53 protein-coding genes and 1 riboswitch (1 of these 54 cut by a window edge) are annotated in these 57,514 nt (G+C 60.9%); of the genes, 37 read left to right on the forward strand and 16 right to left on the reverse strand.

All coding sequences use genetic code 11. From position 1 onward, the window contains the following. On the forward strand, positions 1–312 hold a 312-nt coding region (locus ASE36_RS22945), incomplete at its 5' end, for a hypothetical protein (protein WP_210171880.1). Positions 313–508: 196 nt separating this feature from the next. Here the strand turns inward: ASE36_RS22945 and ASE36_RS19790 are convergent. Then, positions 509–724, reverse strand: a complete 216-nt coding sequence (locus tag ASE36_RS19790) for a hypothetical protein (protein ID WP_062283926.1) — start codon at positions 722–724, stop codon at positions 509–511. 152 nt (positions 725–876) lie between these two features. Then, positions 877–1,091: riboswitch (cobalamin riboswitch) on the forward strand. Between the two features lie 51 nt (positions 1,092–1,142). Between ASE36_RS19790 and ASE36_RS19795 the strand changes: the two genes are divergently transcribed. From ASE36_RS19795 to ASE36_RS19820, 6 genes are all read left to right on the forward strand, one after another. After that, on the forward strand, positions 1,143–1,826 hold the full coding sequence (locus ASE36_RS19795; RefSeq protein WP_062283930.1) for an energy-coupling factor ABC transporter permease: 684 nt from the start codon (positions 1,143–1,145) through the stop codon (positions 1,824–1,826). 153 nt (positions 1,827–1,979) lie between these two features. Then, the gene (locus ASE36_RS19800) at positions 1,980–2,936 is read left to right on the forward strand and encodes a phosphoribosylaminoimidazolesuccinocarboxamide synthase (protein WP_062283933.1); all 957 of its coding nucleotides are present in this window, start codon (positions 1,980–1,982) and stop codon (positions 2,934–2,936) included. 2 nt (positions 2,937–2,938) lie between these two features. Further along, a complete protein-coding gene (locus ASE36_RS19805) occupies positions 2,939–3,604 on the forward strand; it encodes a TetR/AcrR family transcriptional regulator (RefSeq protein WP_062283936.1) in 666 nt (221 codons plus the stop codon). A gap of 141 nt (positions 3,605–3,745) precedes the next feature. Further along, positions 3,746–4,957, forward strand: a complete 1,212-nt coding sequence (locus ASE36_RS19810; protein WP_082511239.1) for an efflux RND transporter periplasmic adaptor subunit — start codon at positions 3,746–3,748, stop codon at positions 4,955–4,957. A gap of 41 nt (positions 4,958–4,998) precedes the next feature. Beyond that, positions 4,999–8,115 carry an efflux RND transporter permease subunit gene (locus tag ASE36_RS19815; RefSeq protein WP_062283939.1) on the forward strand — a complete coding sequence of 1,039 codons (3,117 nt, stop codon included), beginning with the start codon at positions 4,999–5,001 and terminating at the stop codon, positions 8,113–8,115. Between the two features lie 128 nt (positions 8,116–8,243). After that, on the forward strand, positions 8,244–9,662 hold the full coding sequence (locus ASE36_RS19820; protein WP_062283943.1) for an efflux transporter outer membrane subunit: 1,419 nt from the start codon (positions 8,244–8,246) through the stop codon (positions 9,660–9,662). A gap of 69 nt (positions 9,663–9,731) precedes the next feature. On the opposite strand, the gene ASE36_RS19825 is transcribed toward ASE36_RS19820, so the two are convergent. Further along, on the reverse strand, positions 9,732–10,529 hold the full coding sequence (locus ASE36_RS19825; protein ID WP_062284270.1) for a cupin domain-containing protein: 798 nt from the start codon (positions 10,527–10,529) through the stop codon (positions 9,732–9,734). 184 nt (positions 10,530–10,713) lie between these two features. Here ASE36_RS19825 and ASE36_RS19830 point away from each other — a divergent pair, with 184 nt between their 5' ends. Further along, entirely contained in the window at positions 10,714–11,994 is a 1,281-nt protein-coding gene (locus ASE36_RS19830) for a 4-aminobutyrate--2-oxoglutarate transaminase (RefSeq protein ID WP_062283946.1), read from the forward strand. A 3-nt stretch (positions 11,995–11,997) separates the two neighbouring features. Beyond that, positions 11,998–13,482 (forward strand): NAD-dependent succinate-semialdehyde dehydrogenase, encoded by a 1,485-nt coding sequence (locus ASE36_RS19835; RefSeq protein ID WP_062283949.1) that lies wholly within the window; start codon positions 11,998–12,000, stop codon positions 13,480–13,482. A 32-nt stretch (positions 13,483–13,514) separates the two neighbouring features. Here ASE36_RS19835 and ASE36_RS19840 read toward each other — a convergent pair whose 3' ends face one another. Beyond that, a complete protein-coding gene (locus ASE36_RS19840; protein ID WP_062284272.1) occupies positions 13,515–14,447 on the reverse strand; it encodes a hydrogen peroxide-inducible genes activator in 933 nt (310 codons plus the stop codon). Between the two features lie 101 nt (positions 14,448–14,548). On the opposite strand from ASE36_RS19840, the gene ASE36_RS19845 reads away from it, so the two are divergent. Continuing rightward, on the forward strand, positions 14,549–14,779 hold the full coding sequence (locus ASE36_RS19845) for a YdcH family protein (RefSeq protein ID WP_062283952.1): 231 nt from the start codon (positions 14,549–14,551) through the stop codon (positions 14,777–14,779). Positions 14,780–14,931: 152 nt separating this feature from the next. On the opposite strand, the gene efp is transcribed toward ASE36_RS19845, so the two are convergent. Then, positions 14,932–15,501: an elongation factor P gene (gene efp / locus ASE36_RS19850; protein ID WP_062283956.1), complete on the reverse strand. Its 570-nt coding sequence runs from the start codon at positions 15,499–15,501 to the stop codon at positions 14,932–14,934. Between the two features lie 137 nt (positions 15,502–15,638). Between efp and epmA the strand changes: the two genes are divergently transcribed. The 10 genes from epmA to ASE36_RS19900 all read left to right on the forward strand — a co-directional run bounded on the left by epmA (position 15,639) and on the right by ASE36_RS19900 (position 28,504). After that, positions 15,639–16,706 (forward strand): EF-P lysine aminoacylase EpmA, encoded by a 1,068-nt coding sequence (gene epmA, locus ASE36_RS19855; protein ID WP_062283959.1) that lies wholly within the window; start codon positions 15,639–15,641, stop codon positions 16,704–16,706. Next, entirely contained in the window at positions 16,696–17,742 is a 1,047-nt protein-coding gene (locus tag ASE36_RS19860; RefSeq protein WP_062283963.1) for a lysine-2,3-aminomutase-like protein, read from the forward strand. Before epmA ends, ASE36_RS19860 begins: the two co-directional genes overlap by 11 nt. A 165-nt stretch (positions 17,743–17,907) precedes the next feature. After that, complete coding sequence (locus ASE36_RS19865) at positions 17,908–18,159, forward strand: acyl carrier protein (protein WP_062283966.1); 252 nt, start codon at positions 17,908–17,910, stop codon at positions 18,157–18,159. Next, complete coding sequence (locus tag ASE36_RS19870) at positions 18,159–19,340, forward strand: acyl-CoA dehydrogenase family protein (RefSeq protein ID WP_062283969.1); 1,182 nt, start codon at positions 18,159–18,161, stop codon at positions 19,338–19,340. Before ASE36_RS19865 ends, ASE36_RS19870 begins: the two co-directional genes overlap by 1 nt. Positions 19,341–19,345: 5 nt before the next feature. Beyond that, positions 19,346–20,254 (forward strand): amino acid--[acyl-carrier-protein] ligase, encoded by a 909-nt coding sequence (locus ASE36_RS19875; protein WP_062283973.1) that lies wholly within the window; start codon positions 19,346–19,348, stop codon positions 20,252–20,254. A 7-nt stretch (positions 20,255–20,261) separates the two neighbouring features. Continuing rightward, on the forward strand, positions 20,262–21,227 hold the full coding sequence (locus ASE36_RS19880) for a DUF1839 family protein (protein WP_062283977.1): 966 nt from the start codon (positions 20,262–20,264) through the stop codon (positions 21,225–21,227). Between the two features lie 10 nt (positions 21,228–21,237). Beyond that, positions 21,238–23,706, forward strand: coding sequence for a glycosyl hydrolase 2 galactose-binding domain-containing protein (locus ASE36_RS19885; protein ID WP_062283980.1), 2,469 nt, complete (start codon positions 21,238–21,240; stop codon positions 23,704–23,706). 304 nt (positions 23,707–24,010) lie between these two features. After that, positions 24,011–24,895: a formyltetrahydrofolate deformylase gene (gene purU, locus ASE36_RS19890; protein ID WP_062283984.1), complete on the forward strand. Its 885-nt coding sequence runs from the start codon at positions 24,011–24,013 to the stop codon at positions 24,893–24,895. A 101-nt stretch (positions 24,896–24,996) separates the two neighbouring features. Then, on the forward strand, positions 24,997–27,924 hold the full coding sequence (locus ASE36_RS19895; protein WP_062283989.1) for an aminotransferase: 2,928 nt from the start codon (positions 24,997–24,999) through the stop codon (positions 27,922–27,924). A gap of 172 nt (positions 27,925–28,096) precedes the next feature. Further along, positions 28,097–28,504, forward strand: a complete 408-nt coding sequence (locus tag ASE36_RS19900) for a DUF3307 domain-containing protein (RefSeq protein WP_062283994.1) — start codon at positions 28,097–28,099, stop codon at positions 28,502–28,504. Between the two features lie 3 nt (positions 28,505–28,507). Here ASE36_RS19900 and ASE36_RS19905 read toward each other — a convergent pair whose 3' ends face one another. Next, on the reverse strand, positions 28,508–29,410 hold the full coding sequence (locus ASE36_RS19905) for a LysR family transcriptional regulator (protein ID WP_062284274.1): 903 nt from the start codon (positions 29,408–29,410) through the stop codon (positions 28,508–28,510). A gap of 177 nt (positions 29,411–29,587) precedes the next feature. Here ASE36_RS19905 and ASE36_RS19910 point away from each other — a divergent pair, with 177 nt between their 5' ends. Both ASE36_RS19910 and ASE36_RS19915 read left to right on the forward strand, forming a co-directional pair. Next, positions 29,588–30,871, forward strand: a complete 1,284-nt coding sequence (locus ASE36_RS19910; RefSeq protein WP_062283999.1) for an NAD(P)/FAD-dependent oxidoreductase — start codon at positions 29,588–29,590, stop codon at positions 30,869–30,871. 83 nt (positions 30,872–30,954) lie between these two features. Beyond that, on the forward strand, positions 30,955–32,451 hold the full coding sequence (locus ASE36_RS19915) for an aldehyde dehydrogenase family protein (RefSeq protein WP_413813672.1): 1,497 nt from the start codon (positions 30,955–30,957) through the stop codon (positions 32,449–32,451). Positions 32,452–32,531: 80 nt separating this feature from the next. Here the strand turns inward: ASE36_RS19915 and ASE36_RS19920 are convergent, their stop codons facing one another. The 4 genes from ASE36_RS19920 to ASE36_RS19935 form a co-directional block, all read right to left on the reverse strand. Next, on the reverse strand, positions 32,532–33,452 hold the full coding sequence (locus ASE36_RS19920) for an energy transducer TonB (RefSeq protein ID WP_062284007.1): 921 nt from the start codon (positions 33,450–33,452) through the stop codon (positions 32,532–32,534). Then, on the reverse strand, positions 33,449–33,925 hold the full coding sequence (gene exbD, locus ASE36_RS19925; RefSeq protein ID WP_062284011.1) for a TonB system transport protein ExbD: 477 nt from the start codon (positions 33,923–33,925) through the stop codon (positions 33,449–33,451). Before exbD ends, ASE36_RS19920 begins: the two co-directional genes overlap by 4 nt. Positions 33,926–33,929: 4 nt before the next feature. Then, the gene (exbB, locus tag ASE36_RS19930) at positions 33,930–35,060 is read right to left on the reverse strand and encodes a tonB-system energizer ExbB (protein ID WP_062284014.1); all 1,131 of its coding nucleotides are present in this window, start codon (positions 35,058–35,060) and stop codon (positions 33,930–33,932) included. 168 nt (positions 35,061–35,228) lie between these two features. Then, positions 35,229–36,152, reverse strand: a complete 924-nt coding sequence (locus ASE36_RS19935; RefSeq protein WP_062284017.1) for a 1-phosphofructokinase family hexose kinase — start codon at positions 36,150–36,152, stop codon at positions 35,229–35,231. An 89-nt stretch (positions 36,153–36,241) separates the two neighbouring features. Here ASE36_RS19935 and ASE36_RS19940 point away from each other — a divergent pair, with 89 nt between their 5' ends. Continuing rightward, positions 36,242–37,003 (forward strand): riboflavin synthase subunit alpha, encoded by a 762-nt coding sequence (locus tag ASE36_RS19940; protein ID WP_244474809.1) that lies wholly within the window; start codon positions 36,242–36,244, stop codon positions 37,001–37,003. A gap of 4 nt (positions 37,004–37,007) precedes the next feature. On the opposite strand, the gene ASE36_RS19945 is transcribed toward ASE36_RS19940, so the two are convergent. Then, entirely contained in the window at positions 37,008–37,394 is a 387-nt protein-coding gene (locus ASE36_RS19945) for a regulator (protein WP_062284026.1), read from the reverse strand. Positions 37,395–37,606: 212 nt separating this feature from the next. Between ASE36_RS19945 and ASE36_RS19950 the strand changes: the two genes are divergently transcribed. Continuing rightward, positions 37,607–37,999 carry a hypothetical protein gene (locus ASE36_RS19950; RefSeq protein WP_062284031.1) on the forward strand — a complete coding sequence of 131 codons (393 nt, stop codon included), beginning with the start codon at positions 37,607–37,609 and terminating at the stop codon, positions 37,997–37,999. 66 nt (positions 38,000–38,065) lie between these two features. Continuing rightward, positions 38,066–38,551 carry an MgtC/SapB family protein gene (locus ASE36_RS19955; protein WP_062284034.1) on the forward strand — a complete coding sequence of 162 codons (486 nt, stop codon included), beginning with the start codon at positions 38,066–38,068 and terminating at the stop codon, positions 38,549–38,551. Between the two features lie 12 nt (positions 38,552–38,563). On the opposite strand, the gene ASE36_RS19960 is transcribed toward ASE36_RS19955, so the two are convergent. Next, complete coding sequence (locus tag ASE36_RS19960) at positions 38,564–39,355, reverse strand: SDR family oxidoreductase (RefSeq protein WP_062284276.1); 792 nt, start codon at positions 39,353–39,355, stop codon at positions 38,564–38,566. Continuing rightward, positions 39,355–39,549: a DUF3008 family protein gene (locus ASE36_RS19965; RefSeq protein WP_062284278.1), complete on the reverse strand. Its 195-nt coding sequence runs from the start codon at positions 39,547–39,549 to the stop codon at positions 39,355–39,357. Before ASE36_RS19965 ends, ASE36_RS19960 begins: the two co-directional genes overlap by 1 nt. A gap of 130 nt (positions 39,550–39,679) precedes the next feature. On the opposite strand from ASE36_RS19965, the gene glgX reads away from it, so the two are divergent. Then, positions 39,680–41,758: a glycogen debranching protein GlgX gene (glgX, locus tag ASE36_RS19970; RefSeq protein WP_062284038.1), complete on the forward strand. Its 2,079-nt coding sequence runs from the start codon at positions 39,680–39,682 to the stop codon at positions 41,756–41,758. Between the two features lie 8 nt (positions 41,759–41,766). On the opposite strand, the gene ASE36_RS19975 is transcribed toward glgX, so the two are convergent. Together ASE36_RS19975 and ASE36_RS19980 are read right to left on the reverse strand one after the other, a co-directional pair. Next, positions 41,767–42,780 (reverse strand): PAS domain-containing protein, encoded by a 1,014-nt coding sequence (locus ASE36_RS19975; protein ID WP_062284042.1) that lies wholly within the window; start codon positions 42,778–42,780, stop codon positions 41,767–41,769. Positions 42,781–43,007: 227 nt separating this feature from the next. After that, positions 43,008–44,186 carry an acyl-CoA dehydrogenase gene (locus ASE36_RS19980; RefSeq protein ID WP_413813673.1) on the reverse strand — a complete coding sequence of 393 codons (1,179 nt, stop codon included), beginning with the start codon at positions 44,184–44,186 and terminating at the stop codon, positions 43,008–43,010. A 110-nt stretch (positions 44,187–44,296) separates the two neighbouring features. On the opposite strand from ASE36_RS19980, the gene ASE36_RS19985 reads away from it, so the two are divergent. The 5 genes from ASE36_RS19985 to ASE36_RS20005 all read left to right on the forward strand — a co-directional run bounded on the left by ASE36_RS19985 (position 44,297) and on the right by ASE36_RS20005 (position 53,854). Next, the gene (locus ASE36_RS19985) at positions 44,297–45,223 is read left to right on the forward strand and encodes a LysR family transcriptional regulator (protein ID WP_062284046.1); all 927 of its coding nucleotides are present in this window, start codon (positions 44,297–44,299) and stop codon (positions 45,221–45,223) included. Positions 45,224–45,352: 129 nt separating this feature from the next. Then, entirely contained in the window at positions 45,353–50,797 is a 5,445-nt protein-coding gene (locus tag ASE36_RS19990) for an alpha-2-macroglobulin family protein (protein WP_062284050.1), read from the forward strand. Beyond that, positions 50,797–52,884: a penicillin-binding protein 1C gene (gene pbpC / locus ASE36_RS19995; RefSeq protein WP_062284053.1), complete on the forward strand. Its 2,088-nt coding sequence runs from the start codon at positions 50,797–50,799 to the stop codon at positions 52,882–52,884. The genes ASE36_RS19990 and pbpC overlap by 1 nt, the downstream gene beginning before the upstream one ends. Positions 52,885–52,953: 69 nt before the next feature. Continuing rightward, positions 52,954–53,355 (forward strand): hypothetical protein, encoded by a 402-nt coding sequence (locus ASE36_RS20000; protein ID WP_062284056.1) that lies wholly within the window; start codon positions 52,954–52,956, stop codon positions 53,353–53,355. 61 nt (positions 53,356–53,416) lie between these two features. Beyond that, the gene (locus ASE36_RS20005; RefSeq protein ID WP_062284059.1) at positions 53,417–53,854 is read left to right on the forward strand and encodes an OsmC family protein; all 438 of its coding nucleotides are present in this window, start codon (positions 53,417–53,419) and stop codon (positions 53,852–53,854) included. On the opposite strand, the gene ASE36_RS20010 is transcribed toward ASE36_RS20005, so the two are convergent. Continuing rightward, positions 53,829–54,257 (reverse strand): DUF1810 domain-containing protein, encoded by a 429-nt coding sequence (locus ASE36_RS20010; protein ID WP_062284062.1) that lies wholly within the window; start codon positions 54,255–54,257, stop codon positions 53,829–53,831. The two genes, ASE36_RS20005 and ASE36_RS20010, sit on opposite strands and share 26 nt — an antisense overlap. A gap of 357 nt (positions 54,258–54,614) precedes the next feature. Between ASE36_RS20010 and ASE36_RS20015 the strand changes: the two genes are divergently transcribed. Further along, on the forward strand, positions 54,615–55,718 hold the full coding sequence (locus tag ASE36_RS20015; protein WP_062284065.1) for a DUF475 domain-containing protein: 1,104 nt from the start codon (positions 54,615–54,617) through the stop codon (positions 55,716–55,718). Positions 55,719–55,792: 74 nt separating this feature from the next. On the opposite strand, the gene ASE36_RS20020 is transcribed toward ASE36_RS20015, so the two are convergent. Next, positions 55,793–55,975: a hypothetical protein gene (locus ASE36_RS20020; protein ID WP_062284068.1), complete on the reverse strand. Its 183-nt coding sequence runs from the start codon at positions 55,973–55,975 to the stop codon at positions 55,793–55,795. Positions 55,976–56,104: 129 nt separating this feature from the next. On the opposite strand from ASE36_RS20020, the gene ASE36_RS22665 reads away from it, so the two are divergent. From ASE36_RS22665 to ASE36_RS20035, 5 genes are all read left to right on the forward strand, one after another. Beyond that, a complete protein-coding gene (locus ASE36_RS22665; protein WP_156378720.1) occupies positions 56,105–56,260 on the forward strand; it encodes a hypothetical protein in 156 nt (51 codons plus the stop codon). Positions 56,261–56,292: 32 nt separating this feature from the next. Then, positions 56,293–56,475 carry a hypothetical protein gene (locus ASE36_RS20025; RefSeq protein ID WP_062284071.1) on the forward strand — a complete coding sequence of 61 codons (183 nt, stop codon included), beginning with the start codon at positions 56,293–56,295 and terminating at the stop codon, positions 56,473–56,475. Positions 56,476–56,484: 9 nt separating this feature from the next. Next, entirely contained in the window at positions 56,485–56,673 is a 189-nt protein-coding gene (locus tag ASE36_RS22315) for a hypothetical protein (protein ID WP_082511247.1), read from the forward strand. 4 nt (positions 56,674–56,677) lie between these two features. Further along, positions 56,678–56,950: a hypothetical protein gene (locus ASE36_RS20030; protein ID WP_082511249.1), complete on the forward strand. Its 273-nt coding sequence runs from the start codon at positions 56,678–56,680 to the stop codon at positions 56,948–56,950. A 95-nt stretch (positions 56,951–57,045) separates the two neighbouring features. Further along, positions 57,046–57,514, forward strand: partial view of an exopolysaccharide biosynthesis protein gene (locus ASE36_RS20035; RefSeq protein ID WP_062284077.1) — the 5' portion only. Its footprint extends 155 nt past the window's final position; only the first 469 of its 624 coding nucleotides appear in the window; it begins with the start codon at positions 57,046–57,048; its stop codon lies off the right edge, out of view.

A 57,514-nucleotide genomic window follows, 5' to 3' on the forward strand; every position in this document is an offset into this window, starting at 1 on the left:
ATCTTGTCTTCTAAGACAACACATCGCTGTGCCATCTACGCAAGACCGCCGCCCACGTTTCTCTTTCTTCTATCTTCAATTGTCAAAAAACAGACGAGATACAATCCCCGTCAAAAAACCATCCCGCCAAACCGTTGGGCCCGGCAACCAATCAGCATCTCAGCCAATTTCGAAGAGGTTTTCTCGCTGAACCAGAGCGCCGCTCGCCTCGTTGGCGCCGCCCTCTCGTTCGGTGAAGCGGCTTATACGGCCACTCCCTTTTGCCGTCAACAGCCAATTGTCAAAAAACTGTCGTTTTTTCCAAGTTGCTGATTTTACTGAGAAAAAACTGGCGCTTTATGATGCAGTCTGCACAAAGCCGCATCACCGGCCGTCTTTTCCATCTGTGACGATATAGGAAGAGATAACGCCTGCTTAAAGGCCCCGGTTCAAGTCGATCGCTCATGCGGTCTGGGCGCCCTTTGGAGCTCCTGGGTCGTCGTCTGGTCTCCCAAGCCTGCTTCGATGCTCATCCCTTGGTGATGAGGATCAGCAGCACGAACATCACGGGTACCGCCGTCAGGGCCGGCAGGATGATGGCGGGATAGCCGAATGTCACGATCGCCAGCAGCCACAAGAGCAGCAGGTTGACGATGAACAGCACCTTTGCCGTCGTCGGCCCCCGTACGGCTTCTTTCAACATCCAGCCAAACACCGGCACGTGGTAGATCATTCTTGCGATCATTGCGGACACTCCATTCCTGATCCTGTCATGCCATTGCGTCTATCGGTACCGGCCATCCCCCTTCAATGCGTCAAATTGGCTTTCGACAATTCCGCGGCGCTTTGCGGTGGTCGCTGGTCGCACGCGGCTGGACATGAACAAGTGGATCGCCCTACACATAAAGGTGTGATGGTTCCGCCCCGACAATCCGAAAGGGTGGACGAAGAGGGAATACGGTGAGGACTACCCATCAGGGGTCGAAGCCGTGGCTGCCCCCGCAACTGTGAACGGCGAGCGACGTCCGACATGCCATTGGCAATGTGCCGATAAGGCGGACTGAAGCCCTGACCCGTGAGCCAGGAGACCTGCCATCGCTTGGCGCCGCATCCGCGGCAATCACTCTTCCCGCGCGGTGGGCGCGGACGAAAGGACTTGTGACATGCATATTGAACCCGGCGTCGTCGACGGCGCAAAAATCGCACTCAGCTATGCTACCGCCGCCCTCTCCTTCGGGCTGGTCGGCAAGATGGTATCGGAGACCTTGCGAAAGGACACGAGCATTGCGACCCTGGCCGGTCGCAGCCTGGCGACCACAGCTCTCGTCTTCTCCTTTTTCGAGATCCTGCCGCACCATCCGGTCGGCGTATCCGAAGTGCACCTTATCCTCGGCTCAACCCTCTTCCTGATCTTCGGTGCCGGCGCTGCCTCGATCGGCCTGGCGCTCGGGCTGCTGCTGCAGGGCCTGTTTTTCGCGCCCTTTGACCTGCCCCAATACGGCATGAACGTCACGACGCTGCTCGTGCCGCTCTTCGCATTGTCGAAGCTTGCCGAACATCTGATTCCGGCAAAGACGGCTTATGTTGATGTCGGTTATCGCCAGGCTCTGCTCCTCTCGACAGCGTATCAGGGCGGCATCGTCGCCTGGGTCGCCTTCTGGGCGTTCTACGGTCACGGCTTTGAGGCCTCGAACGTCGCCAATATCGCGACATTCGCCATGGCCTATATGTCTGTCATTATCGTCGAGCCTCTCGTGGATCTCGCCGTGCTTGCCGCGGCAAAATCCTGGCGCAAGACGACCGACAATGCCTTCTTCACCACCCGCCTTCATCGGTCAGCCACATAAGCGCAGATCGATCGACGACTTTTGGAGAGCGCATGGCCCCGCCATGCGCTTTTTCTTTGAAAGAGAATGAGCTTTGCGCTACCGCGAAGACGACCGAGGCCGCAAACGGCTTCTGACGAACTGCTGCATAAAGAAAGAGCGAGGTAGTTTCCGATGCGCATCCTCTCCGAAGCCCATTATCCGGAACTGCCGAACTACTATCGCGGCAAGGTCAGAGAAAACTATGACCTGCCCGACGGCACGCGCATCATCATCTCGACCGACCGCTTAAGCGCTTTCGACCGGATCCTGACATGCATCCCTTATAAAGGTCAGGTTCTCACCCAGACCGCCCGCTTCTGGTTCGAGCAGACGAAGGACATCTGCCCCAATCATGTCGTGGCCTATCCGGACCCCAATGTCGTGGTTGGCAAGCGGCTCGATATCCTTCCCGTGGAAATCGTCGTGCGCGGCTATCTCGCCGGCACCACCGGGACGTCGATCCTCACTCTCTATAAGAAAGGTGAGCGCCGCATGTACGGCATCACTCTGCCGGACGGTCTGCGCGACAACGAAAAACTGCCGGAAGCTATTATCACGCCGACCAGCAAGGAATTCGACGGCGGCCATGATGAGCCTCTGACGCCGGACGAAATCATCTCGAAGAAACTCCTGACGGCTGAGCAGTGGCAGACGCTCTCGACCTATGCGCTGGCGCTCTTTGCCCGTGGCCAGAAGCTAGCAGCCGAACGGGGTCTCATCCTTGTCGACACCAAGTACGAGTTCGGCACGGACGAGAATGGTACGATCATTCTCGCTGACGAAATCCACACACCTGACAGCAGCCGCTACTGGATTGCAGACAGCTATCAGCAGAGCTTCGAGCGGGGCGAACGTCCGCAGAGCTTCGACAAGGATTTCGTCCGTTCCTGGGTCGTCGAGCGCTGCGATCCTTATCGGGATGACATCCCGGAAATCCCGCTCGCACTGGTCGAACAGACGTCTCATGTATATATAAGTGCATATGAAGCTATCACGGGGGAGAAATTCGTCCCGGATGATAGCGGCGTAACGCCCTGGGCACGTGTACGCGGCAATCTCGCACCCTATTTCCAGGAGAAGCAGGCATAGGAATGGATCGAGCGTCCCGCGAATATGTTTCGGATCACCTGTCTCTCACCACAGACGGCGCTGCGGGCAAGCGTCCGCGTCGTTCGGCGGATGAAACGCGCGCGGAGATCCTGAACACGGCGGAGACGCTGTTTCGATCGCATGGCTATGCCAGCGTCACCATCGCCGATATTGCGGCTGAACTCGGCATGTCGCCGGCGAACGTCTTCAAGCATTTTCGTACCAAAACCAGCCTGGTCGATGCCATCGCCACGAGATCGATCGAAAAAACCCTTCAGGTTCTGAAGACTTTGGATGGAAAGGCGCCCGCTTCCCAGCGTCTCTTTGCCCTGGCGCATGATCTCATGCAGTCGCACCTCAAGAAGATTGAGGAGGCACCTTACATCTTCGAGATGATCCTGGTGACCGTGCGCGAGGAACTGGATTGCGGCGAGCGATTCCAAGAGATCATGATCGAAACAATCGCGCAGATCATCCAGGCGGGCGTCGATGAAGGGACTTATTTCGTCGCCGATGTGCCCCGCTTTGCGCAAGCGGCTTTTAACGCGCTTGCCTGTGTCATTCATCCTGTCATGATCGCCAATGAGAAGGCTGATATATTGGCAACACGATGCCGTGAAGTTGTTGCTCTCATTGATGCTGCACTGCGGTCGCCGCTTGCCAAGTGATGAAGTTTGACATACGTCACTTAATCGTGGCGCAACCGTTCTCCTCCCATGACCGCGAGCCGAGGAATTGATTTCCAGTTGATCGGCAAGTGACCAGCTTCAGATTTTAACGCCACCAAGACTTGCATCAGTGAGAGTTTCATGACGCCACGCTTCAAAATCGCCTCAGCCCTCCTCCTCTGCATCGGCGCCCTTGCTGGCTGCAGCGATGACAAGTCTGCGAATGCGGCTGGACCTGGGGGCAAGGGCGGCGAGCGTCCGCCGGCACAGGTCAGCGTCGTGACGATGAAAAAGGCGGCTTATCCGCTGACCACCACCCTGCCAGGACGTGCTTCAGCCTTTCAGACTGCCCAGATCCGGCCGCGCGTCAGCGGTGTGATCAAGGAGATTTCCTTCCGCGAGGGCAGCGAAGTCAAAGCCGGGGATCTCCTCTACAAGATTGAGGACGACACATATGCCGCAGCTTTCGCCCAGGCGGAAGCCAGCATGCAGAAGGCAGAAGCGAGCGTTCCGACGGCTAGGTCCAACCTTGCCCGTCAGGAGCGGCTTGTCGGCAGCGGTGCAACCCAGGTGGAGCTTGAAAACGCCCGCGTGACCCTGCTTCAGGCGGAGGCGGATGTCGCCGTTGCCAAGGCAGCACTGCGTTCTGCCGATATCGAGCTCAAGCTGACGGAGATCCGCGCGCCGTTCGAAGGCGTCACGACCGCGTCCAATTTCTCGATCGGCAACGTCGTGACGGCCAACCAGACGGACGCGTTGATGACGCTGCGCCGTCTCGATCCGATCTACATCGAACTGACGGAATCCAGCGTCAACCTCCTGCGTTTGCGGGAAGCGATCAAAGCGGGCCGCATCAACCGCGAAAACGACGGGATCACGGACATTCGCCTGACCCTGGACGACGGCATGGACTATCCGGTCGTCGGCAAGCTGGACATGTCGGATATGGCGGTCAGCCAGACGACGGGCACCTTCTCCATCCGTGCTGTCTTTGAAAATCCCGACGATCTGATCCTGCCGGGCATGTATGTTCGCGCGACCGTCAATGTCGGCACGGAAGAAGGCTACCTCATTCCTCAGCGCGCCGCGACACGCAATCCGAACGGCGAGCTTTCGGCCAAATTCGTGACGGCGGATAGTAAGGTCGAAACACGGACCTTCAAGGAGAGCCAGGTTTCGGGCAACAACTGGTTGGTTTCCTCGGGCATAAACGACGGTGACAAGCTGATCGTGGACGGCTTCCAGTGGATTGGTGACGGTGCGCCGGTTCAGCCGGTCGACGCCAAGGTCAATGAAAAGGGACTGGTCGAAGTCACCGCGGCGCCGGATGCCGCCCCTGCCGCACAGCCATAAGCGTGCGATAGCAAGGCAACACAGGCGTTAGGGAACAACCAATGGCCAAATTTTTCATCCGTCGCCCGATCTTTGCCTGGGTGATCGCGATCATCATCATGCTCGGCGGTGCGCTGGCGATCTCCACGCTGTCTATCGCGCAGTATCCGGAAATTGCCCCGACAACGGTGCGCATCTCGGCGACCTATACCGGTGCAAGCGCCGAGACCGTAGAGAAGTCAGTCACCTCGATCATCGAGGACGGCATGACAGGTCTTGATGACCTCACCTACATGACCTCGTCCTCCAGCACGGGATCCGCCTCGGTCACCCTGACCTTCGGCAATTCCGTCGATCCGGACATCGCCCAGGTCCAGGTGCAGAACAAGCTGCAACTCGTGCAGTCGCAGCTTCCGGACGTCGTCCAGTCCGACGGCCTCACGGTGACCCGCTCGACCTCCAGCATTTTGCTCGTCGGTGCCCTCGTCTCGACCGATGGCGCGCGGTCGAACGTCCAGCTCGGTGACATCTTCTCGACCCAGATTGAAGACCAGATCAAGCGTCTGGAAGGCGTCGGCAGCATCCAGGTCTTCGGCACCGGCTATGCGATGCGCGTCTGGCTCGATCCTTACAAGCTGAACAAGTTCCAGCTCACCCCGACCGACGTCACGTCGGCGATCCAGGCTCAGAACACTCAGGTCTCCGTTGGCGCCCTCGGCAGCCTTCCGGCAGAGGAAGGCCAGCAGCTGAACGTGACGGTAACCGCACAGAGCCAGTTGCAGTCCGTGTCTGATTTCGAGTCGATCATCCTGCGCACCGAGACGGATGGTGCAACCGTACGACTGAGCGATGTTGCCCGCATCGAGATCGGCCAGGAAAGCTATTCGACCAACACCCGCTCAAACCGCAACCCGGCAACCGGTTTCGCGGTGAACCTGGCGACCGGCGCGAATGCGCTTGACACCGCCGACCGGGTGAAGACCCAGCTCGCGACCATTGCGCCTTCCCTGCCGCAAAACGTCGTTATCACCTACCCCTATGACACGACGCCCTTCGTCGAGCTGTCGATCGAGAAGGTCGTGCACACGCTGATTGAAGCGATCGTCCTGGTCTTCTTTGTCCTTCTGATCTTCCTGCAGAACCTGCGAGCGACCTTCATTCCGATGATCGCCGTCCCCGTGGTGCTTCTGGGTACCTTCGGCATCCTTGCGCTGACCGGCTATTCGATCAACACACTGACAATGTTTGCCATGGTGCTTGCCATCGGGCTGCTCGTCGACGACGCGATCGTCGTCGTCGAAAACGTCGAACGCATCATGACAGAGGAAGGCCTGTCGCCACTTGAGGCGACCGAAAAGTCGATGGGCGAGATCACCGGCGCGATCGTCGGCATCGCGCTCGTCTTGACCGCCGTCTTTATTCCTATGGCCTTTTTCGGCGGTTCAACTGGCATCATCTACCGCCAGTTCTCGGTCACCATCGTCTCCGCCATGCTTTTGTCGGCGCTCGTCGCCATCGTGCTGACGCCGGCACTCTGCGCGACCATGCTGAAACCCGTCGATCACCATAAGACCAAGTGGGGCCCCGCAGCCTGGTTCAACCGCAACTTCGACCGGGCAACCGGCGGCTACGTCTCGTCGATCGGTTACCTACTCAAGCGGCCGCTCCGCGTCTTGCTGATGTTTGCCGTGGTCATTGGCGGCATGAGCTGGTTCTTCCTTCGCCTCCCCACCTCCTTCCTGCCGCAGGAAGACCAGGGCGTGTTGATGACGATCGTGCAGTTGCCGAACGGGGCAGCGGTCACCCGCACCAGCGAGATCATTTACAAGATTGAAGACTACTATCTTGAGAAAGAGAAGGACGCGATCCAGGACGTGTTTTCCGTCTCCGGCTTCTCCTTCGTCGGCTCGGGCCAGAACTATGCTCTGGTCTTTGCCAAGCTGAAGGATTTCGATCAGCGCACCAAGCCTGAACTGGCTGCGTCGGCCATCGTTCAACGCGCCATGGGCTACTTCTTTACCCTGCGCGATGCACAGGTCTTCCCGCTTCAGCCCCCTGCGATCCCGGGTCTTGGCAATTCCAGCGGCTTCTCGATGTATCTCGTCGACAGCGGCAAACGTGGGACGCAAGCCTTGACCGCCGCCTCGCAGACGCTGATTCAGGCAGGCAACGGCAATCCGAATGTCAGCTCGCTGCGCTCGAACAACCCGCCCGCAGAAACCCAGCTGAAGTTCCTCCTGGATCAGGAAAAGATGGGCGCCATGGGTCTCGATATCGCGACCGTCAACAGCATGCTGTCGACGATCTTTGCGGGCCGTGACGTCAACGACTTCACTCTCAATGGCGAGTTGAAGCCGGTTTATGTCCAGGGTGATGCGCCCTATCGCATGCGCGAAGACGCCATCAACGACTGGCACGCCCGCAACTCCGACGGCGAGATGGTCCCCTTCTCCTCCTTCATCAAGACGCAGTGGATCAGCGGTGCCCCGACACTCAGCCGCTTCAACGGCGTGGGGGCAATTTCGCTCGAAGGCGCAGCAGGCGCTGGCGTCAGTTCCGGTACCGCAATGGACACGATGGAACAGCTGACATCCGCCATGGAGGGTGGTTACACTGTCGCCTGGCAGGGCATTTCCTATCAGGAACGACTGTCGGGCTCGCAGGCGCCGATGCTCTATGCGCTGTCCGTTCTGATCGTCTTCCTCTGCCTTGCAGCCCTGTATGAGAGCTGGTCGATTCCCTTCTCCGTCATTATGGCGGTACCGGTCGGCGTGCTCGGCGCGGTGGCTGCGGCATCCTTCTTCGGCCAGTCCAACGACGTCTATTTCAAGGTCGGGTTGCTGACGACGATCGGCCTTGCGGCGAAGAATGCTATTCTCATCGTGGAGTTTGCAAAGGACCGCCAGGCAGTCGGAGTGAGTGTCATTGATGCAACACTGGAAGCCGCAAAGCTCCGTCTGCGCCCGATTATCATGACGTCGCTGGCCTTCATTCTAGGGGTCGTTCCGCTGGCAGTTGCCACCGGAGCGGGCTCCGCTGCACAAAACTCCATCGGTATCGGCGTTCTGGGCGGCATGTTGACCGCAACGGCCCTCGGCATCTTCTTCGTACCGTCGTTTTTCGTCATCGTTCGGCGACTTTCCGGCGGTGCAAAACCGAAAGATTCGCTGTCATCGTGAAGATTGACAAACTATGTTAACCAACTATTGCGTAGGCTGCCGGGTTGGCCTGCGTGAACAATGCGGTCCTCGGCGAGGGTGCTATAACAGCCCTCAAGGACGACCGGGGACGAACACAGGAAAACGTGATGCCATCCATTCGCGCAGCCGCTCCACTTGTAATGCTCCTACTCTCTGGTTGCGTCGTCGGACCTGATCACGAGACACCTCAGACCGCCCTGCCAGTCAAGTTTTCTGAAGGCAGCACCAAAGCCGCTGGCGATGTTTCCCTGGCCCCCTGGTGGACCGCCTTCAATGATCCGCGGTTGAACTCTTTGGTGGAAAAGGGTTTGGCAGAAAACCTTGATGTGCTTCAGGCCATAGAGCGGATCTCGCAGGCCGAGGCAAGCTTCCGTGCTTCAGACGCCGGCGCGTTCCCGCAGCTCAACCTATCCGCGTCGCAGGAGACTGCCGGGCGTGATGCGAAGGGTGCCCTGGTTACGGACAGCCCGACGAATTCGACAAGCTCCGGCAGCATCAGCGTCTCCTGGCTTCTGGACCTGTTCGGCCAGTACAAGCGATCGAAGGAAAGCGCCAAGGCAACCCTCGATGCTGCTTATGCCAGCGCCGACGTTGCTCGCCTCACCTATCTGTCCAGCGTCGTCTCGGCCTATGTCGACGCGCGCTACTATCAGGAACGCATCGCGATCGCGAAGCAGAACCTCGCATCCCGCAGAGAGACCCTGCAGCTGACCCAGCTGCAGTTGGAAGCGGGCGCCGCATCTCGTCTCGATGTCGTGCAGTCCGAAGGTCTGGTTAACTCGACACTGGCCGAAATTCCCGGGCTGGAAACCTCTTTCCGCCAGTCGACGCACCGCATCGCGGTTCTGCTCGGCCTGCCTGCAGCGACGCTGGTCGCCGACATGCAGAAGGGCGCACCGCAGCCTTACGCCCGTCGCAGCGTCAGCGCCGGCGTACCGGCAGATCTGATCCGCAACCGTCCGGACATCCGTGCGGCAGAGCGCCAGCTCGCATCCGCCGTTGCTGAAGTCGGCGTCGCCGAAGCAGCGCTTTACCCGTCGATCACGCTCAGCGGCTCGATCACGCCAGCTTACATCTCGACCTCGAATGCGTTTGGTGCCAGCAGCAGCTGGGGCTTCGGCCCGAGCCTGAACCTGCCGATCTTCGACGCCGGCACGCGCCGTGCCAATGTTGATGCGCAGAAGGCATCCGCACGCGAAGCCTACCTGGCATGGAAGGAAACGGTCCTCGGAGCTGTGGAGGAAGTCGAAAACGCGTTGGTCGCGGTCAACCGTACCCGCCAGACGGTTTCTGCGCTGACGGCAACCGTCCGTTCCTACCAGGAAGCGCTGCAACTGGCGACCGCCAGCTATCGTGACGGCGCATCTTCGCTGCTCGACGTACTCGATGCACAGCGCAACGTCGCCAGCGCCCAAGCGAACCTCGCCCAAGCGGTTCAGCAGATGGCAACCAACTACGTCAACCTGAACGTTGCCATCGGCGGCGGTTACGCCTGGGGCGGCAAGACCGTCGTCGCCAGCAAGTAATCTCGCGCCCGACCTGCATCTTCGAGGCCCGGCACCGGAAACGGTGGCCGGGCTTCTTGCATCTGAGCCTCAGAAGGTCGCCGGCGTATTGATCCAGATGAGCACGGTCTCGCCGCTGGAGATATTGCGCCAGGAATGCGGTCTGCGGCTTTCGAAATAGAAGCTATCACCCGCATGCAGCTCGAAGAACTTGTCACCATCGAGGATGATCTCCAGGCTGCCGGCCAGCATGTGGATGAACTCTTCCCCCTCATGCTGATAGGCCCCCTCGCTCGACGCGCCGGGCGCCAACTGGAAGCGATTGCATTCCATCTGGTTGCGCCCTTCGGCCAGCACCTGAACAGCGACGCCGGAGGATGTCGTGGGCCAGGATGGCCACTTCCCCTCCCTGATTAGAGATTCGCCACCTGCGCTCTCTTCCTGGCCACTGAGCGATGCGAGCGTCGTACCGAGATGACGCGCCACCTCGTGGAGAGCCGTAAACGATAACCCCTGTGACGTGCGCTCAAAGGTCGAAAGCTGCGACACCGATACGCCGGTCGCCTGGGCGATGCTCTCAAGGGTCTTGCCCGCATCGCGCCGCAGCCGACGGATCTTCGAACCGGGACGGATGTCGCCGGTGTCGCCGACCTCTTCGTCTGCGTAGCTGCCGTCCTCATCACTGGCAGAGGCTGAGGCAACCTGATCTTTCAGCGTTTCGCGAATGGCTGCAGGATTTAGGCCACGTTCGGTCCTGAGCCAAGCAATTCGCTTCAGCCTGTCGATCAGAAGTCGATCATAGAGCCTCTGCCCCGTTGCGGTGCGGATGGGCTGGATCAGGTCCTGGCTCTCCCAAAGCCGCAATGTGGAGGGAGATACGCCCGCCATTCTTGCCGCCTCCGCAATCTTGAACCGGATGTCGTCCACGCTGCCCTCGATCAAATGTCGCAGTCACGGTTGATAATGCCGACAAAGCATATTGCAAGTCTACAGAAAAAATGTAGGAAATATGCAAGGAGCATGTTCGGACCCTTTCTGGACACGCTGGCAACCCTTCGCACAGGACGAAACGATGAAGAACGCCGAAATCTCAGCTCGCAAAAATGACGCCATTTCCCGCGGCGTCGGCATGACCACGCAGATCTATGCCGACAAGGCTGAGAACTCGGAGATCTGGGACGTCGAAGGTCGGCGTTACATCGACTTCGCCGGGGGCATTGCCGTTCTCAACACCGGCCACCGTCACCCGAAGGTCGTCGACGCCGTCAAGAAGCAGCTCGACCGCTTCACCCACACCTGCCACCAGGTCGTGCCTTACGAAAACTACGTCGCGCTTGCCGAACGCCTCAACAAGATGCTGCCGGGCAACTTCGAAAAGAAGACAATTTTCGCGACGACCGGCGCTGAAGCCGTCGAAAACGCGATCAAGATCGCCCGCTGCGCCACTGGCCGCTCCGCCGTCATCGCCTTTACCGGCGGCTTCCACGGCCGCACCTTCATGGGCATGGCACTCACCGGCAAGGTCGTGCCCTACAAGGTCGGTTTCGGCCCTATGATGAACGACGTCTTCCACGTTCCCTTCCCGCTAGAGATGCATGGCATCGACGTCGAGACCACGCTCGACGTTCTCGACAAGCTGTTCAAGGCCGATGTCGACCCGAAGCGCGTTGCCGCGATCATTCTCGAGCCGGTCCAGGGCGAAGGTGGCTTCTACGACGTGCCGCGCGCACTCATGAAGGCGCTGCGCGAACTCTGCGACGAGCACGGCATCCTGCTCGTTGCCGACGAAGTTCAGACCGGTTTTGCCCGTACCGGCAAGATGTTCGCGATGGAGCATTATGACGTTGTTCCGGACCTGACGACCATGGCAAAGAGCCTCGCCGGCGGCTTCCCGCTTTCGGCTGTCACAGGCCGTGCCGAACTGATGGATGCACCCGGCCCTGGCGGCCTCGGCGGCACCTATGCCGGCAACCCGCTGGCGATCGCCGCCGCCCACGCCGTGCTCGACGTCATCGAAGACGAGCAGCTCTGCGATCGCGCCAACCAGCTCGGCAACCGCCTCAAGCAGCGCCTCGAAGCAATCCGCGCCGACGTTCCCCAGATCATGGACATCCGCGGCCTCGGCTTCATGAATGCCGTCGAGTTCAAAGTCCCCGGAACCGACAAGCCGAATGCGGATTTCACCAACGCGGTGCGTGTAAAGGCGCTGGAGAAAGGCCTGATCCTTCTGACCTGCGGCGTCTACAGCAACGTCATCCGCTTCCTCGCCCCGATCACCATTCAGGACGAGGTCTTCAACGAGGCACTCGACCTGATCGAGGCCTCGATCCGTGAAGTTGCAGCGGGAGCCTGAAGCATGACCATCTCGAATCTTCTGACGGATAAACTGAAAGATCCGACGCTTGCGACCGACAAGTCGCTGGTGGGCAACGCCTGGCTCGCCACCAGCCAGTCTGGCAAGACCTTCGAAGTGACGAACCCGGCGACGGGCGAAGTCATTGCCGTGCTTCCGGACGTGAACAAGACGGAAGTCACCAAGGCGATCGATGCGGCTCACTCCGCCCAGAAAGCCTGGGCGAAGAAGACCGGCAAGGAACGCGCCGCGATCTTGCGCAAGCTCAATGACCTGATGGTCGCCAATGCCGATGACCTTGCCACCATCCTTACCATGGAAATGGGCAAGCCCTGGGCCGAAGCGCGCGGCGAAATCCTCTACGGCGCCTCCTATGTCGAGTGGTTCGCCGAAGAAGCAAAGCGCGTCTATGGGGACACCATCCCCGGCCACCAGCCTGACAAGCGGATCATGGTCATCAAGCAGCCGGTGGGCGTGGTTGGTGCCATCACGCCATGGAACTTCCCGAATGCCATGCTGGCCCGCAAGGTGGCCCCGGCACTGGCCGTCGGCTGCGCCATGGTGTCCAAGCCTGCGGCTCAGACCCCGCTTTCGGCCCTCGCTTTGGCCCTGCTTGCCGAACGCGCCGGCCTTCCTTCGGGTCTCTTCTCGGTGCTGACCTCGACCGATGCTGCCATGATCGGTCAGGAATTCTGCGCCAATGACAAGGTCCGCAAGCTGACCTTCACCGGCTCGACCAATGTCGGCCGCATCCTGATGCGCCAGGGTGCCGACCAGATCATGAAGCTCGGCCTGGAGCTCGGCGGCAATGCGCCGTTCATCGTTTTCGATGACGCAGATCTCGATGCCGCCGTCGAAGGTGCAATGATCTCCAAGTACCGCAATGCCGGCCAGACCTGCGTCTGCGCAAACCGTCTCTACGTCCAGTCGGGCATCTACGACGCGTTTGCAAAGAAGCTCGCCGAGAAGGTCTCGCAACTGAAGGTCGGCGACGGCTTTGCCGAAGGCGTGACGACAGGTCCCCTGATTGATGCGAATGCCGTGAAGAAGGTGAAGGAACACGTGGCCGACGCCGTATCGAAGGGTGCAAAGGTTGCACTCGGCGGCAGCGGTGCCGACGCTGGCGAATTGTTCTTCCAGCCGACGATTCTGACTGGCGTCACAACCGACATGAAGGTCGCAAGTGAAGAGACCTTCGGCCCCGTGGCCCCTCTCTTCAAGTTCGAGACGGAAGAAGAAGTTATCGAAATGGCCAATGCGACCGAATTCGGCCTCGCATCCTATTTCTACTCAAAGGATATCGCCAAGATCTTCCGGGTTGCCGAAGCTCTTGAATACGGCATGGTCGGCGTTAACACCGGCCTTATCTCCACGGAAGTTGCCCCCTTCGGTGGCATCAAGCAGTCCGGCCTCGGCCGTGAAGGCTCGAAATACGGCATCGATGACTACACCGAGATCAAATATATCTGCCTCGGTGGCATCGCCTGACCATACCTCTGATCCCCGGCACCGGTCGGGGATCAGCCAACGACGTTCGGACCTCGCTCGAAGAGTCCGTTAGCCACTTCGGCGCCAAGCTTCGCAAGGGCGGCAAAGTGACTGCCCCGCGCACTAGACCGTCGCCAGAAGAACGCGATGTCGCGCGTCCCGGCCCAATCCGAGATCGTCAGCAGACGGATATTCTCATCCTCGGAAAACTCGGACCGCACGTAGAGCTCCGGAAACAGCGACAATCCCATTTCGATCGAAACCATCTGCCTCAGAGCATCAAGGCTCGATCCCTCGTAGTCCTCAGCAAGAACCGCACCCGACATTTCCGACAGCTTGCGGACGTCGTCCAGCAGCCTGTGACCACGGCCGAGTGTCATCAACCGCATCCCTTTTAGCGCGGCCATCTCTACGGCTTTGCGATCCGCCAGAGGATGCGTTGCCGGAACGCCCAGAAAGATCCGCTCCCGGCAGATGATCTCCGACACGAGATCCGGCTCCTGAATGGGGACTGGTCCGACCCCGCAATCCGTCTCGCCTTCCAGCACGGCTCTTTCCAGCTGCCGCGGCCTGTCTTCGCGAATATAGATCTTCAGCTCGGGATATTGCCGGTGCAATGGAGGCAGCAGATAGGGAAGGAAATAGGGTCCGAAGGACGGGGCAACGCCAAGCCTGATCGCGCCTCCGAGATTGGCCTTCGACCCCGTCGCCAGCACCCTGATCTCATCAAGACCATTGAGGATCACCTTTGCCGCCGCAATGATCTCGGCTCCCACAGGCGTCGGCGTGACCTGGCCCGGCATTCGGTCGATGAGCGTCACCCCAAGTTGCTTCTCCAGAAGCGAAAGCTGCACAGATAGGGTAGGCTGCGAGACGTTACAGCGTTTGGCGGCTTCACCGAAGTGGCCGGTCTCTCCTACGGTGACCAGATACTCCAACTGCCGATGGCTGGGGCGAAACGGCACAGCCCACCTCATAGAGAATAACTATCAAAATCATAATATCAATGAATTGGAATAATTAAAAGCGGGCTTCCATATTAGCTGTGCACGAAAGGAGATCACCCATGAAGCAACTGCTCAAAGCCCTGAGAGCCCGCCACTCGATCGTCGCCGCCAAGATCGATGAGGAACAGCGCCGTCCGCAACCGGACGGGATCCGGGTTCGCGCCTTGAAGAAGATTAAGCTGCATTTGAAGGAGCAGATCATGTTGCTCGAACGGGGCGATGCCATGAAGGCATCCGCCGCACGTCCCAAGGGTTCGAATTTCGGCATCCCACTTCTCGCCGGCCGGTGAGCTGCCGTGCGCCTTGATGGCGCTTGCCAGCCAGGCGAGAGCCGCCGGCGGGGCCGCTGTGCCCCGCTGGCGATAGGTTCACTGAACTCGGCCAAACAAAAAGCCCAGCGTCGGGTCGACGCTGGGCTTTCGATATTTGCTTTAAACTACGCTCAGTTCTTAGCGCGTTCGACGTAGGAATTGTCTTCCGTCGCGATGACGACGCGGGTGCCGGCATCGATATGCGGCGGCACCATGGTGCGGATGCCGTTGGACAGCATCGCCGGCTTGTAGGACGACGAAGCCGTCTGCCCCTTGACGACCGGCTCGGTCTCGGTGATCTCAAGCGTCACGTGGCGCGGCAGCTGGATCGCCAGCGCAATGCCTTCATGCATCGACAGGATGCAGACCATGCCTTCCTGCAGATAGGCCTTCTGGTCACCCATGGTTTCCACATCAACCACGACTTGGTCGTAGTTGTCAGGGTTCATGAAGTGGAAGCCTTCGCCGTCTTCATAGAGGAACTGGTGGTTGACGTCCTCGACGAAGGCGCGCTCGACCTGCTCGGTGGTGCGCCAGCGCTCGGAAACCTTCACGCCATCCACGATGCGACGCATATTGACCTGCGTCACCGGCGTGCCCTTGCCGGGGTGAAAGTTTTCGGCGGTGAGCACGACATAGAGCTTGCCGTCGACATCGATAACATTGCCCTTGCGGACGGAAGAGGCGATAACCTTGACCATTGGAATTCCTTGTATCTGCGTGAGACCCGTCGTAAAGGACGGCCGTCCCTGCTGACGTCTTCGAATTTCTCGGGCGGGACTAACCCAAATCCGGCAAAATAGCCAGCCCGTGTTGAGAGAAGGATCGAGAATCCGGAATGTCTGATCTGAGCCGCTCAGCCCCTGCGTGGTGGACCCCCTCGGCCCACGCCGACCGGCGGCCTTTCCTGATCGAACGCAACCGGATCCAGGCGGCTTTCCGCAGTCACTTCGCCGATCAGGATTTCGTCGAGGTCGACACGGCAACACTTCAGACCTCCCCCGGCAATGAAGCCCATCTGCATGCATTCGCCACCGAAGCCATCGGACATGATGGCACGCCGGCTCCGCTCTACCTGCACACCTCTCCGGAATTCGCCTGTAAGAAGCTTCTCTCCGCTGGCGAGACCCGCATCGCCTGCTTCGCCCATGTCTACCGCAATCGAGAACGCGGTCCGCTTCACCATCCGGAATTCACCATGCTCGAATGGTACCGTGTCGGCCAGTCCTATGAGACGCTGATGCAGGATTGTGCCGAACTGTTGGCACTGGCGGCCCACACCGCTGGCACCAGCCGCTTTACTTTTAATGGCAAGTCGGTCGATCCTTTTGCGACGCCCGAACGGATCTCGGTTGCCGATGCATTCGCGCGCTATGCCGGCATTGATCTCCTCGCCACGATTGCTAAGGACGGCAGCACCGATCGTGACGCGCTGGCCGCTCAGATGCGGGAAAAGTCCCTGCGCGTTGCCGAAGACGATACCTGGGCCGATCTCTTCAGCCGGGTTATCGTCGACAAGGTGGAGCCCAACCTCGGTCTCGGCCGCGCCACCATACTCGATCGCTATCCGGTCGCCGAGGCGGCACTGGCACGACCCTGCCCTGACGATCCCCGCGTTGCCGAACGTTTCGAACTCTACGCCTGCGGCGTGGAACTCGCCAATGCTTTCGGCGAGCTGACAGATCCCAAGGAGCAGCGTCGCCGCTTCGAGGCCGAGATGGCGGAGAAGCAACGGGTCTATGGCGAAACCTACCCGCTGGACGAAGACTTCCTCGAAGCTCTTGCCATCATGCCTCAAGCCTCGGGCATCGCTCTCGGTTTCGACCGGCTGGTCATGCTGGCGACGGGCGCCCTCAGGATAGACCAGGTGATCTGGGCTCCAGTGCCGGAGACGCATCGTGGCTGACACCACTCTGCGCAGCATCCCCGACCTGATCGCCGCCGGCCTGGTCGGGGCCGATCAGGCACAAGCTCTGACAGCTGTTGCCGACCGCTATGCCATCGCGCTGACGTCAACGGTCGCAAACCTGATCGACCCTTACAATCCGCACGATCCGATCGCTGCGCAATATATCCCGACGGCAGCGGAACTGATCGAGCATCCTGACGAACGGCCCGATCCGATCGGCGACCACCCGCATTCGCCGGTCGAGGGTATCGTTCATCGCTATCCGGACCGGGTGCTGCTCAAGCTATTGCATGTCTGTCCGGTCTACTGCCGCTTCTGCTTTCGTCGGGAAATGGTCGGCCCGGACGGGGATGGAACCCTGTCATCGGACCAGCTTGAGACTGCACTCAGCTACATCAGCAGCGACAAACGCATCTGGGAGGTGATCCTCACCGGCGGCGACCCGCTGATCCTCTCGCCGCGACGCCTCCGCGAGGTCATGCAGGCTCTTTCCGCCATTGATCACGTGAAGATAATCCGCATCCACAGCCGCGTTCCCGCCGTCGATCCCGCGCGGATCACCCCGGATCTGGTGGAAGGGCTGAAGGCCTCCGGCAAAACCGTCTTCATCGCGTTGCATGCCAATCATCCGCGCGAGCTAACAGACGAGGTGCGTTCCGCCTCCGCAAGGCTTATCGATTCCGGCATCTCCATGGTCAGCCAGAGCGTGTTGTTGAAAGGCATCAACGACAATGCCGAGATTTTGGCAGAACTGATGCGTAGCTTCGTCGAGATGCGAGTGAAGCCTTACTATCTTCACCACCCCGACATGGCCCCCGGCACCGGTCATTTTCGCCTTACCATTGCACAAGGGCAGGCGATCATACGTGAGCTTCGCAACCACGTCTCCGGTCTCTGTATCCCGCATTACATCCTGGATCTGCCGGATGGGCACGGCAAGGTCGAAGCGGGCGCAAGCGCTCTTCGCGAAATTGAACCAAATCGGTACATCATCATGGACCGCCATGGAGACGAACGGGCGTATCAAGGGTAAAGAAACTTGGTAAATCCGGTTCAACTGTCAATAAAGGTAGATTTTAGACATAGAGTCACATGAGATCCGTAGCATTTTACCGGATTCTTTAGCGAAAACTTCGTCTTTCCTCTGTAAGAAATCGCTCAATAAAAATTCGAGCCATGACTTGGGGAAGGAAAATCGATGAACGACACCATTCGCGCACTTCTGTCGAAACTGGGCGGCCTTCCGGTCGCGGTCGACACGCTCGCCGATGAGGCGGACCTCTACGCTGCCGGCCTGTCCTCATTCGCATCGGTCCAACTGATGCTTGGCCTCGAAGAGGCCTTCGATATGGAATTTCCGGATCATCTGCTGAACCGCAAGTCCTTCGCCAGCATCGCGGCCATAGAGACCACGGTCAACACCATCCTTGAGGACAGAAAGGTCGCCTGATGGACCTAGCGAGCAAGTCGGCCGACCAGAGCCTCAAAGCCCGCGCGTCGCGGGTTGCCATCATCGCCGCAGTCTATGCCGACGATGTCGACAGGCAAGGCCGCTTTCCCCTCGAAGCCATCGAGGCGATGAAGGCCGAACAGCTTCTCGGCATTCAGATCCCTGCAGATTGCAGTGGTGAAGGTCGCTCGACCTCGGAGATTGCCGAGATCTGCACCATCATCGCTCAAGCCTGTGCGGCAAGCGCCATGATCTTCGCCATGCACCAGATCAAGGTATCGAGCCTCGTCTCGCACGGCACCGAAGCCGAGTGGCATCGCGGTTTCATGCGCCGGATCTGCGACGAACAGCTGCTGCTCGGCTCGGCCACGACCGAAGGCGGCATCGGCGGCAATCTACGCAACTCCATCTGCGCCATCGAAGTAGACGGAGACCGCTGCCGTTTGGAGAAGGACGCAACCGTCATCTCCTACGGCAAACATGCAGACGCAATCCTGATCACCTCGCGCGCCCACAAGGATGCGCCACCGACCGACCAGGTCATGACGGTCTTCCTCAAGGACCAATACACGCTTGAGCAGACCCATGTCTGGGACACGCTCGGCATGCGCGGAACTTGCTCGGATGGCTTCCTCTTCAAGGGCGAAGCACCCTCCGTGCAGATCCTGCCAAAGCCCTTCGCAGAGATCGCGGCACAGTCGATGCTCGCAAATTCCCACCTGCTCTGGAGCGCGCTCTGGTACGGCATCGCCGTCGACGCCTTCACCAAGGCCCAGACCTTCATCCGCGCTGCTGCCCGCAAGGCGCCAGGCACCCAGCCTCCGGGCCTCGTGCAGCTGGCCGAGATGTCGAGCGAGCTGCAAGTCATCCGGTCCAACATCCAGGCGGGGCTGGCCTCCTATGAGCAAGCCTCGAAGGACCCGGATCGCTTGTCCTCCATGGGCTTCGCCGTCGCGATGAACAACGTCAAGATCGCCTCTTCCGAGATGATCTTGCCAGTCATCAACCAGGCGCTCAGGATCTGCGGCATCATGGGCTACAAGAACGGCACGCCGTTCAGCCTCGGCCGGCATCTGCGGGATGCCCATTCCGCCGAACTGATGATTTCCAATGACCGCATTCTCGGCAACACGTCGACGATGCTGCTCGTGCATAAACAAGAAACCGGATTGCTGGGGTAACGGACATGGATATGCAGGTAAGCTTTCTCGACCGCCTCTTCGAGAGCGGCCTTCTTATCGAGACCGGTGTCGACGGCCTTTATGGCCGCAGCGGCCAGTTCGAAGATGTCATTGCCGCCTTCGAACGCCTGATCGACCGCGTTGGCGGTGCAGACGGCGCCGAGGCAATCCGCTTTCCGCCCGGCATGAACCGCGCCTATTTCGAGGCGAGCGGCTACATGAAGAGCTTCCCGCAACTGGCTGGCACCGTGCATTCCTTCTGCGGCAACGACCACGACCATATGAGCCTCCTGCAATGCATGGAGGAAGGCGGAGACTGGACGAAGGAGCAGAAGGCGACCGACATCACGCTGACGCCGGCTGCCTGCTACCCGCTCTATCCGACGGTTGCCAAGCGCGGCCCGATCTCCATGGATGGCGGCCTCTTCGATCTTCAGTCTTATTGCTTCCGTCATGAGCCGTCGAAGGACCCGGCCCGCCAGCAACTGTTCCGCATGCGCGAATATGTCTGCATGGGCACCGAGGCGCATGTTACGACCTTCCGCCAGACCTGGATGGACCGTGGCGTCGAGATGATGAAGTCGATCGGCCTCGACGTCGAGATCGATGTCGCAAACGACCCCTTCTTCGGCCGCGCCGGCCGCCTGATGGCCAACAACCAGCGCGACCAGAACCTCAAATTCGAGCTCCTGATCCCGGTCACCTCGCAGGCCAACAAGACCGCCTGCATGAGCTTCAACTATCACCAGGATGCCTTTGGCCAGAAGTGGGGCCTCACCCTTGCCGACGGCTCGACCGCCTTCACGGCCTGCGTCGGCTTTGGCCTGGAGCGCATCGCGCTTGCGCTCTTTGCGCAGCATGGCCTCGACACCGCCCAGTGGCCCGAGCACGTCCGCAAGACGCTCTGGGGCTGAGAGCAAGATGACGGCAGTCTTTTCCGGCCTCGATCCGGCGGCCTACACACCCCATGCGCTCCACTCCAGCGAGCGCATGTGGCCCGAGACGAATTGCTATGTCGACCTCTGGATCGAGGTCCTCTCGGCTCAAGGGCTGAGCCCGGAAGCCATGCTGGGCTTCACACTCACCCAGGAATTCGAGGGCGACCAATTCACCTTCTTCAAGGTGCCGCTCGAAGATCTCGAAAGCCTCTACGACATCCGCGTGACCGAACTGGCGATCTTCGACCGCGTAGAAACGCATGTGGAAGAACAGATCCGCCGCGGGCGTCTGTGCTTGGTCGAGATGGACAGCTATTTCATGCCGGACACGCAAGGCGTTGGCTACCGTCAGGAACACGGCAAGACCACCGTCGGCATCAACCGCCTCGACGTCGCCGCCCGCAGCATGGACTATTTCCATAATGGCGGCTTCTTCCGCGTCGAGGGCGAGGATTTCGACGGCGTGTTCCAGCTCGATCCGCCGGAAGGAGCCTTGCCCTTTCTGCCCTATACCGAATTCGCGAAGTTCCCAGAACGGCAGACGTCACCCGCGCACCAGCGCGAGATTGCCGCTTTGCTGCTGCAGAGACATTTCGCCCGGCGCCCCGCCGCCAACCCGATTGCTGCCTTCGCAGCGGTCTTCCCGGCGCAGGTGGAAGCCATTGCCGAGCGTCCCTTTGGCTACTTCCATAAATATGCGTTCAATACGCTCCGCCAATTCGGTGCCAATTTCGAGCTGCTCGCCAGTCATCTGGCCTGGCTCGATAAGGAGACCCATGCCGATGCGATCGCGGAAGCGCTGAAGATCAGCGAGAACGCAAAGACGGTCCAGTTCCAGCTCGCGCGTGCCATCGCCCGCAAGAAATTCGATCCGCTCGCCGCAGCGCTCGATCCGGCGGTTGCGGCCTGGGACCGGCTGATGGATGATCTCGGCAGCCGGCTGATTTGAGGAACGGGACATGACGGGAACGATCTATCTGGGAGCGGATACCCGTCCGCTGGAACAGGGCTGGACGCTTCTCGTCACCGAAGCTGGGCGATACGCAGTCCCCTCGGACGTTCACCGCCCCGCAGCTCGCATTGCCGCCCCCGTGCCGGGCACCGTAGCCGGTGCACTTGCCGATGCCGGCCTCTTCGATCCGGAAAATCCGCACCCTCTGCACGACAAGGATGCCTGGTATTTCCGCTCTCTAGAGGGTGAAACGCCAGGACCGGCAATCCTGCGGTTTGAGGGGCTCGCCACGATTGCCGAGATCTATCTGAACGGCAGTCTCTACGCGACCAGCGACAGCATGTTCAAAAGCCTCGACATTGCCGTCGATCTCACAGGGCAGGACGACTTGGTCATCTGTTTTCGCGCCCTGCAGCCACATCTGGACAAGCGCGGGCCCCGTGCCCGCTGGCGCCCGCAGATGTTTGATCACCAGGGCCTGCGCCTCCTGCGCACGACACCGCTCGGTCACATGCCCGGCTGGTGCCCGGAAATCCATCCCGTCGGCCCATACAGGCCCATACTCCTGATCCGCCCCGCCCTGGATCAGATTTCCAACCTGTCGATCAAGACCGATTTCGACGACTTCGGCACCGGCAAGCTTTCCGTGCGCCTGCGCATGGAGGGAAGCCCCGCCGCAGCCATCCTCTGCTGCGGCAAGATTGCGGATATGACGCCCGGCCCGGATGGCTTGCTCGAAGCGCAGCTGGTTCTCCCGAACGTAACGCCCTGGTGGCCGCGCACGTACGGCAATCCCGCACTGCACGATCTGACCCTGTCGATCGACGGACGGATCCACTCGCTCGGCCTTGTCGGTTTCCGCCGTATCGAGATCGACCGCGACGACGACGGCAAGGGTTTTGGCCTCAGGGTCAATGGCGTCTCCGTCTTCTGCCGCGGCGCCATCTGGACGAATGCCGACATCCTGCGTCTGCCGGGCTCGGCGGAGGCCTATGCCCCCTGGCTCGCAAAGGCGGCCGAGGCCAACATGAACATGATCCGCATCGGCGGGACCATGACCTATGAGAGCCCGGACTTCTTCAGTCTTTGCGATCAGATGGGCATACTGGTCTGGCAGGATCTGATGCTTGCGAATTTCGACTATCCGTTCGCCGACGAAGCTTTCGCCGCAAAGGTAGAGCAGGAAGTCAGAAACCTGCTGGGCAGAGTACAGCGCCATCCCTCGCTTGCCGTGGTGTGCGGCGGCAGCGAAGTGTTCCAGCAAGGCGCCATGCTCGGCCTGCCCGTCTCGGCCTGGAACGGGGCATTCTTCAACGAGACCCTTCCGCGCCTCCTAGACCACGGTCGCCCGGATTGTGCCTTCGTTGCCAACTCCCCCTCGGGCGGTCCGATGCCGTTTTCCGTCAACGAGGGTGTCACCCATTATTACGGCGTCGGCGCCTATCAACGTCCGCTGGAGGACGCACGCCGTGCGAATGTCCGCTTTGCCGCCGAATGCCTCGCCTTTGCCAATGTCCCGCAGCAGCGCACGCTCGACAGACATTTGCCGGTCGCGGCCGTGCACGAGCCGCGCTGGAAGGCCCGCGTTCCCCGCGACCGCGGCGCATCCTGGGATTTCGAGGATGTCCGCGATCACTACCTCCACACCCTCTATGACCTAGACCCAGCCCGCCTGCGACGCGAAGACCTCGGCCGTTATCTCGACCTCTCCCGCGCCGTGACCACCGAAGTCGTGACGGATACATTTGCGGAATGGCGCAGGACCGGATCATCCTGTCGGGGTGCCCTGGTCTGGACCCTTCAGGATCTTCAAGCCGGTGCCGGCTGGGGTTTGATCGACGCAACGGGCGAAGCCAAGCCGATTTGGTATGGCCTCAAACGCGCCTTACGGCCGCTGCAGGTCCTATTGACGGATGAAGGCACAAACGGGCTGTCGATCCATCTTGTCAACGAAAGCGCCATCGACCAGAGCGTGACGCTTGAGATAGCCTGCCTGCGAGACGGCCGACAGGCTGTGGTCAAAGCCAGCCGGCCCCTCACCCTTGACGCCCATTGCACGGTGGAACTCGCAGCAACAGATCTGTTCGGCACCTTCTTCGACACGACTTACGCCTTTCGCTTTGGCCCGCCCTCGCATGACGTGACTGTCGCACGGCTTCTCTCGGCGGAAGGCACATTACTCGCTGACGCCTTCCATTTCCCGATTGGACGCAGCAAAGCGCTCCATCCGGCAAGCGTCGAGCACGCGCTCACCGCCACCGACAACGGGTGGCAGTTGGATTTGACCGCAAGCCACTTCGCCCAGTCGGTTCATCTCGATTTCGAGCACTACCTGCCGGACGACGACTGGTTCCATCTGGCACCGGGACAGCCACGGAGCATCCGCCTGCTACCACGCCCAGGCGCCGACGTGACCGTCAAGCCGAGCGGTAACCTCACCCAACTGGGAAGCCGCACCGGCCACACCATTTCCTGACCCGACGCCGGAGCGAGTGGCAAACGGTAGGAGAGGTCGGCGCCTCCTTTCTCCGAAATCTCCCGTCAGCGATCCCACGACGACGGGGATGCGTCTTTGGAAGACGCAACGGGAACGGAGTTTTCCACCTTCTGCCCTAATCTCGCAGTCCAGAAGCAAGCGGGCGGTCGCCGACGGAGGAGAGGTTCATCCGGCATCGGCGTCATCTTCCACTTCGCAAACAACCGGTTGCACAGGCGGCGCTTTCCGAGATGCCGCAAATGCGATAGAGACGCGCGGCAGATCCGCAGGGAGAAGAGAACCGATGAAGAGCTATGTTTTGACAGTATCCTGCCCGTCGACGCGCGGGATCGTGGCCGCGATCTCCGGCTATCTGGCGGAGCAGGGCTGCAACATCGTCGACAGTTCCCAGTTCGACGACCTCGATACCGGGCAGTTCTTCATGCGCGTATCCTTCATTTCCGAAGAAGGGGCCGCTCAGGCGAAGATCGAGCAAGGTTTCACGCCGGTTGCCGAACGCTTCGGCATGAACTGGAATCTCTATGACGCCGCCAAGCGGGAAAAGGTCCTGCTGATGGTCTCCCGCTTCGGCCACTGCCTGAACGACCTGCTCTATCGCTGGAAGATCGGCGCGCTCCCGATCGAGATCGTCGGTGTTGTCTCGAACCACTTCGACTACCAGAAGGTCGTCGTGAACCACGACATCCCCTTCCACCACATCCCGGTGACCAAGGCCAACAAGCCCGAGGCCGAGGCCCGCATCATGGACCTCGTCGAGCAGACCGGCACGGAACTCATCGTGCTTGCCCGCTACATGCAGATCCTGTCGGACCAGATGTGCAGCAAGATGTCCGGCAAGATCATCAACATCCACCACTCCTTCCTGCCCTCTTTCAAGGGTGCCAACCCCTACAAGCAGGCTTTTGAGCGCGGCGTGAAGCTGATCGGCGCGACAGCGCACTACGTCACCGCCGATCTCGATGAAGGTCCGATCATCGAACAGGACGTTGCCCGCATCACCCATGCCCAGTCGGCAGACGATTACGTCTCGATCGGCCGTGACGTTGAAAGCCAGGTGCTGGCCCGCGCAATCCACGCTCATATCCACCACCGCACCTTCATCAACGGCAACCGCACCGTCGTCTTCCCGGCAAGCCCGGGCTCCTACGCCTCCGAGCGCATGGGCTGACGCCCCGTGGCGGGGCGGCCGGTGCTGCCCTGCCACCTTGGATTGGACGGTTGACGCTGCTCTGCTAGTCTCGGGGCCTTGATTCCCTTGGGAGACCCCAGATGCCAGACTCGGCGCTTCTTCAACGCACAGAACTCCCGCGCCCGGACGTCTCCCTGGCCGATGCGAAGACAATCCTCAGCGATTTTTATGGCTTGCATGGCGAAATTCGCGAACTGGGCAGCCAGCAGGATCGCAACTTCCTGATCGACACCGGCGCCGAGCGTTTCGTCCTCAAGGTGACGCGCGCCGAATATCCCTTTGCCGAACTCGAGGCGCAGAACCTTGCGATGAGGCATTTGCGCAGTCTGGATCTCGGCCTCGACATCCCCGAACCGATCGCCACACTGACCGGGGAGTACATCCCGCAATGCGAGATTGCCGAGAACTATTACTGGCTTCGCGTTCTAACGTTCCTGGACGGACAGCCCCTGACGAAGCAAAAATTTCTGGCGGAGGAGCAGGTCGCGGCACTCGGCGACGTCACCGCCCGCATCGCCCTCGGATTGCGGGAGTTCACCCATCCCGGGCTTGATCGCGAACTGCAATGGGACCTGCGCCGCGCGGGTCCCGTGGCCCTGCATCTGTTGAAATCTGTGACGGATCAAGCGCAACGCGATCGGATCGCCAAGGCGATGATCGTCGCGGTCAAACGCCTGCAGCCGGTATCCGCAGACCTGCGCCTCCAGGCCATCCACCACGACATCACCGATGACAATATCGTCGCCCGTGTGGGACCGTCCGGCAGACTAATGCCCGCCGGCGTGATCGATTTTGGCGACGTGATCAACGGATGGGTAGTGGCAGACCTTGCGGTCGCCTGCGCCGCCCTGCTGCACCATGCCGACGGCGATCCCTTTTTCATCATACCTGCCGTCAAAGCCTTCCACACGCGTTATCCGCTGACCGAAGCGGAACTGACTGCCCTGTGGCCGCTGATCGTCGCCCGAGCAGGCGTGCTCGTCGCCAGCAGCGAGCAGCAATTGTCGATCGACCCCGACAACGAATATGTGCTCGGCAATGCCGCCCATGAACGGGAGATCTTCGAGACCGCGACCTCGGCGCCGCACGCGCTCATGGAAGCCGCGATACTCGATGCCGCCAGCTTTGCGACACCGCCCGCCGCCATGACATTCGCGACCCCGCTGCTCCCGGATGTGACGTCTGAGAACCTGCGCCTCACCGACCTGAGTGTCACCAGTCCGGATCTTGCCCGCGACGATTGGGCGGACCAGGAAATCGACTGGAAGCTGCTGGCGCGGGCTGCGATGGAAACCGGCTTCTCATCGACCCGCTACGGAGAATACCGCCTCTCCTACACACGCCCACTTTCTCAGCGCGCCCCAGCCACTTTCGCCCTCCACATCGACATGTGCCTGCCGAGCGGCACCCAGGCAGTGGCACCTTTCGACGGCGTGCTCAAGCGCAACGGCCACCATATCATCCTCTCCGCGCCCGATCTGGCGCTGCACCTCGACGGCATCGATTGCAGTCTGGAAGACGGTGTCAGCCTGGCGGCAGGCGAGAGCATCGGTCAGGTCTCCGGCGCCTCCGGCGGCATAGGTGGGCTGCGCATCCAGCTCTGCCGTGACACCGACCTCATTCCGCCCCTTTTTGCCAGGCCGCAGCAGAGCACCATTTGGAGCAGGCTTTGCCCGTCGCCATCGCATCTCCTAGGGATTGGGATCGACGCGCCCGCCCCGCAGAGCGAGGCACTGCTGCACCGCCGGAAGAAGAGCTTTGCCAGACCCCAGAAGAATTACTACGCGGACCCGCCGCAGATCGAGCGCGGATGGCGAGAACACCTGTTCGACGTCAAAGGTCGGGCCTATCTCGATATGGTGAACAATGTCAGCATCCTCGGCCACGGACATCCCACACTGGCAGCTGCGGTCGGTCATCAATGGTCGCTGCTCAACACCAATTCCCGCTTCCACTACGCGGCGGTCGCAGAGTTTTCCGACAGGCTCGCGGCTCTCGCGCCCGATGGGCTGGACACGGTCTTTCTTGTCAATTCCGGCTCGGAGGCCGTCGATCTTGCTCTGCGCCTGGCTTGGGCACACAGCGGCCAGCGCAACATTCTGAGCCTGCTCGAGGCCTATCACGGCTGGACCGTGGCGAGTGACGCGGTCTCGACATCGATCGCCGACAATCCGCAGGCTTTGGAAACCCGGCCGGACTGGGTCCATCCGGTTCTCTCGCCCAATACCTATCGCGGCAAGTTCCGGGGCACCGGCGCGACGGAAGGCTATGTCGCCGCGGTCTCGGATGCCATCGCCAAGATCGACGCTCACGGGCACGGTCTCGCCGGTTTCATCGCCGAAAGCGTCTATGGCAATGCAGGGGGCATCCCGCTGCCGGACGGTTATCTCGAACAAGTCTACGCCATGGTCCGGGCACGCGGCGGCGTCTGCATTGCTGATGAGGTCCAGGTCGGCTACGGGCGCCTCGGCCATCACTTCTGGGGCTTTGAACAGCAGGGCGTGGTGCCGGATATCATCACGACCGCCAAGGGCATGGGCAATGGCCAGCCGCTCGGCGCAGTGATTACCCGCCGAGAGATCGCCGACAGCCTGGAGAAGGAAGGTTACTTCTTCTCGTCTGCGGGTGGCAGCCCGGTTAGTTGCGTCGTGGGCATGACGGTGCTCGACATCATGCAGCAGGAAGACCTACAGGGGAATGCGCGCGAGACGGGCGACCATCTCAAGGCGCGTCTGGAAGCCCTTGGCCAGCGCTTCCCCTTAGTCGGTGCCGTTCACGGCATGGGGCTGTATCTGGGACTGGAATTTGTCCGTGATCGCGAGACGCTGGAGCCGGCCACCGAAGAAACGGCAGCGATCTGCGACCGGCTTCTGGGTCTCGGCGTGATCATGCAGCCGACGGGCGATCATCTCAATGTTTTGAAAATAAAGCCGCCGCTTTGCCTTTCGAGGGAGAGCGCCGACTTTTTCGCGGAAGCCTTGGAAACGGTGCTCGCCGAGGGGTGGTGATGCGGAGGCATCTGGGTTCCAGATCCTTCCAATTGCCTAATCGAAGCGCGAAAATTGCGGCTGCCATCGCAACCATGCGAAAAGCCCAAATTTGGGCAAACCAAATGTCCGCTTCACAGCCCTTCGAGGAGTGGTCTATCGTCCCTGCAAGGGAAACCTCGAAGGAAAGCGCATGCCCATCATACCAGAGCAAATCTCCGCCCATGTGCTGATCTGGGCAACCGCTCTGTTCATCTTGAAGCAGCTGGTCGCAGACTTCCTGCTACAGACCGCATGGATGGCCAAGGGCAAGGAGCGCCAGACGGGATGGGTCGCACCGCTCGGCGCTCATGTGGCGATCCACGCACTTTGCACGCTGGCGATTTGCGTGGCCCTCCTGCCGCAGCTGGCCTGGCTCGCGCTCGTCGACCTCGTCGTCCATGCCGCGATAGACCGCAGCAAGTCGCTGCTTCAAGCGCGGTTCCAGTTCACACCGGTTCAGAGCGGCTACTGGTGGATGCTGGGGCTGGATCAGACATTGCATCATGCAACCCATCTGGTCTTCGCAATTGCCCTTGCCGCAGCAAGTTTCGCTGGCTGACGATCACGTCGCCATTTCGCGCGCCAGTTCATCGACGATCCAGGTTCTGAACTTGACCAGCGGGGGGTAGGCAGAGCGCTCGCGTGGAAAGGCGAGATAATAGCGTTGCGCGCTCTGCATCGGCCGGTCGACGGCCGCAACAAGATCGCCGCGCTTCAGCTCATCGCGGATCAGGAAAGTCGGCAGGAGTGCCACCCCCAAACCACCGACGGCTGCCTGCGAAGCCGTGGCAAATTGATCGAACAGCATGCCGTGCACACTTCCATAAGCAACCCCATTCTCTGTCAGCCAGCGCTCCCAGGCATCCGGCCGGGTCGTCAGATGCAGGAGAGGGACGGACAACAGATCCTCCGGCTTCTCGATGGCATGTTCGGTTTTGAAGCCTGGACTGCAGGCAGGAAGGGTCTCCTCCTGCATGAGAAAGGCAAGTTCGGCACCCGGCCAGACCGCATCGCCGAAATGGATGGCCGCATCGATCGAATCCAGGCGAAAATCGAAGGGCGAAAGCCGTGTCACCAGATTGACCGTGATCCCGGGATTATCCTGGAGAAACCGCCCAAGCCGCGGAGCGAGCCACCGAGCGCCGAAGGTGGGCAGGATCGCAAGGTTCAGCGTTCCTCCATGCGGATTGGCCCGGAGGTTCAGTGAAGCGCTGGAGATCCGTCGAAGCGCCTCGCGGATTTCGCGCGCATAGCTGTCCCCGGCGACGGTCAACCGGATGGTCTGGCGCTCGCGCAGGAACAGGTCCACGCCAAGCTGGCTCTCTAGCGCCTTGATCTGCCGGCTGACTGCGCTCTGGGTGAGATCCAGCTCTCGGGCCGCTGCGGTGACGCTACCTGTACGGGCCGCCGCCTCAAAAGCGGTGAGTAGCGAGAGCGAGGGCAAGAATCGACGTGCAGCAAGCATGGTCATGCCTTTTCGGAATGAACTCTTGAGAATTTATCGCTGGAATGGGGTAGAATGCTCTTCTAGAAATCGCAAGACTATCCGAGGTGGAATGACTGGAAGCAGGCGGCAACGTCGATAGAGCTTTCCAGCTGTCCCGTTTCGGCCTCCTCAGCCACTGTCCTCCGGGGACCTGCCATGCTCAATGATCCACGCTCACACGGCCTCTGGGAAAAGACGGCGCCTGCTGCTCCGCCGACGAGCAAGTTGCAGGGCGCAGCAAAGGCTGACGTGGTGGTCATCGGTGGCGGATACACCGGCCTCTCGACCGCCTTGCATCTCGCCGAAGCCGGCACTTCCGTCATCCTTCTCGAGGCGCGCGAGATCGGCTTTGGTGGCGCTGGCCGCAATGTCGGTCTGATCAATGCCGGTATGTGGGTCATGCCCGATGACTTGCCCGGCGAACTTGGCTCTGTCTATGGGGAACGCCTGCTCGATCTTCTCGGCAATGGCCCCCGCTCGGTCATGGAGATCATCGATCGGCACGGGATCGAATGCGAACTGGAACGGCAGGGCACGCTACACTGCGCCGTCGGAACCGCTGGCCGCAAGGAAATCGAAGATCGGGCTGAGCAATGGCAGCGGCGGGGCGCACCCGTCGAGATCCTCGACATCTCGGAGACCGAACGCAAAATAGGAACCCGCGCCTATCAGGGTTCGCTCCTCGACAAGCGCGCCGGTACGCTACAGCCTTTGGCTTACGCGCGTGGCCTCGCCCACGCAGTCCTGAAGGCTGGTGCCATTCTCCATACATCGAGCCCGGTCAATACCTACGAGCGGACGGGCAGCGGCTGGCGCGTCACGACCGCAGAAGGCTCAGTTGAAGCCCAATGGGTCGTCGTTGCCACCGACGCCTATAGCGAAGGTCCCTTCGCGGCTATTCGTGAGGAGCAGGTGCATCTGCCCTATTTCAACTTCGCCACGGTGCCGCTGAGTGACAACCTGCGCAAAACGGTCCTTGCCGAACGCCAGGGCTGCTGGGACACCAAGGAAGTGCTCTCCTCCTTCCGGATGGACAAGGCCGGCCGAATGGTCTTCGGCAGTGTCGGAGCCTTGCGTGGAACGGGTCTCTCCATCCACAAGAACTGGGCCCGTCGCGCCCTGAAGGCAATCTTCCCGCAGATCGGCGACATTGCCTTCGAAAGCGAATGGTACGGCCAGATCGGCATGACCACCAACGCGCTCCCCCGCTTCCACAAATTCGCCCCCGGCGTGATCGGCTTCTCCGGCTATAACGGCCGGGGCATTTCGCCCGGCACAGTGTTCGGCAAGACGCTGGCCGCCCACATCCTCGGCCAGATGCGCGAAGACGAGCTGCCCCTGCCCCTCACCGACCCACTGGCGCCACCCTTCCGGACCATCAAGGAAGCATGGTACGAGGCCGGCGCCCAATTGGCGCATCTGGCCGGCGCCCGATTTTGACCAGACAAGACCCAGGTAGACCTGACGGAAGGACCATCATGACCCTCGCCACCATTAAGTTCTCGGCCGAAATCACATCGCTCATGGCAAGCTTCGGCGTCGATGAAAAGGCGCTCAAGGGCGGCACGCTCGCCGTTCGCTCGCCGATCAACGGCGAAACGATCGCCAACGTCGCCGAGATCTCGGCCGACGAAACCCGTAAGGCGATCGACGCAGCCCACAAGGCCTTTCTCGAATGGCGCCTCGTTCCCGCTCCACAGCGCGGCGAGTTGATCCGGCTGCTGGGTGAAGAACTGCGCGCAGCCAAGACCGAACTTGGCCGACTGGTCTCGATTGAAGTCGGCAAGATCACCTCGGAAGGCCTCGGCGAAGTCCAGGAAATGATCGACATCTGCGATTTCGCCGTCGGCCTGTCCCGCCAGCTTTACGGCCTGACGATCGCAACCGAACGCGCCGAACACCGGATGATGGAAACCTGGCATCCACTCGGCGTAACCGGCATCATCTCCGCCTTCAACTTCCCGGTCGCCGTCTGGTCGTGGAATGCTGCTCTAGCGCTCGTCTGCGGCAACCCGACCGTCTGGAAGCCCTCGGAAAAAACCCCGCTCACCGCCATTGCCACCCAGGCCATCTTCGAAAAGGCCCTGAAGCGCTACATCGCCCAGGGCGGCAAGGCACCCGCCAACCTCTCCACCCTGTTGATCGGTGGCCGCGACATCGGCGAAATCCTCGTAGACCACCCGAAGGTGCCGCTGATCTCGGCCACCGGCTCGACCGCCATGGGCCGCACCGTCGGCCCGCGCGTCGCCGCGCGCTTCGGTCGCTCGATCCTCGAACTCGGCGGCAACAATGCCGCGATCGTCGGCCCGTCGGCGGACCTCGACCTGACGCTGCGCGGCGTTGCCTTTGCCGCCATGGGAACGGCCGGCCAGCGCTGCACGACGCTCCGCCGTCTCTTCGTTCATGAAAGCGTCTACGACACGCTCGTGCCGCGCCTGATCAAGGCCTATGGTTCCGTCACCATCGGCAACCCGCTTGAGGCCGGCAATCTGATCGGTCCGCTGATCGACAAGGGCGCCTTCGACCGCATGCAGCAGGCACTCGACGCAGCCCGCGCGGCCGGCGGCAAGGTCCATGGCGGCGATCGGGCTCACGCCGAGACGGCGTCCAATGCCTATTACGCCCGCCCGGCCCTCGTCGAAATGCCGGAACAGGTCGGCCCGGTCATCGACGAAACCTTTGCGCCGATCCTCTACGTCATCAAGTACAGCGATTTCGATCAGGCACTGGCGCTGAACAACGATGTGCCGCAGGGCCTGTCGTCGTCGATCTTCACCAATGACATCCGCGAGGCGGAAGCCTTCGTCTCTGACCGCGGTTCAGATTGCGGCATCGCCAACGTCAATATCGGCCCCTCGGGTGCCGAAATCGGTGGCGCTTTCGGTGGTGAAAAGGAAACAGGTGGCGGCCGCGAATCTGGCTCCGACGCCTGGAAGGCCTATATGCGCCGCCAGACCAATACCGTGAATTATGGCCGCACTCTGCCGCTCGCCCAGGGCGTCAAGTTCGACATCGAGTAAAACAGCAAGGGCCGGCGTCATAGCGCCGGCCCTTCTCGTTCAGCTTGTAGATCTCAGGGACGGGACTTCGTCCAGCCCAATCAGTGCAGGTTAAAGCGGACCGGAGCCGTGATCGTCTTGTTCACACCCGGCGGAGGTGCCGGCACGGGCGATGCGTTGCGCACCATGGTCAGCACTGCGTCGTCGAGAGCGGCAGAACCCGAGGAACGGGACAGGGAAACCGACAGGACATTGCCTGCATCGTCGATCCGGAACCGAACATAAACCGTTCCCTCTTCGCGATTGCTGCGCGCTTCGGACGGATAACGCTTGCGTCTTTCCAGGTGCGACATCAGCCGTGACTGCCACTTGGCCGGCGACACGCTACGCCCTGCCCCACTGCTGGAAGCGCTGGCGGCATTGCGATCAGCCTGGGCGACCTCCGCTTTTGCCTGGCGTGCAGCCTGCGAAGCTGGCGGCGTCTGCTGCTTCTTCTCGACCTTTTTCTTCGGCTCGACCGGTTTCTCGACCTTCGGCTCCGGCTTTGGAGGCCGCACCATCGGGATTGGCACTTCGACATTTTCCAGCTGCGCCATCACGAGTTCCTCGATCGGATCGATTTCCTCGACAGGTTCAGGCAATGGCTCTGGCTCCACCACCGGAGGCGGCTCAACGACCTGTTCGGCCACTTCGGGCTCCGGTTCAGGCAACGGCTCGGGCAGCGGCTGCACCGGCGGTGGTTCGACCGGTTCCGGCATCGGCTCGCTGGTGGCCGTCTTCACCTCTTCCGCATCCACCTGATCGGTCGAGACTTCCGTCTCTTCGGTGATAACGGCTTCCGGCTCGGGCGCCAGTTCGATCATGATCGCAGGCGGCGGCCCACTGTCTTCCATGGCAACCATGGGTTCGCGCAGAAGCAGGGCCACGGCACCGGCATGAGCCGTCACCACAAGCACCCCTGCCGTCGTCCACAGCAGCCATTCGCCGAGGACACGTCCCGTGGAGCGGCGGTCCTCGCTCATGGCTTCGGCTCCGTAGAAGGTGCGGTCGGCGGGGTAGCCCCCTGTGACGTCGGAAGGCTCTCAAGTCCCACCAGCGCGATCTTCAGGTAGCCTGCGTCACGCAGCAGGTTCATCACCTCCATGAACTTGCCGTAATCGACCGTCTTGTCCGCGCGCAGGAATATGCGCGCGTCCTTGTTGCCCTCGCTGATGCGATCGAGCGACGCGCCCAGCGCCTCGCGTGCCACGGTGTCATTGCCAAGCGAGAGGCTCATGTCCTCCTTGAGCGTGACATAGATCGGCTCATCGGGCCGTTCAGCCGGTTTTGCCGTGGAGGCCGGCAGGTCGACGTTGACGTCCACGGTCGAAAGCGGCGCTGCCACCATGAAGATGATCAACAGCACCAGCATGACGTCGATAAACGGCGTCACATTGATCTCGTGGTTCTCCGCCAGGTCGTCGCCCGATTGTGTATCGCGAATGCCGCCGGCCATGGTCCTACTCCGCCGCCTGCAGATTGCTTGCCCGAACCGACAGTGCGCTCTTGCGGAAGTCGAGGTCGCGGCTCACCAGGCGCTCGATACCGGCTGCAGCGTCGGACACCAGTTGCCGATAGCCGGTCACCGATCGTGCAAAGACGTTATAGATGATGACCGCAGGAATGGCGGCGACCAGGCCAACGGCCGTGGCAAGCAGAGCCTCCGCGATGCCCGGTGCGACGACCGCAAGGTTCGTCGTCTGCGTCTCGGCAATTCCGATGAAGGAATTCATGATGCCCCAGACGGTACCGAACAGCCCGACAAAGGGTGCGGTCGAACCGATGCTGGCGAGTACGCCGGTGCCCTTCGACATCTGGCGCCCTGCCCGGACCTCGATCCGTCCGAGCGCAGACGCGACACGTTCCTTGACACCCTCTGCCCCGGCGCGATCGATCGCGCCGTCGGACAGGGTCATCTCGTGCTGCGCCGACCGCACCATCATGGCAACGACACCGCCACGGTTTTCGAAAACCGCAAGCGCATCCTTCAAGCTCTTGGCCTGAGTAACAGCCTTCAAGCCACGGGTTGCACGAGCGCGCGCACCGAAAAGCTGCAGGGTCTTGGCCAGCCACACCGTCCAGGTCACCAGCGATGCAAAGCCAAGCGCCAGCATGACGCTCTTGACGATCCAGTCGGCTGCCATGAACATGCCGACAGGCGACAGATCGTGCGGCAGGGTATCTTTGACGGAAACGACATCAGAAGGCGCTGCATCTGCAGCAGGAGCAGCCATGACCTCTTCCACAGGCTGGGGCGCGGCAGCGGTTGGAGCGGCCTCGGCCGGAGTGCCGTTTTCCGAGGCGGCATTGACCGCCGGAGCAACTTCGGCAGCGGTCGTGGGCTGCGGCGCGACTTCGGATGGCGCAGAGGCCGCAGGAGCCTCGGCGCCCTGTTTTACCGGAGTGTCAGTCGAAGGGGTAATCGCCTGAGAGGTCACAACAGGCGACGGTGAAACGACCGCTTGTGCAGTCCCCGTTTCAGAAAGGGTGCCAGTTGTGGGCGCCTGAGCTGAAGCGGCAGAAGCGAGGAGAAGCACAGCAAGGCTGATGCCGATGCGAAGTGCCGAAGGTCCCGAATGGATGAGAGGCATTGGGAGCGCCCTGTAATATCGTGCTGAAATGAGCAGGGACCGTCGTCAGGAACCCGCGAGTTCCCCTCCAATATTAAACTTGATCTTTTCTGACAAGTAATATCGGGCGCTGAAGTGGATTTTCCCCACAGGCCGCCCGCGTGCTCCAGCGCCTTGATCGGCCCAATCTCAGCCTTTCGACGCCGCATAGAGCCGCAGGACATCCTCCCGACGGCAGAGCTCTGTACCAGCCGTCATCACGGCAGCCGCACCGGCAGCCTGCCCGACATAGAAGGCATCCTCGATATCACGACCTTCCGACAGCGCCCAGACGATGCCGGCAACGAAACTGTCGCCGGCTCCCGTCGCTGAGTTGACTGGGACGTCAATGGCTGGAACGCGCATGATCTTATCGGCCGACACCAGGATGGCGCCGTCGCCGCCGAGCGTCACCGCGATATACTCGGCGGTCCCGCGCCGCACATAGTCCTGCGCCACAGGGCCGACACGGTCATGAGTGAGTTTCTCGCCGACGAATGCTTCGAGCTCGCCCAGACTCGGCTTGACGAGATACATCTGCGCCGACGAGAGCGCTGCGGCCAGTGCAGCACCGGACGTATCGAGCACAAAACGGGCTCCGCGGGCTCTCGCCGCCTCTGCCAATCGGACATACGTGTCGTCGGGTGCGCCTCTCGGAAGGCTGCCACTTGCGACGATGTAGTCAGCGTCGCTCTCGCAGACCGCAGTAATCACGGGAGCCAACTCCGTTTCAGTGACCAACGGGCCTTCGGGGACGAAGCGATATTCGAGATTAGTCGAGGTCTCATGCACGGCATAGGCCACGCGCACAGGGTCATGGATCGGAAAAGGGCGCTCGATAATCGGCAATGGCTGGAGCATGGCCTCAAGCAGCTTACCGGTTTCTCCACCGGACAGGAACGCAAGCTCGCAGTGCCCGCCAAGCGTCGCAATGACGCGTGCAACATTGATGCCGCCCCCGCCTGGAAATTGCTGCTGGTTGTGCGTCCGGGTCTTGTGCGTATGACGCACGACATCGGCATCGCTGGAGATATCGATCGCCGGATTAAGCGCAAGACATAAAATTTGGGCCATGGAAACCATCAAATCGAGAAGCGGGAGTGGACTGGCTGCCCGGCAATGCGCTGATGTAAGCAAAGCGGACCGTCTCCGGCAAGAGAGGCATGCGCAGCGTCCGCTTCGGTGAACTGTCGAGGCAAGCTCCTGTTCCTGAACGTTCAACGAATGCAGACGCACTGATTGCAGCCAAGGGATTGTCTTTGCGCTGTGAGACATTACCTTTCCGCAAGTTCGCAAGGAAATCGCAGATGTATACCGGTATCGTCCAGACCGTGGCTCCCGTAGAAAACGTCGTCCGCCACGACGGCTACACGACCTTCCATATTCGCTTCCCCGAGAGGCTGATGGCGGATCTGCAAATTGGGGCCAGTGCATCGGTCGAAGGTGTCTGCCTTTCCGTAACGTCGATGACGGGTACGGACGTTACCTTCGACGCCATGGATGCGACGCTGGAGCGAACCAATCTGGGTGCGCTAAAAGCGGGGGATCACGTCAACATCGAGCGTTCCGCCAAGCCGACGGATGAAAACGGCGGGCATAACATCGCCGGCCATATTGCGACGACCGCAGAACTGGTTGCCGCCAAACTGGAAATGCCGGGCGCGTTCATCCGGTTCAAGGTGCCTGAGGAATGGGCCAAATACATCTTCAAGCGCGGTTACCTGGCGGTCAACGGTGCCAGCTTGACCGTCGCAGAAGCGGATCAGGATGTCTTTACCATCAACCTGATCCCGGAAACGCTGCGGCAAACCACCTTCCCCCGCTACAAAGCCGGCGACTTTCTGAACATCGAGGTAGATCACCAGACGATGGTGATGGTCGACGTAGTGGAACGGACGCTTGAGCGCCTGATGGCAAAGCGATAGGGGGTCAGTGGCGGCTATGGAAGCGCCCCATAGGGGTATCCTTCATCAGCGCAGTCAGGACCTTCCGATAATCCGCCGGCTTGGATGCGCACAGTTCTTCCGGTATCCCGTTAGCCTCGATTTCCTTGATCGCCGATCCTGACACGATGCGAAAAGGGATTCCCGCCTGGCGCAGTTTCTGAACGATGGGCGTGACGGCACCGTCTCGGACCTGGAAGTCCAGGATGGCACCCGAGATGTGCTCCGTAGACAGGATCTCAAGGGCATCTCGGACCGTTTCCGTGGTGATCACGGCGACGCCGGCACGTGAGACGGCGTCTGCCGCATCCATGGAAATGAAGACATCGTCTTCGACGATGAGAATGGTGTCGATCGCTAGTGCATGTTGCATTTTCGCTCTCCTTGTGCCACCACAACGCGAGCGCCGGCGCTTTGTTCAGTTTTTCTTAAATTGATAATTGATATGGTAAACAGAGCGTTAAGCCTGATGAGAAGCCGCAAATTGTTCCCTCACTGCAACCTTTGCAACGTCTCCCATTCTGCAGAGGGAACAACGCTGCCAACCCCTGCGTTTTCACGTCGAAAACGAACGGGAGAAACTCCATGCAGATTGTTGCAACCAAAGTCCATGAACCGACCGCCGTCGATTCCGCTTACACCGTCGAATTCGAAGGCGATGGCGGTGAGCGCGTATCGGTGGTCATGGCGCAGTCGGCCAGCGGCGGCCTCACCCGAGACAACGCTCTTGAGAAAGCACAGGTCATCCTGCTTCAGGCAGCAAGCTTTGGCTCAGCTTCTGAAGGGGGACCGGATGTGACGGAAGATCTCGATCCGGACGTCGATCCGAGCGCAGCGGTGGAGAGCCTGATCCAGGAACGCGAAGAGCGCGAGGAGAAAGGAAGCGAACTGGAAAAAGGTCTGGAAGATACTTTCCCTGCGAGCGACCCCGTCTCGACCACCTACACCTCGACGGCCGCCCGGGATCAGCAGAGCTGATTTCCGTTTGCCGGTGGTTTCGTTTAACCACCGGCAAAGGCTGACGACGCCCTTGAGGATTGAAAAATGCCGCAGGTACTCGCTGCGTTCGGAACGCCGACATCTCTTGATCTCTCATCTATCGTCATGCGCCTTCTGGTTGCGCTTGCCTGCGGCGCAGCCATCGGCTTCGAACGAGAATGGCGCAGCCATGCAGCAGGACTTCGCACACATATCCTTGTCTGCCTGTCGGCTGCCATCGTTGCCATTCTCACCATAGAAATCGCGCATCATCCTGCTTTTGACCGAGAAGAAGTGCGGCTCGACCCTCTGCGTCTCGTCGAAGCTGTGACGGCGGGCGTTGCTTTCCTAGCGGCCGGGATGATCGTTTATTCGAAGGGACGAGTGAAAGGCCTCACGACCGGAGCAGGCCTCTGGTTTGCCGGCTCGATCGGACTTTCCTGCGGACTGGGCTTCTGGCAGATCGGCCTGATCGCCACGGGATTTGCACTGAGCGTCCTGTGGCTGGTGACGTTACTTGAATACAAGATCCCGAAACGGGAAGACGACTAGCGCCAAATCGAGCTATCGTAGAAGGCTCTGCCCTCCATCGACCCAGATTGGCGAGCCGGTCACGTGCCGAGATGCGGGTGAGAGCAGAAAGCTGATCACCTCCGCCACTTCCTCGATTGTACCGGACTCCCCCCCGGTCAGAGGAATGTCCCCTTCGGGAAACTCCACCGGCACTTCCGTCTCGTCCCGGCCGCGCATCGTCGTATTGTCATTGATGCTGGTATCGATGGCTCCAGGGCAGACCGCATTGATGCGGATTCCGTGTCGTCCCAGTTCCAGCGAAAGCTGCTGCACCATCGCCAACTGGGCGGCCTTCGTCGCAGAGTACGCGGTTGCCCCAGGCGTCGTAAACGTCCGCGTACCGTTGATCGAAGACACGACGACGATCGCTCCCCCGGTCTGCTTCATCGGCTTTACACTGTGGTGGAGGGTGAGATACGTTCCGCGCAGGTTGATCGCGATGGTCTTGTCGAACTCCTCGGGCGTCAGATCGTCGATCGGAGCCCAGGTGCCATTGATCCCGGCATTGGCCACAACCATGTGCAGCGCTCCATTCACGGCGGTCAGCGTTTCCACGGCACGCTTCATTCCGGCATCATCGCTGACGTCGGCAACCAGAATCATGCCGCGACCACCAGCGGATTCAATTTCGGCGAGCGTATCCTGCAGCTCGTCTTCTGTCCGCCCGAGCAGCCCGACAAAGGCGCCACCCGCGGCAAGCTTCAACGCAGCACCCCGTCCGATCCCGGAACCGGCTCCAGTGACAAGAGCTGTCTGATCGGCAAATTCCTGCGCGCTCTGCATCATGCCTTCTTCTCCGGGGCGTGTTCGGGCTTACCCTTGCGCTTGGTCGCCGCCAGTTCCTCGAGCTGACGCTCGCTCATGCTCTTTTCCATGCTTTTGGAAGCGGCCTTCAACTCGGACACCTTGGCATCTCCTCGCTTGGCTGCGAGGGCGGCGCCAGCCGCCTTTTGTTGTGCTTTGGACTTTGCCGGCACGCTGGAATCCTCCCGAGCTCGTTGCTGCGAGAGGAAGAACCGCAGCCCGTGGCGAATGTTCCGGAGGAGCAGCCGGAACAAAGACCTCCGCCGCCGCTTTACGGGGGGTAACGCACGCACCGAGGATTTCATGGACACGAACAGCAAGCACTTCCACGTTGAGGCCGGGGACTGGCACCGCTTGGGCGCCCATTTCGACGGGAAAGGCACGAACTTCGCTTTGTTCTCTGCTCACGCAGAGCGAGTGGAACTTTGCCTGTTCGACGACAGCGGCAAGATCGAGACAGCGAGGATCACGTTGCCGGAATATACCCATGAAGTCTGGCACGCTTATCTTCCGGACGTAAAATCGGGCCAGCTCTACGGCTATCGGGTTCACGGGCCTTATGATCCGGCCAATGGCCACCGTTTCAACCCCAACAAGCTCCTGCTCGACCCCTATGCGCGCGAACTCGTTGGCGACTTCGACTGGAACAAGGCCCATTTTGGCTACGATCTCGACAGCGAAGAGAAAGATCTCACTTTCAACGATCTGGACAGCGCGTCCTACACACCTAAGTGCCGTGTGGTCGACCCCTTTGCTGACCAGTCGACGAACAACTTCGCGGGCGTGCCATGGGCGCAGACGATTGTTTACGAGACGCATGTCAAAGGCTTTACTCAGCTTAACCCCGCTATTCCCGAAGACCTTCGTGGCACCTTCGAAGGCCTCGGCCACAAGGCAGCGGTGGACTATATCAAGAGCCTCGGGATTACGTCCGTAGAGCTCCTGCCCATCCATGCCTTCCCCGATGACAGCCACCTGCTCGACAAGGGCCTGCACAACTACTGGGGCTACAATACCATTGGCTTCTTCTCTCCAGCCAACCGCTATTATGGCCGGAAGGGTATGGCAGGCTTCAGAGACATGGTTCGCGCCTTCCATGACGCCGGGATCGAGGTGATCCTGGACGTGGTCTACAACCACACCGCCGAAGGTAACGAACTGGGTCCGACGCTCTCTTTCAAGGGCATCGACAACTTCTCCTACTACCGGACCATGCCCGACAATCATCGCTATTACATCAACGATACCGGCACCGGAAACACCGTCAACACGTCCCATCCACGTGTCCTGCAGATGGTGCTGGACAGCCTGCGTTACTGGAAAGAGGAAATGCATGTCGACGGCTTCCGTTTTGACCTTGGCACCATCCTCGGGCGTGAACCTGAGGGTTTTGACGAGCGCGGCGGCTTCTTTGACGCCGTGACGCAGGATCCCGCTCTCTCAAACGTCAAGCTGATCGGCGAACCCTGGGATATCGGACCCGGCGGCTATCAGGTGGGCGGCTTCCCGCCAGGCTGGGCTGAGTGGAACGACAAATACCGTGACTCCACCCGCGAATACTGGCTGAACGGCGACAACTGCGCCCAGGATTTCGCGGCCCGGCTACTAGGTTCCGGTGACCTCTACGACACGCGCGGACGACGTCCCTGGGCCAGTGTCAATTTCATCACGGCCCATGACGGCTTCACTTTGAACGACCTCGTTTCCTACGATCAGAAGCACAATGATGCGAATGGCGAGGACAACAACGACGGTCACAACGACAATCGCAGCCACAATTACGGCCACGAGGGCCCCACCGACGACGAGGGCATCAATGCCTTGCGCGAGCGACAGAAGCGAAACTTCCTCGCAACGCTCTTCTTCTCCCACGGCACGCCGATGCTTCTCGCGGGTGATGAATTCGGTCGCTCGCAGATGGGGAACAACAACGGCTACTGCCAGGACAGCGAGATCAGCTGGCTCCACTGGGAGAACCTGCCACAGTCCTGCGAGGATCTGCGCGCCTTTACGACACGCCTGATCGCTTTGCGCGCCAACCAGCCATTGCTGCGTCGTGAAAACTGGCGCGATGGCATGATCATCGACTGGTACAATCTGACCGGCGGCGCGCAAGCGCCCGAACATTGGCTGGACGGGAACCCCCTTGCTCTGAAACTTTCACGTCAGGATCTCGAGCAGGAAAACGGCGTCTGGCAGGAGGTGCTGATGTTGTTCAATCCGGTCGATCAGGAAATGGAGTTCACCATCCCACAAGCTGGGGGCGGGGAATGGACGCTTGAGCTCACCACGTCAGATCCTGATCGGTCAGGCGACACAGTTGCAGAAGCCACAAACTTCCTCATGGAGGCCCGCTCTTTCGCACTGTTCCGAAGAGCGTGAGTCGACGGCTAAGACGCGGGCTGATCAACCCGTGTCAGGACTTCGAAGTCATAAAGCTGCCCGGCGACAGAAATGCGTCGAGCAGAAATCGTTACTTCGATGACCTGCCCGTCAGCACCGTGGATTTCGCCCCGCTGACCGCTATAGCCGCCATCGCGATCAAGAAGGCGGAGCCGCTCCGCGCGCGCCTCGTTCCCCGAGACCACGCCGGACGCAACCATCTCACTTCCGCGGATTTCATCCCAGCTCTTCCCGATCAGGTCCAGATAGGCCTGGTTGACCCGCACGTAACGGGAATTCCGCTGGCCGATGCTGGAGATGGAAAACGCGACAGGCGAAAGCTCAAACAGCGCTTGAATGACGGGACCCGACAGCGCAGTCGCTTCGGCCTGCTCGATCACGTCGCGAGTAAAGCCAGGTTCTTCAACGTCATCCGCGATTTCGTAATCTGCAGGAAGCGCCAATTCATCACGCAAGACGGCAACCAGCCGCCAAAGATCGACTTCGAGAAAATGCGCCTTATGCGCGTCATCCACCTGGTCCAGAGATCGTGGAAGGGATGCGATCGACGCCTCCAGACGGGATCTCTCGCGGCTCTCCTCCGTGGACGACAAAATTGCTCCGAGCTTTCCGACCGTGACGTCCCGCAGGATTTCGTAGGCCTGCTGCAACTGCGACGACCGCGCGGCCTCGACATCCTCCATGGGGAGTGAACCATCGGAAACGGGAAGGTTTTCGAGGATAGCCCAGACGCTCTCCTCCTCGGGACAGTCTTCGTAGCCGGGTGTTCCCTGCGGCGCATAGCGCACGAGGGCCAGGATGGTGTCGACCCCAAAAGCGTTGACATCAACGGGAGCCATCGCTCCTTGAGCATCGGTCTTGACCGCAGTCAGGCGCGTCGGCCCACCATTGTCATCGAAATAGACGCTGACTTCGGTCACGGACTCCGGAAAATTCAGCCAGGGATGCTCCGCCCGGAATGCCGAGAGGGCTGCTGTATTGAGAACCGTAACGGCGTACATGCCATTTCCTCCACTGCCGGCGATCATACCGCAGCATCGCCCCGACCACCGTCAGGATCATACTCTATCGGCCCGCCATGTCATGCGTAGCTGTGAGCACGAAGACTACAAGATCACAAGTGTAGAAACGCTTAAATTCGGATATAATTCCAAAGGTATGACGCAGGAATGCGACAGCCGCATCCCTTCAATTCGAAGGGTATTGCGGCTGTCGACGAGGATTTTTTTTAGAAGAAGGCCTGAATGCCCGTCTGGGCGCGGCCGAGGATCAGCGCATGCACATCATGCGTTCCCTCGTAGGTGTTTACGGTCTCCAGGTTCTGCGCATGACGCATGACGTGGTATTCGATCTGGATGCCATTGCCGCCATGCATGTCACGCGCCATCCGCGCGATGTCGAGCGCCTTGCCGCAATTGTTGCGCTTGACGATCGAGATCATCTCCGGGGCGAACTGATGTTCATCCATCAGGCGACCAACCCGCAGCGACGCCAGCAGGCCGAGCGAGATCTCAGTCTGCATGTCAGCGAGCTTCTTCTGGAAGAGCTGCGTGCCCGCAAGCGGCTTGCCGAACTGCTTGCGATCAAGACCGTACTGACGAGCGCGATGCCAGCAGTCCTCCGCAGCCCCGAGTACACCCCAGGAAATCCCGTAGCGAGCGCGGTTGAGGCAACCGAAGGGCCCCTTGAGGCCCGAGACATTCGGTAGCAACGCATCTTCGCCGACTTCGACACCGTCCATGACGATTTCGCCAGTGACCGAGGCGCGCAGCGATAATTTGCCGCCGATCTTGGGCGCGGACAGCCCCTTCATGCCCTTCTCGAGAACGAAGCCCCGGATCTCACCACCATGGGCCTCGGATTTCGCCCAGACAACGAAGACATCGGCGATTGGTGCGTTGGAAATCCACATCTTTGAGCCGCGCAGGCGATAGCCGCCTTCAATCTTCTCGGCACGCGTCTTCATGCCGCCCGGATCGGAGCCTGCATCCGGCTCTGTCAGCCCGAAGCAGCCGATGAGTTCGCCGGACACGAGGCCCGGCAGATACTTGTCCTTCTGCTCATCGGAGCCATAGGCATAGATCGGATAGATGACCAGCGACGACTGCACGCTCATCATGGAGCGGTAACCGGAATCGACCCGCTCGATTTCCCGCGCAACCAGCCCGTAGGACACGTAGTTCGCGTCAGCCGCGCCGTATTTCTCGGGCAGCGTCACGCCAAGCAAACCAGCCTGCCCCATCAGGCGAAAGAGCTCTGGCTCGACGGTTTCACCGAGATAGGCGTCTGACACCCGCGGCGCGAGTTCAGCCTTGGCAAAGGCCGCGGCAGCGTCCTGGATCATCCGCTCGTCCTCGCTGAGGATTTCAGACATCAGGAAAGGGTCACTCCAGGAAAAGGGCTTCATCTCGCTCATGATCATCGCATCCGTTTTTGATTGTCGCTCACAGATTGCTCATATCGAACCATTAAACAAGCCATGTTTACTCATGTTGCTATTAGGTCTAGTCATGACGGATGCTCACACATCAACGCCGCTTCCTGCCCTCGACCAGCGCCCTCGCTGCCTTCGATTCCGTCGCAAAACTCGGCAGCTTCTCAGCGGCCGCCAATGAACTGGCCCTCACCCAAGGCGCCATCAGCCGTCAGATCGGCCTTCTGGAGGACCAACTGGGCGTCAAATTGTTCGAGCGCACCAATCGCGGCGTGGAACTAACGGCAATCGGCCGGACCTATGCGAAGGGCATCGGTGACGCGCTGGCGACCATCCGAACTCTTTCCCTTGAGGCGATGGCAACGCGCGATGATACCCATCTGAGGCTGGCTATCCTGCCAACTTTCGGGACACGCTGGCTTATGCCGCGCATGCCGGATTTTCTGGCCCGCAACCCCGCCGTCATCATCGATTTCGCCACCCGCATCGGCCAGTTCGATTTCGAGGGATCGGGGATCGACGCTGCAATTCATATCGGCGAGCCGAATTGGCCGGGGACCGATTGCCAGTTCCTGATGCATGAGATGGTCGCCCCCGTTTGCAGTCCCGCCTTTCTCGCGGAAAACCCTGTGGGGCGCCCGGAAGATCTGCTTTCAATACCGCTCTTTGACATGGCCTCGCGCCCGAGAGCCTGGGAGCAGTGGTTCGCCTCGCTCGGCATGCAGGAAGGCCATGGCGGCGGCATGCGCTTCGAACAATTCTCCAACGTCGTGCAAGCCTGCCTCGCCGGCCTCGGCATAGCGCTGGTGCCGACATTCCTGATTGAGCCGGAACTCGCGAGCGGCCAGTTGGTGCGCGCCTTCGACCACGAGGTAAAGAGCGCCAGCGCCTACTACCTCGTGCGCCCACTCTCGCGCATGGCTTATGGTCCCGCCAGCGCTTTTGCCGCCTGGATCATCGATCAGGCCCGCGACTTCAGTGGCGCCGCACGCATGGGATCGCGGGTCTGAAGAGACCTTGTGGTACTGACTTTGCGGATATGCCCAGACTGTGTCGGCTGCCGATTGACAAGCCACTGACATGATCCAAAAGTATCTTCGACAAGGCTGAAACTGAAATCGGCCTCCGGGGAGAAAGCTATGTCTACGCGCCGTCTGTCGGTCATTTTTGCAATGACCTTGTCACTCTTTGCTGTGGGGATTCCGGCAACGGCTCAGGACAGCCGCACAGTGGTTACGGTCGATGACGCTGACTACTTCGGCTTCGACCTGCGAACCGAGAAGAACGTATCCCAAGACGAGTGCGAGGCGAGTTGCATCGCCGACGGTTCCTGCCGTGCCTTCACCTATAATCCGAAGGTGAAGTGGTGCTTCCTGAAGTCCGACTACAATCAGATGAACAGCTTTGTCGGTGCCGTCGCGGGCCGAATTGTCGAGGCTGCTGCCGAAGACGATATCGGCGCGCCTGCACCACTCACCTTCATTTCCGAACAGCTGAAGACGGACGCGCGGAACCAGCGCGACAGCCTGACCCTGCCGCCCGACCGTGAAGGCGCAGGGCGCCAGACTTTGATCGACGAAGCACGCGAGGCCATCGCCGGAAGCAATGTCGACGTGGCGATGGCAGCGCTCAAAGGTGCCCTGGCGATCGACCCGGATGACACCGACACTTGGCTGGAGCTGGCCCGCGTCGCCAATACCGTCTCCAACAATTACACCTATGCCAACGAAGCGGCGATGGCAGCGATCAATGGCTACGGCCTGACGAGGGGTGCAGCGACCCGCGCCGATGCTCTGGCCACACTCGCCCTTGCCCTCGAAAAGAGCGAAAACTACCGCGCCGCGTTAAACGCCTACAAGGCAAGCCTCGAACTATCGGCCAATGCCCAGGTGCGCGCAGCCTTTGAGGATCTCCGGTCCCGCCAGGGCTTTCGCATCGTCAGCAACACAGTCGATTCCGACTCCGCATCGCCGCGCGCCTGCGTCGAGTTTTCCGAACAGCTGATCAAGCGCGGCGTCGACTACGCCCAGTATGTGACCCTCGACGGCAAGCCGCCAAAAGCCGTCGAAGCCAAGAACAACCAGATCTGCGTCGAAGGACTTGAGCATGGCGGTCGCTATCGGCTCGCCATCCGCGCTGGCCTGCCGTCCTCCGTCGAGGAAAATCTGGAAGCCCCGGTCGAACTCGAAGTCTATGTCCGCGACCGGTCGTCCACGGTCCGCTTCACCGGAGACAGCTTCGTTCTGCCGTCCACCGCCCGTCAGGGCATTCCGCTGGTATCGATCAATTCGGATAACGCCAAGCTCGCTCTTTATCGCATAGGCGACCGCAACATTGCGCCCCTCCTCGCTGCTTCCCAGTTCCTCACCCAGCTCGACGGCTACACCGCGAGCCGCGTCGAAGACGAGATCGGCGAGCTGGTCTGGCAGGGTACGGTCGAGATCGCCAACAAGCTGAACGAGGAAGTCGTCACCAGCATCCCGCTGGATCAGGCGCTGCCGACCCGCAAGCCCGGGATCTATGTGCTGACCGCCGTCGCCGCCAACAGCACCGCCGAAAGCTGGGACAGCCGCGCCACCCAGTGGTTCGTCGTCTCCGATATCGGCCTCTCGACCTTTGCCGGCACCGATGGCCTACATGTCTTTGCCCGGTCACTGGCAACAGCAGCCCCGCTGGAAGGCGTTGAGCTACAACTGCTGGCGAAGAACAACGAGATCCTGGCGACGGCAAAGACAGACGCCAAAGGTCAGGCCCGCTTCGATGCCGGCCTTCTGAAGGCGAGTGCCGCCATGGCCCCGGCCGTCATTGCCGCCCATACCAGCAACGACGACAATGTCTTCCTCGACATGACCCGCGCCGGCTTCGACCTCTCCGATCGCGGCGTCACCGGTCGCCCGGCACCGGGCCCGGTCGATGTTCTCTCCTGGACCGAGCGCGGCATTTACCGCCCCGGCGAAACCGTCCATGTAGCAGCACTCGCCCGCGACACCGAAGCCGATGCCATCAGCGGCCTGCCGCTGACCTTCATTTTCCTGCGCCCTGACGGCGTCGAGTATCGGCGCATGGCGGTCTCCAGCGAAAGCCTCGGCGGATACGCCATCGATCTGCCTCTGCTCGCAAATTCCATGCGCGGAACCTGGAGCGTCGCAATCCACACCGATCCGAAGAAGCCGGCGATCGCCCAATCCTCCTTCCTGGTTGATGATTTCGTCCCGGACCGCCTGGATATGACGCTGGCAAGCGACGCGACCGCGCTGTCGCCGGATGGAAATGCGACGGTCAACGTTGAGGGCCGCTATCTCTATGGCGCGCCGGCGGCGGGCCTGTCGCTTGAAGGCGAACTGGTTGTCACGCCCACAAGCAGCCATCCGGATTACCCCCGCTACAGCTTCGGCCTCTCCGACGAGGAAGACGTCGAAGGCGTCCGGGTCCCCTTCGAAGCACTCGATGCGCTCGATGAAGATGGCAAGACCAGCGTCGATGTCGCGATTACCGATTTGCCCTCCACGACGCGCTTGCTGAATGCTGATGTCGTCTTGCGCCTGCGCGAAGGCGGTGGCCGGGCAATCGAACGGAAGCTGACATTGCCGGTTACTCCGGAAGGCCCTGTCATCGGCATCAAGCCGGAATTCGAGGGGGACGTCGCTGAAAACAGCAATGCCACCTTCAACCTGATCGCCATCGGTCCGGACGCGGCGAAGCAGGATTTGCCAGCGGCGAAGTGGAAACTGGTCAAGCTGGAGCGGAACTACCAGTGGTACCGCGAAGGGTCTTCCTGGCGCTATGAGCCGATAACCACCACCAAGCCCGTCGCCGACGGCACGATCGACATTAAATCCGAGGGAACGCCGCTCTCCGTCCCTGTCACCTGGGGCAGCCACCGCCTTGAAGTGGAACAGGGCGGCTCCGTCTCCAGCGTCGACTTCGACGCGGGCTGGTTCGTCTCGGCAAGCTCGACCGAAACGCCGGATGCGCTGCAGGTCGGCCTCGACAAGGCGACCTATAATATTGGCGACACGGCCCATCTCAAGATCTCGCCTCGCTTTGAAGGCAAGGTTCTCGTCACGGTCGGAACGGACGCCCTGATCACATCACAGGTCGCGGACGTGCCGGCGGCAGGTGCCGAGATCGACCTTCCCGTCACTGCCGATTTTGGTGCCGGTGCCTATGTCACCGCCACCTTGTTTCGCCCGGGTAACGCACAGAAAAACCGCATGCCTGCGCGGGCAATCGGCGTGACATGGCTTGCCGTCGATCCGGGCGCCGACAAGCTGGCGGTAAAAATCGCAACACCCGAAAAGATCCTTCCGCGGCAGCCGCTGGAAATCCCGATCGAGGTCGCCGGAGCCGGCATCGGCGAGGAAACTTACGTCACCGTTGCAGCCGTCGATGTCGGCATCCTGAACCTCACCCGCTATGAGGCCGCCGATCCCGAAACCTACTATTTCGGCCAGCGCCGCCTGGGCCTTGAACTGCGCGACCTCTATGGCCGTTTGATCGACGGCTCGCTGGGCGCAACCGGCACACTGCGTACCGGGGGTGACGGCGGCGAAGTGGCTCTGCAGGGCAATCCGCCCAAGGAAAAGCTTGTCGCCTTCTTCTCCGGTCCGGTGAAGCTCGACGCCGAAGGCAAGGCAACCGTGTCCTTCGACATCCCGCAGTTCAATGGCACTGCCCGGGTCATGGTCCACGCCTGGTCGAAGACCGGGGTTGGCCATGCACAGGCCGACGTCATCATTCGTGATCCGGTCGTTGTCACGGCCAGCCTGCCGAAATTCCTCGCTCCGGGGGACGAGAGCAGCCTGAGGCTCGACATCGCGGCGACAGACGCACCCGATGGCACGTACACTGTGGTGGCCACCGGCAACGGGCCCGTGACCGTGGGAGGGAATACATCCAACGAAGTCACGCTCGCTTCGGGCAAGACCACGACACTGACCCTGCCGCTCAAGGCGGACAAGCCCGGACAAGGCTCGATCGACATCGCGCTTACAGGAGCCGGCGGTATTGCCATCAGCCAGTCGCTGGACCTGCCCGTGCGCCCCTCGACCCTGCCGATCACTCAGCGCCAGGTAATCGCCGTGGGACCCGGCAAGAGCCTCACGGTGGACGGCAACCTGCTCGCCGACAGCCTGCTGGAAGGCGCCTCGGTCAGTCTGAACGTGACTCGGGCCGATGGCCTCGACGTCCCCGCGCTGCTGATGGCGCTCGACCGCTACCCCTATGGCTGCGCCGAGCAGACGACCAGCCGCGCTCTTCCGCTCCTCTACTTCGACGAACTCGCGAAAATCTCCGGCCTGCCGGAGGACCCAGAAATCGCCAAGCGGGTCCAGGATGCCATCTTCCGTGTCCTGTCCTACCAGTCCTCCAGTGGCTCCTTTGGCCTCTGGGCTCCAGGCTCCGAAAGCCTGTGGCTCGATGCTTATGTCACCGATTTCCTCACCCGGGCTCGCGAGCGCAAGTTCGACGTGCCGGAAGAGGCGCTCGTACAGGCGCTGCAGAACCTGCAGAACCGCATTGCCTATGACAATGACATCCGCACGCGCGGCAACGAGATCGCCTATTCGCTCTACGTCCTGGCGCGCAGCCGCAAGGCCTCGCTCAGCGACCTGCGCTACTATGCGGACACCATGCTGGGTGACTTCCCGACACCTCTGTCCAAGGCACATCTGGCTGCAGCCCTCTCCCTCTACGGCGACTCTCAACGCGCCAACATGGTCTTCGCCGACGCGTCGGGCATGTCGGAACAGGCCCGTCTGACGCCGGTCAGCTTCAGCCGCTCGGATTATGGTTCGTCGCTGCGTGACGCTGCGGGCGTACTGGCGCTGGCCGCCGAAAGCCGACCCATGCCGCCCGTCGTCCCGGTCCTTTCCAAGATCGTCAAGGAAGAATGGAAGGCAAAGCAGACGCTGAGCACGCAGGAGCAAACCTGGATGCTTCTCGCAGCCCGTGCCTTGCAGCGAGACGATTCCGGCTTGCAGATCGACGTCAACGGCGCCGAGCGCACAGGAGCCTATGCCGCAACCATCCCCGGCGATGCCTTGTTGCAGACGCCGGTCACCCTCACCAATAAGGGCAGCGAGCCGGTGAGTGCGGCGATCACCACGGTCGCCGCTCCGGTTGAACCTCCGACAGCCGGCGGCGAAGGCTTCGAGATCAGCCGGACCTACTACACGCTGGACGGCGAAGAGGCGAACATAACGGAAGCCATGCAGAACGAACGATATGTTGTCGTGCTGCAAGTGACCGAGGCGGACGCCTGGCCGGCACAACTGCTGATCACGGATCTGCTCCCGGCTGGCTTCGAGATCGACAATCCGAGCCTGGTGGACAGCGCAGCCCTCACCAACTTCGACTGGATCGGTGAGACGGAAGTTGCCCATCTCGAATTCCGCAACGATCGCTTCGTCGCGGCCGTGAACCGGGCCGAAGGCGAGGATGGCACAATTACGCTGGCCTATGTGGTGCGTGCGGTAACCCCGGGTACCTATGATCTGCCGGCAGCCGCCGTCGAAGACATGTATCGCCCGCAGCTCTCCGCAAGGACGGCAGCCGGTGGCATGACGGTCTCGGCAGCCCCCTGATGGTCCGCTTTCGAAAGCCCCTGATCGTCTTTGCCGCAGGCATTGCCGTGACGGGGCTTTCCCTGTTTGCCCTCGACTGGGCCGACAAGCACTTCCCGCCCCCGATCGAGGCAGCCCGATCCGTGTCCACGGAAATCCTCGACCGCGACGGACAACTGCTCAGGGCCTTCGCGACCCGCGAGGGCCTCTGGCGATTGAAGACCACGGCCGACGATGTCGATCCCGCCCTGATCCGCATGCTGGTCGCCTATGAGGACCGCCGCTTCGATCAGCACGCAGGTGTCGACGTGCTCGCTTTGGGGCGTGCGGCCTGGCAATTCATCACCAACGGCCGCATCGTCTCGGGCGCCTCCACCCTCTCGATGCAGGTCGCACGCCTGATTGAACCCAGGCGCGAGCGGTCACTGACCGCTAAACTCATCCAGATCGCGCGCGCCCTGCAGCTGGAACGGCGCCTGTCGAAAAGCGAAATTCTCGACCTTTATCTCACCCATGCCCCTTATGGCGGCAATCTGGAAGGCGTGAGAGCCGCAAGTCTCGCCTGGTTCGGCAAGGAACCGAAGCGGCTGACGACGGCGGAGGCAGCATTGCTCGTCGCCCTGCCGCAACTCCCGGAAAAACGGCGCCCAGATCGCTTCGCTGATAACGCCCTTGAGGCCCGCAAACGTGTGCTGGAACGCGCTGAAGAGGCCAAGATCATTGAACCTTCAGAGGTCGCCTTCGCCTTGAACGCGGATCTGCCGCGGGCACGGCGCCAGCTTCCCGCCCTCGCCCCGCATCTGGCCGAGGCAGCGAGACGGGCGGACCCGACCGCCGAACGTCACCAGACCACCCTTCTCCGTCCCGTACAGGAAAAGCTCGAAACACTCGCCGCCGAGACGGCTCGGAAATTGGACCCCAAGGTCTCTCTCGCCCTGATCATGGCCGAAGCCACCACCGGCGAGATTGTCGCTGAAGTCGGCGCTGCCGACTATTTTGACGCCAGCCGATCGGGCTGGATCGACATGACCCGTGCCGAGCGCTCGCCCGGTTCGACACTCAAGCCTTTCATCTATGGCCTCGCATTCGAACTGGGGCTTGTCGCCCAGGAAACCATTGTCGAGGACCGGCCGGCCGATTTCTTCGGCTATCGCCCGAAGAATTTCGACATGCATTATCAGGGCGATGTCAGCATCCGCCAGGCGCTGCAATTGTCGCTCAACGTACCGGCTGTTCGGCTGCTCGACAGCGTCGGCCCGTCCCGCCTGATGGTCCGCCTGCGCCGGGCAGACGTTACCTTGAAACTGCCGCCCAACGAAGTGCCGGGCCTCGCCATTGCACTCGGCGGCGCCGGTGTGACCCTAAAAGGGCTGGTGCAACTCTATGCCGGCCTCGCCAATCGCGAACAGCCTGTCAGGCTCGGCGACGGCGTCAGGGAGAAACCCGGCCTCATCGACGACCAGCCCCTGCTGGAACCTGCCGCCGCCTGGGCCGTGGCTGACATCCTCGGTGCGGTACAGCCGCCCGCTGGCAGCCCTCCGGCCGGCATCGCCTACAAGACCGGCACGAGCTATGGCTACCGCGATGCCTGGTCGGTCGGCTATGACGGCCGCTATGTCCTCGGTGTCTGGATCGGGCGACCGGATAATGCGGCCGTGCCGGGGATTGCGGGCTACAAGACAGCAGCGCCGGTGCTGTTTTCGGCCTTTGCCAAGTCTGGCCTGGCGGGCACCGCGCTCCCCCGCCCCCCCGCGGGCGCCACGCATCTTGGAGCAAACGATCTTCCGGTTGGCCTCAGGCGCTTCTCGATCAGTACGAACGGCCTCGTTTCCGCGTCTGCCCGCGAGAAACCGCCGCAGATAGTCTACCCGCCGGAAGGCGCTCAGCTGGAGCTTGGCCGGGATGCCGCCGGCACGCCGCTTCCACTGGTCATGAAAATGCAGGCAGGCCGGGCGCCCTTCCGCTGGTTGGTGGACGGAAAGCCGATGACCGACTCCACCCGTCGGCGAAGCGGCGAATGGCACCCGCTCGGCCAGGGCCAGGCCACCTTGACAGTGATCGATGCCGACGGACGCGCAGCCTCGGTGAATGTCTTCATTCGGGAGTGAGCCGACGTGATCCGTCGGAACGGTCGATCCGTAATCAAACGGAAAGACACTCGTTCGGAGAACCACGCCATGCATTCCAGCCTCACAACCGGACTGATGACGCTGACGACCCTCGCCTTGAGCTTCGCGACGGCCTTCGCCAACGAACGTTTCACCGCGAGCGATATCCAGGAGGATATCATCGGCAAGCGCGTCTATCTTGCCGTACCCTTGGGCGGCGAGTTTCCCTTGAACTATAGAAAAAATGGCCAGGTCGACGGTTCGGGCGAAGCCCTGGGCCTCGGTCGCTTTGCCAAGCCGAATGACACCGGTCGCTGGTGGATCAAGGGTGACCGGCTCTGCCAGCAGTTTACCAGCTGGTACAAGGGCCAGCCGATGTGCTTCGAGCTGCAGCGCATCAACGACAAACAGCTCAAATGGACGCGCGACAACGGCGATACCGGCACCGCCCGCATTGGCCGCGACATCTGACGACTGCTTGCCTCGATCCGACCGAAAATCTATCCTCCTTCGAACAATGAAGGAGCAGTAGATGGCTGATTTGCGCACGCGCCCCCTGGGCGCGACGGCAACGCTTGGAAGGCGCGGTTACCCGCAGATCCGTTCGGCGACAGGAGGCACGATAGACATCGTCACCGGCGCCTCCGAACCCGGCTTCAATCCGCTCGACCTTTTGCTTGCGTCTTTAGCAGCCTGCATGAGCATGAGCGCGAGGATCGCGGCACGGGATCTGGGGCTCGCCGAGCGGATGTCAGGTTTGCGGGTCGAAGCAACTGGCGAAAAAGCCGACGAAGGTCCTTCGCGCTTCGCGGCCCTTACCGTTGTCTTCCAATTCGAGGGGAGCCTGACTGCCAAAGAGCAGCTTGAGGTCGGTCACCGCGCGGAAGAGATCTGCACCGTCAGCAACACCTTGGCCGTAAGGCCTCAAATCATGATCGACTCGTCTAGGCCGCAACCAGATCAAGGGTAAGGCGATCGGGTTCCCCCTGACAAAACCGCTCGATCGCCTGTGCAAAAGGATAGGCCCGCTGGTCCTCGACCACTAGCGAAAACAGGGTCATGCAGGAGCAAAATTTCAGATCGTCGGGCGACCCGAAGATCTCGTGGAGCGAACGGTCCAGAGTGGCGAGCACCGCCTCAGTCGCCTGCACCAGGCGTGGACCCAGGATCGGATGCGCAAGATACATTCGAGCCTCCTCTGTGCCGGCAAGTCCATAGTGACGCGCCGTGGCTGAATGGCCGAGATCACGCAGCTGCGGGAAGATGAACCACATCCAGTGGCTCTCTTTGCGGCCGCGTCGAAGCTCGGCGATCGCGCTCGCAAAAATCGGTTCCTGAGCCTGCAGGAAACGGTCAGCATCCCAAACATCCATATTTGATATCCTCTCAATCCTCTCAGGGTAACGCGGCAGCAGCCGTTCAGTTCTCGCAAAGACTCACGGCTTGAAATCCGGATGAGAGACACCATTTCCGCAAGACGCCTTCACACGTCTTGACCTTTTCGTGAGCTTCAGTGAGAACAAGGCGTGACGCAACGTTAAGACGTGCGATCGAACCTGGTGCCGGGCCCCTCTGGCGAGAGTTTACGGCGCTCTCGTGATGTCGGTACCGCCAGCAATCGTCAGCCGGCGGATTCAGAACACAATGACTATTCGGATCATGCTTCATGCGAAGGCGTGCAGAACGCGTCGCATGCTCAATTCATACCTCCCGATGATGGAGGCCCAGTCGTGACGACATCAACAGCAACAGGCGCCCAGACCACTCTCGGCTATTTCCGCTGGGCTTTCATCGTGACCATCATCGGCCTCATCCTCGGCGGCCTCCTCGGCTGGCAGATGACCGGAACCATCGGCGGCATGGCGACCGTCTTCTTCATCTGCAGCGTGCTCGCGGTTCTGGAGATCTCACTGTCTTTCGACAATGCGATCGTCAATGCGAACAAGCTGAAGGACATGACCCCCGTCTGGCAGCAACGCTTCCTGACCTGGGGGATTATCATTGCCGTCTTCGGCATGCGCATCATCTTCCCGCTGCTGATTGTCGTGATCGCAGCAAAGATCGGCCCGATCGACGCCATCGTGCTCGCCGCCCGCGAACCGGCAGAATATGCGCGTATCATGAACGAGGCGCATCTACCCATTGCAGCCTTTGGCGGCACCTTCCTGATGATGGTGGGCCTGACCTATTTCTTCGACCATGAGAAAGACGTCCACTGGATCGAAATTCTTGAGAAGAACATGGCCCGCTCGGCCTCGATCAAGGGCATCGAGATCGCGGTCGTCCTGTTGCTCATCCTGCTTTTCTCGAACCTTCTCGACGGTGAGGAGGCGACGACCTTCGTCTATTCGGCGATCTACGGCCTCGTGACCTTCCTGGCCGTCGAGGTCTTGGGTGGACTTTTGGACGCCTCGCAGAAGACCATGAGCGAAGCGGCCAAGGGGGGTCTCGGCGCCTTCATTTATCTCGAAGTGCTGGACGCCAGTTTCTCTTTCGACGGCGTCATCGGCGCCTTTGCGCTGACCCAGAACCTCTTTGTGATCGCGATCGGCCTTGGCATTGGCGCCATGTATGTCCGCTCGATGACCATCATGCTGGTCGAAAAGGGCACCCTCGCCGAATATCGTTATCTCGAACACGGCGCCTTCTACGCCATCCTGATCCTGTCGGTGATCATGTATGTCCAGACCCTGGTGCACATTCCGGAAGTCATCACCGGTCTCGGCGGCGCGACCCTCATCGGCATCTCGCTCTGGTCGTCGATCCGCTACAACAGGCAGGAGCGCGAGGAAGAAGAACGCGCCGCTCGCGAAAGCGTAGCTGAAAATATCTGATTTCGTTCTTCATCAATGACAAAGGCCGACGGGAAACCGTCGGCCTTTGTCGTTTTAGCGCGCATCATATGCCGTCAGTCGGGACCGACATCGGTATCTTGCGACCCCGTCTTCGGCAGCGAGCCTGCACCCGGCGTCTTCATCTGATCCTGCAGTTCCGGCTTGTCGTGCGGGCCTGCCGCCGGCAGATCTTTCGCCGTAGACCCCTTCTCGTCAGAGCCGCGTTTCTCGTGTTCAGCCGCGTTCATCGTGTTCATCGACACCTCCATTGCTGCGGATGGAAACAGACGTGAGGTCGAAAGGGTTCCGCTTCTGCGATCTTTTCGGGAACCGCGAGCCAAAATGCATGTTGGGTTGCCATGATCATCATTGCGAGGAGACAGATCATGACCACCGAAAACCACCGCCTGCAGTCGGACCCTCCCGAAGGTGATCGCACGACGATCGACCGCGAACTGGAACGTCAGGATGACAAACTCGAAGACGAGGCCGAACCGACCGAACAAGGGGTCGAGCTGGACCCGAAGAGACGCATCGACTGACGCGCAATTGGTCAAGAGAGAAGGAGCATGCCATGAACAGCAGACTTCCCCCCGTCCCGGAAGACAACCGAAGCCACAAGGGCACCGGCGAAACAGGCGCAGAACGCCAGACCGATGACAGGCATTTCAGCCCCGAGAAGGACCCCGATAAACTGGGTCAGCACGGCAACAGCAAGCTGAACACCACGCATCAGGGATACCAGCAGGACCGCTAGGAGGCCGCCATGTCCACATCAACGAAGAGCCCCGAGACTATCCGGCAGGGCGGGCCGGGCGCATCACACGAGAACGCCAAGGCACCGAAGAAGGTGGAGAAGCCGCCGGAAAAATCGGATGCCAAGGCGAAAAGTGACGTATCCGGCGGTGGTGGCGAAAGGGACAGTCACCATACCCATGATGCACAGCGAAAGTGACACCATGAACACTGCAAACCCGCAGTTAGAAGGCCTCTATCTCGCGCTATCGGCACTGGTCCGTCAAATGATCACCAGAGGGGTCCTGTCGCAGGAAGACCTCGATGCGGCCATGGCCCAGGCGCGAGAGCAGGCCGAGGTGGATTTCAGATCCTCACCTCTGCCCGATGCCAACAGGAAGGCCGTTCTCTTCCCGATCGAGCTTCTTGCTCTTGCAGGAAAGGGTGAGGCCGAAACATTCCGGGCCCTTGCCCGCCGCGTCGCCCTCGGCACCTGAGCTTCCTTCTGTGGTGGAGCGTGGCGGGCTTGCCTCGCCAGAAGCGGCACCTACATCGGGGAGAGTTAGGCTCTACGCCAGGAGGTGAAAGTCGGATGAACGAGAGTGCATCTCCCGAGCCGGGTGAAGCAACGCAGCGGCTGCGCCGCCTCAGCGAGCACGCTACGGCAGCCGGCTCCGTCAGCTTCGACGAGTTGCTCTCCACGATGGGCCGTGCCAGCATTGCCTTCGCAATCCTCATTCTCGCCCTTCCGGCACTGACACCGATACCGGGACCCTTCGGCTTTGTCTTCGGCTCCTGCCTTGCTCTGGTCTCGCTACAGATCCTTGCAGGCTATCGCCGCATCTGGCTCCCCTCCTTCCTTGGTCGACGCCGGGTGTCCGCAGAAACGATCGCGCTCATCCTCCGCTACACCGCTCCGCTCGTCACCCGTATTGAGGCATTTCTGAAGCGCAACCGCATGCGGCACCTGGCCGGACCACGTGCGCAGGCCCTCCTCGGAGTTCCGGTCCTCCTCCTTGCCATTACGGTTGCTTTGCCCATTCCCTTCGGCAATTTCCTGC

The organism is Rhizobium sp. Root274 (assembly GCF_001429245.1).
In the GTDB taxonomy this organism is placed as follows: Bacteria; Pseudomonadota; Alphaproteobacteria; order Rhizobiales; family Rhizobiaceae; genus Allorhizobium.

Bases quoted from the DNA above. Each gene is read 5' to 3' on its own strand.
- ASE36_RS19900 (WP_062283994.1), top strand. From the start codon at position 28,097: ATGCCCATCATACCAGAGCAAATCTCCGCCCATGTGCTGATCTGGGCA.
- exbB (WP_062284014.1), bottom strand. From the start codon at position 35,060: ATGCCTCTCATCCATTCGGGACCTTCGGCACTTCGCATCGGCATCAGC.
- ASE36_RS19955 (WP_062284034.1), top strand. From the start codon at position 38,066: ATGCCGCAGGTACTCGCTGCGTTCGGAACGCCGACATCTCTTGATCTC.
- ASE36_RS19895 (WP_062283989.1), top strand. From the start codon at position 24,997: ATGCCAGACTCGGCGCTTCTTCAACGCACAGAACTCCCGCGCCCGGAC.
- ASE36_RS19980 (WP_413813673.1), bottom strand. From the start codon at position 44,186: ATGAAGCCCTTTTCCTGGAGTGACCCTTTCCTGATGTCTGAAATCCTC.
- glgX (WP_062284038.1), top strand. From the start codon at position 39,680: ATGGACACGAACAGCAAGCACTTCCACGTTGAGGCCGGGGACTGGCAC.
- ASE36_RS19845 (WP_062283952.1), top strand. From the start codon at position 14,549: ATGAAGCAACTGCTCAAAGCCCTGAGAGCCCGCCACTCGATCGTCGCC.
- ASE36_RS19975 (WP_062284042.1), bottom strand. From the start codon at position 42,780: ATGTACGCCGTTACGGTTCTCAATACAGCAGCCCTCTCGGCATTCCGG.
- ASE36_RS20020 (WP_062284068.1), bottom strand. From the start codon at position 55,975: ATGAACACGATGAACGCGGCTGAACACGAGAAACGCGGCTCTGACGAG.
- ASE36_RS22665 (WP_156378720.1), top strand. From the start codon at position 56,105: ATGACCACCGAAAACCACCGCCTGCAGTCGGACCCTCCCGAAGGTGAT.
- ASE36_RS19960 (WP_062284276.1), bottom strand. From the start codon at position 39,355: ATGCAGAGCGCGCAGGAATTTGCCGATCAGACAGCTCTTGTCACTGGA.
- ASE36_RS19790 (WP_062283926.1), bottom strand. From the start codon at position 724: ATGATCGCAAGAATGATCTACCACGTGCCGGTGTTTGGCTGGATGTTG.
- ASE36_RS19945 (WP_062284026.1), bottom strand. From the start codon at position 37,394: ATGCAACATGCACTAGCGATCGACACCATTCTCATCGTCGAAGACGAT.
- ASE36_RS20005 (WP_062284059.1), top strand. From the start codon at position 53,417: ATGGCTGATTTGCGCACGCGCCCCCTGGGCGCGACGGCAACGCTTGGA.
- ASE36_RS19795 (WP_062283930.1), top strand. From the start codon at position 1,143: ATGCATATTGAACCCGGCGTCGTCGACGGCGCAAAAATCGCACTCAGC.
- ASE36_RS19800 (WP_062283933.1), top strand. From the start codon at position 1,980: ATGCGCATCCTCTCCGAAGCCCATTATCCGGAACTGCCGAACTACTAT.
- efp (WP_062283956.1), bottom strand. From the start codon at position 15,501: ATGGTCAAGGTTATCGCCTCTTCCGTCCGCAAGGGCAATGTTATCGAT.
- ASE36_RS19985 (WP_062284046.1), top strand. From the start codon at position 44,297: ATGCTCACACATCAACGCCGCTTCCTGCCCTCGACCAGCGCCCTCGCT.
- ASE36_RS19870 (WP_062283969.1), top strand. From the start codon at position 18,159: ATGGACCTAGCGAGCAAGTCGGCCGACCAGAGCCTCAAAGCCCGCGCG.
- epmA (WP_062283959.1), top strand. From the start codon at position 15,639: ATGTCTGATCTGAGCCGCTCAGCCCCTGCGTGGTGGACCCCCTCGGCC.
- ASE36_RS19940 (WP_244474809.1), top strand. From the start codon at position 36,242: ATGCGCAGCGTCCGCTTCGGTGAACTGTCGAGGCAAGCTCCTGTTCCT.
- ASE36_RS19905 (WP_062284274.1), bottom strand. From the start codon at position 29,410: ATGCTTGCTGCACGTCGATTCTTGCCCTCGCTCTCGCTACTCACCGCT.
- ASE36_RS22315 (WP_082511247.1), top strand. From the start codon at position 56,485: ATGTCCACATCAACGAAGAGCCCCGAGACTATCCGGCAGGGCGGGCCG.
- ASE36_RS20025 (WP_062284071.1), top strand. From the start codon at position 56,293: ATGAACAGCAGACTTCCCCCCGTCCCGGAAGACAACCGAAGCCACAAG.
- ASE36_RS20030 (WP_082511249.1), top strand. From the start codon at position 56,678: ATGAACACTGCAAACCCGCAGTTAGAAGGCCTCTATCTCGCGCTATCG.
- purU (WP_062283984.1), top strand. From the start codon at position 24,011: ATGAAGAGCTATGTTTTGACAGTATCCTGCCCGTCGACGCGCGGGATC.
- ASE36_RS19990 (WP_062284050.1), top strand. From the start codon at position 45,353: ATGTCTACGCGCCGTCTGTCGGTCATTTTTGCAATGACCTTGTCACTC.
- ASE36_RS20000 (WP_062284056.1), top strand. From the start codon at position 52,954: ATGCATTCCAGCCTCACAACCGGACTGATGACGCTGACGACCCTCGCC.
- ASE36_RS19915 (WP_413813672.1), top strand. From the start codon at position 30,955: ATGGCAAGCTTCGGCGTCGATGAAAAGGCGCTCAAGGGCGGCACGCTC.
- ASE36_RS19910 (WP_062283999.1), top strand. From the start codon at position 29,588: ATGCTCAATGATCCACGCTCACACGGCCTCTGGGAAAAGACGGCGCCT.
- ASE36_RS19950 (WP_062284031.1), top strand. From the start codon at position 37,607: ATGCAGATTGTTGCAACCAAAGTCCATGAACCGACCGCCGTCGATTCC.
- ASE36_RS19920 (WP_062284007.1), bottom strand. From the start codon at position 33,452: ATGAGCGAGGACCGCCGCTCCACGGGACGTGTCCTCGGCGAATGGCTG.
- ASE36_RS19885 (WP_062283980.1), top strand. From the start codon at position 21,238: ATGACGGGAACGATCTATCTGGGAGCGGATACCCGTCCGCTGGAACAG.
- ASE36_RS19825 (WP_062284270.1), bottom strand. From the start codon at position 10,529: ATGGCGGGCGTATCTCCCTCCACATTGCGGCTTTGGGAGAGCCAGGAC.
- pbpC (WP_062284053.1), top strand. From the start codon at position 50,797: ATGGTCCGCTTTCGAAAGCCCCTGATCGTCTTTGCCGCAGGCATTGCC.
- ASE36_RS19820 (WP_062283943.1), top strand. From the start codon at position 8,244: ATGCCATCCATTCGCGCAGCCGCTCCACTTGTAATGCTCCTACTCTCT.
- ASE36_RS19880 (WP_062283977.1), top strand. From the start codon at position 20,262: ATGACGGCAGTCTTTTCCGGCCTCGATCCGGCGGCCTACACACCCCAT.
- ASE36_RS19865 (WP_062283966.1), top strand. From the start codon at position 17,908: ATGAACGACACCATTCGCGCACTTCTGTCGAAACTGGGCGGCCTTCCG.
- ASE36_RS19830 (WP_062283946.1), top strand. From the start codon at position 10,714: ATGAAGAACGCCGAAATCTCAGCTCGCAAAAATGACGCCATTTCCCGC.
- ASE36_RS19815 (WP_062283939.1), top strand. From the start codon at position 4,999: ATGGCCAAATTTTTCATCCGTCGCCCGATCTTTGCCTGGGTGATCGCG.
- ASE36_RS19805 (WP_062283936.1), top strand. From the start codon at position 2,939: ATGGATCGAGCGTCCCGCGAATATGTTTCGGATCACCTGTCTCTCACC.
- ASE36_RS19835 (WP_062283949.1), top strand. From the start codon at position 11,998: ATGACCATCTCGAATCTTCTGACGGATAAACTGAAAGATCCGACGCTT.
- ASE36_RS20010 (WP_062284062.1), bottom strand. From the start codon at position 54,257: ATGGATGTTTGGGATGCTGACCGTTTCCTGCAGGCTCAGGAACCGATT.
- ASE36_RS19935 (WP_062284017.1), bottom strand. From the start codon at position 36,152: ATGGCCCAAATTTTATGTCTTGCGCTTAATCCGGCGATCGATATCTCC.
- ASE36_RS19810 (WP_082511239.1), top strand. From the start codon at position 3,746: ATGACGCCACGCTTCAAAATCGCCTCAGCCCTCCTCCTCTGCATCGGC.
- ASE36_RS19875 (WP_062283973.1), top strand. From the start codon at position 19,346: ATGGATATGCAGGTAAGCTTTCTCGACCGCCTCTTCGAGAGCGGCCTT.
- exbD (WP_062284011.1), bottom strand. From the start codon at position 33,925: ATGGCCGGCGGCATTCGCGATACACAATCGGGCGACGACCTGGCGGAG.